Origin of the sequence: Hwanghaeella sp. 1Z406 (genome assembly GCF_048892425.1) — a bacterium.
In the GTDB taxonomy this organism is placed as follows: domain Bacteria; phylum Pseudomonadota; class Alphaproteobacteria; order UBA8366; family Aestuariispiraceae; genus Pacificispira.
The window spans coordinates 128,797-184,215 of the sequence record NZ_JBLZHU010000007.1 but is presented as its reverse complement, the minus strand read 5'-3'; the positions used below and the strand labels follow the sequence as shown (position 1 = coordinate 184,215).

61 protein-coding genes (2 of these 61 cut by a window edge) are annotated in these 55,419 nt (G+C 56.0%); 35 read left to right on the top strand and 26 right to left on the bottom strand.

Features of this window, described 5'->3' with window-relative positions; all coding sequences use genetic code 11:
* The 3 genes from ACOSDR_RS14845 to ACOSDR_RS14835 form a co-directional block, all read right to left on the bottom strand.
* A protein-coding gene (locus ACOSDR_RS14845; RefSeq protein ID WP_420731763.1) for a heparinase II/III family protein crosses the window boundary here: on the bottom strand, window positions 1-659 show its beginning. Its footprint begins 1,006 nt before the window's first position; only the first 659 of its 1,665 coding nucleotides appear in the window; the start codon lies at window positions 657-659; its stop codon lies off the left edge, out of view.
* 29 nt (window positions 660-688) lie between these two features.
* The gene (rpe, locus tag ACOSDR_RS14840; protein WP_420725535.1) at window positions 689-1,354 is read right to left on the bottom strand and encodes a ribulose-phosphate 3-epimerase; all 666 of its coding nucleotides are present in this window, start codon (window positions 1,352-1,354) and stop codon (window positions 689-691) included.
* A gap of 81 nt (window positions 1,355-1,435) precedes the next feature.
* Window positions 1,436-1,810 carry a VOC family protein gene (locus tag ACOSDR_RS14835; protein WP_420725536.1) on the bottom strand — a complete coding sequence of 125 codons (375 nt, stop codon included), beginning with the start codon at window positions 1,808-1,810 and terminating at the stop codon, window positions 1,436-1,438.
* Between the two features lie 98 nt (window positions 1,811-1,908).
* Between ACOSDR_RS14835 and ACOSDR_RS14830 the strand changes: the two genes are divergently transcribed.
* The 4 genes from ACOSDR_RS14830 to ACOSDR_RS14815 all read left to right on the top strand — a co-directional run bounded on the left by ACOSDR_RS14830 (window position 1,909) and on the right by ACOSDR_RS14815 (window position 5,471).
* Window positions 1,909-2,355 (top strand): GlcG/HbpS family heme-binding protein, encoded by a 447-nt coding sequence (locus tag ACOSDR_RS14830; protein WP_420725537.1) that lies wholly within the window; start codon window positions 1,909-1,911, stop codon window positions 2,353-2,355.
* Between the two features lie 17 nt (window positions 2,356-2,372).
* Entirely contained in the window at window positions 2,373-3,131 is a 759-nt protein-coding gene (locus tag ACOSDR_RS14825) for a class I SAM-dependent methyltransferase (protein ID WP_420731762.1), read from the top strand.
* A 350-nt stretch (window positions 3,132-3,481) separates the two neighbouring features.
* Complete coding sequence (locus ACOSDR_RS14820) at window positions 3,482-3,919, top strand: universal stress protein (RefSeq protein ID WP_420731761.1); 438 nt, start codon at window positions 3,482-3,484, stop codon at window positions 3,917-3,919.
* A 10-nt stretch (window positions 3,920-3,929) separates the two neighbouring features.
* Complete coding sequence (locus ACOSDR_RS14815) at window positions 3,930-5,471, top strand: alanine/glycine:cation symporter family protein (protein ID WP_420725540.1); 1,542 nt, start codon at window positions 3,930-3,932, stop codon at window positions 5,469-5,471.
* A gap of 31 nt (window positions 5,472-5,502) precedes the next feature.
* Here the strand turns inward: ACOSDR_RS14815 and ACOSDR_RS14810 are convergent, their stop codons facing one another.
* On the bottom strand, window positions 5,503-6,327 hold the full coding sequence (locus ACOSDR_RS14810; RefSeq protein WP_420731760.1) for a glycosyltransferase: 825 nt from the start codon (window positions 6,325-6,327) through the stop codon (window positions 5,503-5,505).
* 231 nt (window positions 6,328-6,558) lie between these two features.
* On the opposite strand from ACOSDR_RS14810, the gene ACOSDR_RS14805 reads away from it, so the two are divergent.
* The 4 genes from ACOSDR_RS14805 to queG all read left to right on the top strand — a co-directional run bounded on the left by ACOSDR_RS14805 (window position 6,559) and on the right by queG (window position 10,777).
* A complete protein-coding gene (locus ACOSDR_RS14805) occupies window positions 6,559-7,140 on the top strand; it encodes a queuosine precursor transporter (protein ID WP_420731759.1) in 582 nt (193 codons plus the stop codon).
* 7 nt (window positions 7,141-7,147) lie between these two features.
* The gene (gene queA, locus ACOSDR_RS14800; RefSeq protein ID WP_420725544.1) at window positions 7,148-8,206 is read left to right on the top strand and encodes a tRNA preQ1(34) S-adenosylmethionine ribosyltransferase-isomerase QueA; all 1,059 of its coding nucleotides are present in this window, start codon (window positions 7,148-7,150) and stop codon (window positions 8,204-8,206) included.
* Window positions 8,207-8,498: 292 nt separating this feature from the next.
* A complete protein-coding gene (gene tgt, locus ACOSDR_RS14795) occupies window positions 8,499-9,626 on the top strand; it encodes a tRNA guanosine(34) transglycosylase Tgt (protein ID WP_420725545.1) in 1,128 nt (375 codons plus the stop codon).
* Between the two features lie 26 nt (window positions 9,627-9,652).
* Window positions 9,653-10,777, top strand: coding sequence for a tRNA epoxyqueuosine(34) reductase QueG (gene queG / locus ACOSDR_RS14790; RefSeq protein ID WP_420725546.1), 1,125 nt, complete (start codon window positions 9,653-9,655; stop codon window positions 10,775-10,777).
* 71 nt (window positions 10,778-10,848) lie between these two features.
* On the opposite strand, the gene rpmB is transcribed toward queG, so the two are convergent.
* Window positions 10,849-11,142 (bottom strand): 50S ribosomal protein L28, encoded by a 294-nt coding sequence (gene rpmB, locus ACOSDR_RS14785; protein ID WP_420725547.1) that lies wholly within the window; start codon window positions 11,140-11,142, stop codon window positions 10,849-10,851.
* Window positions 11,143-11,454: 312 nt separating this feature from the next.
* On the opposite strand from rpmB, the gene ACOSDR_RS14780 reads away from it, so the two are divergent.
* Window positions 11,455-11,976: an acyloxyacyl hydrolase gene (locus ACOSDR_RS14780; protein ID WP_420725548.1), complete on the top strand. Its 522-nt coding sequence runs from the start codon at window positions 11,455-11,457 to the stop codon at window positions 11,974-11,976.
* On the opposite strand, the gene ACOSDR_RS14775 is transcribed toward ACOSDR_RS14780, so the two are convergent.
* Complete coding sequence (locus ACOSDR_RS14775; RefSeq protein WP_420725549.1) at window positions 11,973-12,416, bottom strand: VOC family protein; 444 nt, start codon at window positions 12,414-12,416, stop codon at window positions 11,973-11,975. The two genes, ACOSDR_RS14780 and ACOSDR_RS14775, sit on opposite strands and share 4 nt — an antisense overlap.
* A 2-nt stretch (window positions 12,417-12,418) precedes the next feature.
* Window positions 12,419-13,360, bottom strand: coding sequence for an MJ0042-type zinc finger domain-containing protein (locus ACOSDR_RS14770; RefSeq protein WP_420731758.1), 942 nt, complete (start codon window positions 13,358-13,360; stop codon window positions 12,419-12,421).
* A 217-nt stretch (window positions 13,361-13,577) separates the two neighbouring features.
* On the opposite strand from ACOSDR_RS14770, the gene ftsE reads away from it, so the two are divergent.
* From ftsE to ACOSDR_RS14745, 5 genes are all read left to right on the top strand, one after another.
* The gene (gene ftsE, locus ACOSDR_RS14765) at window positions 13,578-14,258 is read left to right on the top strand and encodes a cell division ATP-binding protein FtsE (RefSeq protein WP_420725551.1); all 681 of its coding nucleotides are present in this window, start codon (window positions 13,578-13,580) and stop codon (window positions 14,256-14,258) included.
* A complete protein-coding gene (locus tag ACOSDR_RS14760; protein ID WP_420725552.1) occupies window positions 14,251-15,153 on the top strand; it encodes a cell division protein FtsX in 903 nt (300 codons plus the stop codon). The genes ftsE and ACOSDR_RS14760 overlap by 8 nt, the downstream gene beginning before the upstream one ends.
* Before the next feature lie 11 nt (window positions 15,154-15,164).
* Complete coding sequence (locus tag ACOSDR_RS14755; RefSeq protein ID WP_420731757.1) at window positions 15,165-15,797, top strand: YdcF family protein; 633 nt, start codon at window positions 15,165-15,167, stop codon at window positions 15,795-15,797.
* Window positions 15,794-16,516, top strand: coding sequence for a lysophospholipid acyltransferase family protein (locus ACOSDR_RS14750; RefSeq protein WP_420725554.1), 723 nt, complete (start codon window positions 15,794-15,796; stop codon window positions 16,514-16,516). Before ACOSDR_RS14755 ends, ACOSDR_RS14750 begins: the two co-directional genes overlap by 4 nt.
* A 249-nt stretch (window positions 16,517-16,765) precedes the next feature.
* Window positions 16,766-19,051: an adenosylcobalamin-dependent ribonucleoside-diphosphate reductase gene (locus ACOSDR_RS14745; RefSeq protein ID WP_420731756.1), complete on the top strand. Its 2,286-nt coding sequence runs from the start codon at window positions 16,766-16,768 to the stop codon at window positions 19,049-19,051.
* Between the two features lie 129 nt (window positions 19,052-19,180).
* Here ACOSDR_RS14745 and ACOSDR_RS14740 read toward each other — a convergent pair whose 3' ends face one another.
* The 5 genes from ACOSDR_RS14740 to ACOSDR_RS14720 form a co-directional block, all read right to left on the bottom strand.
* Complete coding sequence (locus ACOSDR_RS14740; RefSeq protein ID WP_420731755.1) at window positions 19,181-20,302, bottom strand: alanine racemase; 1,122 nt, start codon at window positions 20,300-20,302, stop codon at window positions 19,181-19,183.
* A 4-nt stretch (window positions 20,303-20,306) separates the two neighbouring features.
* On the bottom strand, window positions 20,307-20,465 hold the full coding sequence (locus ACOSDR_RS14735) for a YqaE/Pmp3 family membrane protein (protein ID WP_420725557.1): 159 nt from the start codon (window positions 20,463-20,465) through the stop codon (window positions 20,307-20,309).
* A 96-nt stretch (window positions 20,466-20,561) separates the two neighbouring features.
* Entirely contained in the window at window positions 20,562-21,332 is a 771-nt protein-coding gene (locus ACOSDR_RS14730; protein ID WP_420731754.1) for a 2-keto-4-pentenoate hydratase, read from the bottom strand.
* Window positions 21,333-21,335: 3 nt separating this feature from the next.
* A complete protein-coding gene (locus tag ACOSDR_RS14725; RefSeq protein ID WP_420731753.1) occupies window positions 21,336-22,091 on the bottom strand; it encodes a dimethylsulfonioproprionate lyase family protein in 756 nt (251 codons plus the stop codon).
* A gap of 14 nt (window positions 22,092-22,105) precedes the next feature.
* A complete protein-coding gene (locus tag ACOSDR_RS14720; RefSeq protein ID WP_420725560.1) occupies window positions 22,106-23,314 on the bottom strand; it encodes a pyridoxal phosphate-dependent aminotransferase in 1,209 nt (402 codons plus the stop codon).
* Window positions 23,315-23,565: 251 nt separating this feature from the next.
* Between ACOSDR_RS14720 and ACOSDR_RS14715 the strand changes: the two genes are divergently transcribed.
* The 3 genes from ACOSDR_RS14715 (at window position 23,566) to ACOSDR_RS14705 (ending at window position 26,694) form a co-directional block, all read left to right on the top strand.
* Window positions 23,566-25,692 carry a marine proteobacterial sortase target protein gene (locus ACOSDR_RS14715; protein WP_420731752.1) on the top strand — a complete coding sequence of 709 codons (2,127 nt, stop codon included), beginning with the start codon at window positions 23,566-23,568 and terminating at the stop codon, window positions 25,690-25,692.
* Window positions 25,689-26,306 (top strand): sortase domain-bontaining protein, encoded by a 618-nt coding sequence (locus tag ACOSDR_RS14710; RefSeq protein WP_420731751.1) that lies wholly within the window; start codon window positions 25,689-25,691, stop codon window positions 26,304-26,306. The genes ACOSDR_RS14715 and ACOSDR_RS14710 overlap by 4 nt, the downstream gene beginning before the upstream one ends.
* Window positions 26,307-26,394: 88 nt before the next feature.
* Window positions 26,395-26,694, top strand: coding sequence for a hypothetical protein (locus ACOSDR_RS14705; protein ID WP_420731750.1), 300 nt, complete (start codon window positions 26,395-26,397; stop codon window positions 26,692-26,694).
* On the opposite strand, the gene serB is transcribed toward ACOSDR_RS14705, so the two are convergent.
* Complete coding sequence (gene serB, locus ACOSDR_RS14700; protein ID WP_420731749.1) at window positions 26,667-27,572, bottom strand: phosphoserine phosphatase SerB; 906 nt, start codon at window positions 27,570-27,572, stop codon at window positions 26,667-26,669. The genes ACOSDR_RS14705 and serB overlap by 28 nt on opposite strands.
* Before the next feature lie 145 nt (window positions 27,573-27,717).
* Between serB and miaA the strand changes: the two genes are divergently transcribed.
* The 3 genes from miaA to ilvN all read left to right on the top strand — a co-directional run bounded on the left by miaA (window position 27,718) and on the right by ilvN (window position 31,173).
* On the top strand, window positions 27,718-28,677 hold the full coding sequence (gene miaA / locus ACOSDR_RS14695; RefSeq protein ID WP_420731748.1) for a tRNA (adenosine(37)-N6)-dimethylallyltransferase MiaA: 960 nt from the start codon (window positions 27,718-27,720) through the stop codon (window positions 28,675-28,677).
* 112 nt (window positions 28,678-28,789) lie between these two features.
* A complete protein-coding gene (locus ACOSDR_RS14690; protein WP_420731747.1) occupies window positions 28,790-30,556 on the top strand; it encodes an acetolactate synthase 3 large subunit in 1,767 nt (588 codons plus the stop codon).
* A gap of 50 nt (window positions 30,557-30,606) precedes the next feature.
* On the top strand, window positions 30,607-31,173 hold the full coding sequence (gene ilvN, locus ACOSDR_RS14685) for an acetolactate synthase small subunit (protein WP_420725567.1): 567 nt from the start codon (window positions 30,607-30,609) through the stop codon (window positions 31,171-31,173).
* A 40-nt stretch (window positions 31,174-31,213) separates the two neighbouring features.
* Here ilvN and ACOSDR_RS14680 read toward each other — a convergent pair whose 3' ends face one another.
* From ACOSDR_RS14680 to ACOSDR_RS14660, 5 genes are all read right to left on the bottom strand, one after another.
* Window positions 31,214-31,534 (bottom strand): type II toxin-antitoxin system RelE/ParE family toxin, encoded by a 321-nt coding sequence (locus tag ACOSDR_RS14680; RefSeq protein ID WP_420731746.1) that lies wholly within the window; start codon window positions 31,532-31,534, stop codon window positions 31,214-31,216.
* Window positions 31,524-31,766, bottom strand: a complete 243-nt coding sequence (locus ACOSDR_RS14675; RefSeq protein ID WP_420731745.1) for a type II toxin-antitoxin system ParD family antitoxin — start codon at window positions 31,764-31,766, stop codon at window positions 31,524-31,526. The genes ACOSDR_RS14680 and ACOSDR_RS14675 overlap by 11 nt, the downstream gene beginning before the upstream one ends.
* A gap of 116 nt (window positions 31,767-31,882) precedes the next feature.
* Window positions 31,883-32,854, bottom strand: a complete 972-nt coding sequence (locus tag ACOSDR_RS14670) for an aldo/keto reductase (protein ID WP_420731744.1) — start codon at window positions 32,852-32,854, stop codon at window positions 31,883-31,885.
* Between the two features lie 39 nt (window positions 32,855-32,893).
* A complete protein-coding gene (locus ACOSDR_RS14665) occupies window positions 32,894-33,379 on the bottom strand; it encodes a hypothetical protein (RefSeq protein ID WP_420731743.1) in 486 nt (161 codons plus the stop codon).
* 8 nt (window positions 33,380-33,387) lie between these two features.
* Entirely contained in the window at window positions 33,388-33,765 is a 378-nt protein-coding gene (locus ACOSDR_RS14660) for a c-type cytochrome (RefSeq protein WP_420725571.1), read from the bottom strand.
* 120 nt (window positions 33,766-33,885) lie between these two features.
* On the opposite strand from ACOSDR_RS14660, the gene ACOSDR_RS14655 reads away from it, so the two are divergent.
* The 5 genes from ACOSDR_RS14655 to ACOSDR_RS14635 all read left to right on the top strand — a co-directional run bounded on the left by ACOSDR_RS14655 (window position 33,886) and on the right by ACOSDR_RS14635 (window position 40,248).
* Window positions 33,886-35,931: an EF-hand domain-containing protein gene (locus ACOSDR_RS14655; RefSeq protein WP_420731742.1), complete on the top strand. Its 2,046-nt coding sequence runs from the start codon at window positions 33,886-33,888 to the stop codon at window positions 35,929-35,931.
* Between the two features lie 3 nt (window positions 35,932-35,934).
* Window positions 35,935-36,318 (top strand): VOC family protein, encoded by a 384-nt coding sequence (locus ACOSDR_RS14650; protein ID WP_420731741.1) that lies wholly within the window; start codon window positions 35,935-35,937, stop codon window positions 36,316-36,318.
* A 140-nt stretch (window positions 36,319-36,458) separates the two neighbouring features.
* Entirely contained in the window at window positions 36,459-38,378 is a 1,920-nt protein-coding gene (dxs, locus tag ACOSDR_RS14645) for a 1-deoxy-D-xylulose-5-phosphate synthase (RefSeq protein WP_420731815.1), read from the top strand.
* 14 nt (window positions 38,379-38,392) lie between these two features.
* On the top strand, window positions 38,393-38,764 hold the full coding sequence (locus ACOSDR_RS14640) for a YbaN family protein (RefSeq protein ID WP_420731740.1): 372 nt from the start codon (window positions 38,393-38,395) through the stop codon (window positions 38,762-38,764).
* A gap of 80 nt (window positions 38,765-38,844) precedes the next feature.
* Window positions 38,845-40,248, top strand: a complete 1,404-nt coding sequence (locus ACOSDR_RS14635; RefSeq protein WP_420731739.1) for an MATE family efflux transporter — start codon at window positions 38,845-38,847, stop codon at window positions 40,246-40,248.
* On the opposite strand, the gene ACOSDR_RS14630 is transcribed toward ACOSDR_RS14635, so the two are convergent.
* The 4 genes from ACOSDR_RS14630 to galU all read right to left on the bottom strand — a co-directional run bounded on the left by ACOSDR_RS14630 (window position 40,245) and on the right by galU (window position 44,641).
* Window positions 40,245-40,946, bottom strand: a complete 702-nt coding sequence (locus tag ACOSDR_RS14630) for an HAD family hydrolase (protein ID WP_420731738.1) — start codon at window positions 40,944-40,946, stop codon at window positions 40,245-40,247. The two genes, ACOSDR_RS14635 and ACOSDR_RS14630, sit on opposite strands and share 4 nt — an antisense overlap.
* 3 nt (window positions 40,947-40,949) lie before the next feature.
* Entirely contained in the window at window positions 40,950-42,341 is a 1,392-nt protein-coding gene (gene pgmG / locus ACOSDR_RS14625) for a phosphoglucomutase/phosphomannomutase PgmG (RefSeq protein ID WP_420731737.1), read from the bottom strand.
* Window positions 42,342-42,405: 64 nt separating this feature from the next.
* Window positions 42,406-43,722, bottom strand: a complete 1,317-nt coding sequence (locus tag ACOSDR_RS14620; protein WP_420725578.1) for a UDP-glucose dehydrogenase family protein — start codon at window positions 43,720-43,722, stop codon at window positions 42,406-42,408.
* Window positions 43,723-43,771: 49 nt separating this feature from the next.
* Complete coding sequence (gene galU / locus ACOSDR_RS14615) at window positions 43,772-44,641, bottom strand: UTP--glucose-1-phosphate uridylyltransferase GalU (RefSeq protein ID WP_420731736.1); 870 nt, start codon at window positions 44,639-44,641, stop codon at window positions 43,772-43,774.
* 269 nt (window positions 44,642-44,910) lie between these two features.
* On the opposite strand from galU, the gene ACOSDR_RS14610 reads away from it, so the two are divergent.
* On the top strand, window positions 44,911-45,141 hold the full coding sequence (locus tag ACOSDR_RS14610; protein WP_420725580.1) for a hypothetical protein: 231 nt from the start codon (window positions 44,911-44,913) through the stop codon (window positions 45,139-45,141).
* Here the strand turns inward: ACOSDR_RS14610 and ACOSDR_RS14605 are convergent.
* From ACOSDR_RS14605 to ACOSDR_RS14595, 3 genes are all read right to left on the bottom strand, one after another.
* Window positions 45,138-45,863, bottom strand: a complete 726-nt coding sequence (locus ACOSDR_RS14605; protein WP_420725581.1) for a DnaJ domain-containing protein — start codon at window positions 45,861-45,863, stop codon at window positions 45,138-45,140. The two genes, ACOSDR_RS14610 and ACOSDR_RS14605, sit on opposite strands and share 4 nt — an antisense overlap.
* A complete protein-coding gene (locus tag ACOSDR_RS14600) occupies window positions 45,860-46,588 on the bottom strand; it encodes a VWA domain-containing protein (protein WP_420731735.1) in 729 nt (242 codons plus the stop codon). Before ACOSDR_RS14600 ends, ACOSDR_RS14605 begins: the two co-directional genes overlap by 4 nt.
* 65 nt (window positions 46,589-46,653) lie before the next feature.
* The gene (locus ACOSDR_RS14595) at window positions 46,654-47,700 is read right to left on the bottom strand and encodes a division plane positioning ATPase MipZ (RefSeq protein ID WP_420731734.1); all 1,047 of its coding nucleotides are present in this window, start codon (window positions 47,698-47,700) and stop codon (window positions 46,654-46,656) included.
* 166 nt (window positions 47,701-47,866) lie between these two features.
* Here ACOSDR_RS14595 and ACOSDR_RS14590 point away from each other — a divergent pair, with 166 nt between their 5' ends.
* From ACOSDR_RS14590 to ACOSDR_RS14565, 6 genes are all read left to right on the top strand, one after another.
* Window positions 47,867-48,484 (top strand): hypothetical protein, encoded by a 618-nt coding sequence (locus tag ACOSDR_RS14590; protein WP_420731733.1) that lies wholly within the window; start codon window positions 47,867-47,869, stop codon window positions 48,482-48,484.
* 72 nt (window positions 48,485-48,556) lie between these two features.
* Entirely contained in the window at window positions 48,557-49,336 is a 780-nt protein-coding gene (locus tag ACOSDR_RS14585) for a DUF3750 domain-containing protein (protein ID WP_420725585.1), read from the top strand.
* Between the two features lie 111 nt (window positions 49,337-49,447).
* The gene (locus tag ACOSDR_RS14580) at window positions 49,448-50,185 is read left to right on the top strand and encodes a TerB family tellurite resistance protein (protein WP_420731732.1); all 738 of its coding nucleotides are present in this window, start codon (window positions 49,448-49,450) and stop codon (window positions 50,183-50,185) included.
* The gene (locus ACOSDR_RS14575; RefSeq protein WP_420731731.1) at window positions 50,182-51,060 is read left to right on the top strand and encodes a DMT family transporter; all 879 of its coding nucleotides are present in this window, start codon (window positions 50,182-50,184) and stop codon (window positions 51,058-51,060) included. Before ACOSDR_RS14580 ends, ACOSDR_RS14575 begins: the two co-directional genes overlap by 4 nt.
* A 22-nt stretch (window positions 51,061-51,082) precedes the next feature.
* Entirely contained in the window at window positions 51,083-51,742 is a 660-nt protein-coding gene (locus ACOSDR_RS14570) for an N-acetylmuramoyl-L-alanine amidase (RefSeq protein WP_420731730.1), read from the top strand.
* Window positions 51,743-51,777: 35 nt separating this feature from the next.
* Window positions 51,778-52,386: a 2-hydroxychromene-2-carboxylate isomerase gene (locus tag ACOSDR_RS14565; RefSeq protein WP_420731729.1), complete on the top strand. Its 609-nt coding sequence runs from the start codon at window positions 51,778-51,780 to the stop codon at window positions 52,384-52,386.
* Between the two features lie 100 nt (window positions 52,387-52,486).
* Here the strand turns inward: ACOSDR_RS14565 and ACOSDR_RS14560 are convergent, their stop codons facing one another.
* Window positions 52,487-52,828, bottom strand: a complete 342-nt coding sequence (locus ACOSDR_RS14560) for a DOPA 4,5-dioxygenase family protein (RefSeq protein ID WP_420725590.1) — start codon at window positions 52,826-52,828, stop codon at window positions 52,487-52,489.
* A 244-nt stretch (window positions 52,829-53,072) separates the two neighbouring features.
* Here ACOSDR_RS14560 and gmd point away from each other — a divergent pair, with 244 nt between their 5' ends.
* The 3 genes in view from gmd to ACOSDR_RS14545 are tightly spaced (at most 24 nt apart) and all read left to right on the top strand, a layout consistent with a single transcriptional unit that may run on beyond the window.
* Window positions 53,073-54,113: a GDP-mannose 4,6-dehydratase gene (gene gmd / locus ACOSDR_RS14555; protein ID WP_420725591.1), complete on the top strand. Its 1,041-nt coding sequence runs from the start codon at window positions 53,073-53,075 to the stop codon at window positions 54,111-54,113.
* Between the two features lie 5 nt (window positions 54,114-54,118).
* Window positions 54,119-55,072 (top strand): GDP-L-fucose synthase family protein, encoded by a 954-nt coding sequence (locus ACOSDR_RS14550; RefSeq protein WP_420731728.1) that lies wholly within the window; start codon window positions 54,119-54,121, stop codon window positions 55,070-55,072.
* A 24-nt stretch (window positions 55,073-55,096) separates the two neighbouring features.
* Window positions 55,097-55,419: the start of an SLC13 family permease gene (locus ACOSDR_RS14545; protein WP_420731727.1), read on the top strand. 1,054 nt of this gene lie beyond the right edge of the window; the window shows 323 of its 1,377 coding nt (coding positions 1-323); the start codon lies at window positions 55,097-55,099; the stop codon falls past the right edge of the window.

Sequence of the window (55,419 nt, the reverse complement as noted above, 5' to 3'; positions counted from 1 at the left end):
ATCAGGCCGACGGCCCTGGACAGGCGGGGATGAAAGGCGGGGACCATCAGACTGGCCTGAACCAGACCCAATATAGCGGTCAATCGTTCTTCACCATCTCCCTCTGCCCCGGCGATCATATCCAGATGTCGAACCTGTCGCCCCAGTGAGTTCAGGATTTCCGGACCCAGCGTGCCGGACTCTCCCCCGATCAGCATGCTCCAATGATTAAGCCAGGCCCGCACGCGCCGCCCGGTTACGGCAGCAGACCAGGCAATGCGATCAGCGCCCGGCTTCTTCGTGGCGTCCCAGTCCAGCCATAGACCAACCAGGGCCTGAGCACTGCGGGAGGAGTCATCGCCGCTGCCGCCAGCCGCCGCCAGGTCACGCAGCCAGCTAAAGCCATGCGCCTCGCGCAGCCATCCCGGAGGGGCGTCGGCGGCCTCCCATGGGGAGCCTTGCGGGGTTTGGGTCGTGCCTGCAAAAATATAGCGCCCGGACGCAATCGCACGCCCCAATGCGGGATCGCCCGACCACGGATCGGCAATGCTGCGACTGGGCGCGCCGGGGCGGGGGCCAGACAGCAGATATCGATACAGCCCCATAACGCGCGCCAATCGTGCGAGGATATAGCGCAATTCCTGACCAATCAGGCTGGGTGAATGGGCGACCGGTTCCATAGGGGTATTCGGCCTTTCAGTTACTGTCTTCACACGCCGCGAAGGCGACGGATATTATCGGCATAGGCATCGGGGCCGCCCTTGAATGTGGCGGTGCCGGCGACCAGCACGTCGGCTCCGGCGGCAATCGCCTGTGGGGCCGTTTCAAAATTGATCCCGCCATCCACTTCCAGGTCGATATCGCGCCCGGTGGCGTCAATGATTTTTCGCAGTGTGGCGATTTTGTCCAATTGGGACATGATGAAACTCTGGCCCCCAAAGCCTGGATTGACGGACATCACCAGGATCAGATCCACCAGATCCATTACCGGTTCTACGACCGATACCGGGGTAGCCGGGTTCAGAACCACCCCTGCCTTTTTGCCCAGCGCACGGATGCTTTGCAGCGTGCGATGCAGATGCGGACCGGATTCTGGATGCACACTTAAAATATCCGCACCGGCCTTTGCGAAGTCTTCGATATAGGGATCAACGGGCGAAATCATCAGATGCACATCGAAAATCTTTTTGCTGTGGGCGCGCAGGGCGGCCACAACGCCAGGACCAATGGTGATATTGGGCACAAAATGGCCGTCCATGACATCAACATGGATGAAATCCGCCCCGGCGGCATCAATTGCTGCAATCTCTGCACCAAGCGCCGCAAAATCGGCGGATAGAATGGAAGGCGCGATGCGGCACGGTTTCTGAGTCACGGCATGACCTTTGGACAGGGGAATATCTTCCTTACCTAGTCTCAGATTCGCCGTTTCGCAACACACAGCGCCCAAAACCAGTTAATCTGGCAGCGGATATTGGATTAATGTCAGAATGTTGTCGTCTGTATCGAAGAAATAGGCCAGTGCCCCACCCCAGGGCTGTAACTCCGGGCGACCGTCAAATCGCACCTTTTTGTCGGAAAGGGCGGCATAAGCAGCGCGGATATCCGCCACGGCGAAGGATATTCCCGTCAGGCGCCCAACCAGTTCAATCGCTTCATCCTCGTCCTGAGGGTCAATTGCTTCCAGCATCAGCTTGGTTTCGCCATTGGCAAAAATCGCCATGGTTTCGTCACTGATTGCCAGCTTCATTTCCAGGGCATCGCGATAAAAGGCAATCGCTTTGGGCAGATCCGTTGTGAAGACACGAATTGTATCAATCGGTCCGAGCATGGCACTCTCCTTATATCGGCAGAATGGGCGGTTGTATTTGACACATCCGGTAGGGTTGGACAACGATCCAGGGACCGAAACAGGGCAGGGAGGCGAAAATGAAAGCGGTGACTTTAACGCAAGCACGGGTGATCCTTACCCAGGCCATGGCGGCCCCCCGATCAGGACCTGAACGCCGCGTCGCCATCGCCGTTGTGGATGCTGGTGGTCATCTGCTGGCGCTGGAGCGGGAAGAGGATGCCCCCGCCCTGCTGGCACATATCGCCCAGGCCAAGGCACAGACCTGCATCAGCTATGGCAAACCGACCAAGACCATGATGGCCCTGGCAGAAGAATTCCCGACCTGGTTTGATGGCATCAGCCGTGTTTCCATGGAGCGCATGGGCCTGCCCCTGATCGCGACCAAGGGCGGCGTTTTCATGCGTGACCCAGCCGGCAACACCGTCGGTGCCGTCGGCGTCGCCGGAGAGGCCGGAGAGTATGACGAGGCCCTGGCGATTGCCGGTATCCTGGCTGCAGGCTTTGTCCCGGATGCGGGGGATTAGAGGGTGGGGAGAATGCAATGGTTGAGAGTGAATTGACATCAGTTCCCGATACAGGTTGGTCGGAACAGGACAGTGCCGACTTTATCGCCTATGGGCCTGAATTTACACCAGAAGGGGATCGGCTGCGCGAGACGGTGTTGAACCTATTAGCACCCGCTATTACTGACTCTGAAACGCCGCATGTTGTTGAACTGTGTTGCGGCGCTGGCCAGCTGTCAGCAGCAATCCTTGAACGCTTTCCAAGTGCAAGAATGTCTGCCTGGGACGGGTCGCCAGCGATGTTGGCGGAAACGCGCGAGACTTGCGCTGCGTATACAGATCGATTGGATACACAATTATTTAATCTGGCGGAGTCGGATTGGCGAGATGTTAATCCCAAGCCGACAGCTTTTGTCTCATCGCTCGCAGTGCATCATCTGGATGGTCCACAGAAGCAGAGTCTGTTTCATGATCTGTATTGCGCGTTAAATCCGGGTGGTTTGTTTGTATTGGTTGATATTATTATGCCAACAACACCTATTGGATTGGAAATTGCAGCCAAACAATGGGAAGACATTGTGCGGTCGCAATCGATGGCCAAGTATGGAGACCTCCGTGCATTGGTCGCGTTTGAGCGTTTGGGGTGGAACTTCTTTCTCGCACCGGATGCCGATCCAATCGACAAGCCGTCCTCTTTGGTAGATCAATGCCTCTGGATGCGCGAATCAGGGTTTCAAGCGGTGGATGTCAGTTTTTACCGCGCCGGTCACGCCATACTCAGTGGCAGAAAGCCATGACATGACCCCGTAAGTCGGCAGTCAAGTATACCTGCCCGTTTACCGACTGTTGCAGTTGCGAACATGTTGCAATGCATTCAAAAATAATCCCTTGAAATAGTATGGGTTTAAGCCGCAGCGTTGGATTCTACCAGCTCATTTGCATGATCTGGTTCATCGCGAAAGAACAACTATAGCGGTATTATTGTCTCGCGCGAACTTTCATAAAACCGCAATAAATTTTCTGAAATGCCGATAAAACGCTTGTTTCCGATCCTATTCTGGTGCCCACTTTTTAATCAAGACATCCGTGGGATGTTTTTGTGCCGAAATGGTGCAGCACTTTGTTGTTCATAAATAGGGGAAATAAGATGACAACAAGTATCGTGGTTGGGCTCGACGGGGATGGATCAGGCATGCGTGCCCTGGACTTCGCAAAGAAGCTCGCAAAAGGCATGGGGACATGCGAACTGATCCTGGTTTATGTGATTGAATGGTCGCCGTATTCTTTCCAGACAGCGGAAGAAAATGCGGTGCGGCACAAACGCCGCGAGGAAGAAATCGAAGCGGCTCTGGAGCGTGTCGTAACGCCCAGTGTCGCCGCGTTGAAGAAAGACGGCTTCTCGGCTCGAGGCATCGTTCGACATGGCGATGTCGCGGATTTGTTGAACAAGGTGGCTGAAGATGAAGGGGCCGACCAGATCGTGGTTGCCCGTTCGTCCGAAGGCGGTTTCGTGAAACGTGTGTTTGGCACGGCGACCGCCAATCTGGTCATGCATGCAACCGTCCCTGTGACCGTTGTCGGCTGAGGAGAAAATCATGAAAAAACTGTCATTCGCGGCCCTTGCAGGGCTGCTTTCAACACCGTCTGCCGCCTTCGCACAAGAAGCCGGCGGGATCGATCAGGCCGTCAATGAAGCTTTTGCGGCGGTAACTGGGCCTTTCGTTAATCTTATCTTTGCACCGCTTCCGGGAACCAGTTTCCCCTGGATCGTGCTTTGGTTGGTCGTCGCGGCGTCGATTTTTACGCTGTATTTCGGGTTCATTCAGTTCCGGGCCTTCAAACATGCCATTCAATTGGTGAAGGGCGATTATTCAGACCCCAATGATGCGGGGGAGGTCAGTCATTTTCAGGCGCTGGCAACCGCTTTGTCAGGAACGGTCGGTCTGGGAAATATTGCCGGGGTGGCGGTCGCAGTAGGGATCGGCGGTCCTGGCGCAACATTCTGGATGATCCTGGCCGGATTGTTAGGCATGGCGTCCAAATTCACCGAATGTACCCTGGGCGTGAAATATCGCAATGAGTATCCAGACGGCACCGTGTCGGGTGGCCCGATGTATTACATTTCCAAGGGCTTCATCGAACGCAAGATGCCGGGTGGGAAGATCATGGCGATCCTGTTTTCGATCTTCTGTATCCTGGGCGCCCTTGGCGGTGGGAATATGTTCCAGGCGAACCAGGCCCATGCCCAGATTTCCGGTATCCTGGGGGATTATCCAGGCTGGATCACAGGTGTGATTTTCGCAGCCGTAGTCTTTGCAGTCATCGTTGGCGGGATCAAATCCATTGCCCGCGTGACGGAAAAAGTCGTTCCCTTCATGGGGGTTTTGTATGTCGTGGCAGCGCTTATCATCATCGCCGCGAATTATCACCAGATCGGCTGGGCCTTTGGTCAGATCTTTGAAGGGGCGTTTACCGGTCTTGGTATTGCCGGTGGCTTTGTCGGGGCCTTGATCCAGGGCTTCAAGCGGGCAGCGTTTTCGAATGAAGCCGGGGTTGGGTCTGCTGCCATTGCACACTCTGCCGTGCGCACGAAGGAGCCGATTACAGAGGGCTTCGTATCCCTGCTGGAACCATTCATCGATACGGTCGTGATCTGTACGATGACCGCTTTGGTTATCACGATCTCCGGTCAGTTGATGGTCGATCCGGCAACGGGCAACTATCTGATGGATGGCAATATGATTCAGACCGTCGGGGGCACGTCTGGTGTGGCGCTGACCTCTGCGGCTTTTGCCTCTGCATTCAGCTGGTTCCCTTATGTCCTGGCCATTGCGGTGGTGCTGTTTGCCTTCTCCACCATGATTTCCTGGTCCTATTACGGGCTGAAGGCCTGGACCTTCCTGTTTGGGGAAAGCAAGCGTGCGGAACTGACCTTTAAGGTGATGTTCTGTGTATTCGTGGTAATCGGTGCGGCCGCCAGCCTGGGGCCGGTCATTGATTTCTCTGATGCGGCGATTTTTGCCATGGCGGTTGTGAACATTGCCGCCCTGTATGTCCTGATGCCAATCGTTAAGAAGGAGCTGAACTCCTATCTCAGTCGTTTGAAGTCAGGCGAGATCAAACGCTTTAAGGGTTAATATAATCCCTACGAAAGGTGCCGGGGCCCGGTCATTGGGTCCCGGCATTTTTATTGGACTGTCGGGCGATCCATTCCAGGCGTTTGGAATATCCCTTATCCAGCTCATTCAGGCGATAAAAGACGGTCGGCGTATGGGTTGGGCCGCCCCTGAAGTGTTGAACCAGGGCTGCAAAGACCTGGCGGTCTGCGGAAAGATTGGTATCGTCCCCTTTCATCGGAACACTCCACAGGCCCAGCACGGCAAGGCAGGCGATCTTGTCCAGCATCAGGCAATTGGGATCGACGAAGCCCCGCAGGGAGTCCTTGTACCCGCCTGCATCCGGCCCGACGGATTCCAACCGATCAACGCATAATGGTTTCAGGGTTGCCGGGTCGACATACCAGCGCAGGGTATAAGCATAATCATGCCCCTGTATCGCCTTCAGCAATTTTTCCACATGATCCGGTGCCAGCCAGTTGTCATCATCCAGATAGGCAACATAGCGGCTGTTGGCCATATAGCTGAGGATGGTGCGCAATGCCCCGCCATCCCAGGCGGCATGTACCCCACCGTGCCGGGTGGATGTTGAATAGCCCAGATTGACCAGCGTCGTGACACAATTATCGGGCTGTTCCTGAAATACGGGATTAATCGCAGCGATGTCCCCTTCTGCCCGGTCGACACCGATCAGAATATGAAGACGCCCAATATTTTCCTGGGCAAAGATCGACCGCAGCGCTCTCGCCAGACTGGGGCGCAGCAGTGTTGGGATTACGATGGCCGCGTCAAAAGGGGACTGTAAAGGTGCCCCGTCACCGCCTATGTGATAGGCAATGGGCATCCTGCCGATGGCTTTTGCGGTGGGGGATTTCATGGCTAATTATCCCGTGTTCAATATGGGGCTGGACATCCTTTAGCATGGCTGGTGTCCCTGTAACATAATCCCCTTTAAACAAAGTGACGCTCTTTTCTTGACCGCGAAAGCACAAGGGCTTATCACCCGCGCATTCAGCGGATGCTGGGGGCGGGGCTATGTTCTCCGCTGGGGCGGCCCTTCGGCGGCGATAAGACCCTGATGCGCCCAGCACGAAAAGGAGTGGTTGCCATGAAAATGGATGCGTCATCTTTTGCGCGGCTGTTGCCCGCCATTATTGCCATGGGTGTGATCATCCTGGCGTCCAATATCCTGGTTCAGTATCCCGTTCAGGCCATGATCGGCAGCTTCAATGTGGCTGATTGGGTCACCTATGGTGCGGTCACCTATCCCATCGCCTTTCTGGTGACCGATACGACCAATCGCCTGCTGGGCGCGGCGGCGGCCCGCAGGGTGATTCTGGTCGGGTTCTGCTTTGGGGTTCTGCTGTCCCTGATCCTGGCGGATATGCGCATCGCCCTGGCCTCCGGGTCCGCCTTCCTGGTGGCGCAGATGCTGGACGTCTTTGTTTTTGACAAGTTGCGTCAGGGGACCTGGTGGAAGGCCCCGTTCCTGTCCACTCTGGTAGGGTCAGCCCTGGATACGGCACTGTTTTTCTCCATTGCCTTCATGGGGACCGGCCTGCCCTGGCAGACCTGGGCATTGGGGGATTTCGTTATCAAGGTGGCAATGGCGACGCTGTTGCTGCCTGTTTTCCGGGCCTTGATGACCCTGCTGCCTGCCCCTGCAGAAAAGGGCGGCATGGCCGTCTGATCCAGCGATGAAAGTTGATCTTTTCGATTTCGAACTCCCGGACCGGTGCGTCGCGCAAAGCCCGGCAGAGCCCAGAGACTCTGCCAAACTGTTGCTTGTGCCCGGGTCCGGGGCCTTCGCAGATCAACGTGTTTCAGACCTGCCCGACCTGTTGCAGCCTCAGGATCTGCTGGTCGTAAACGACACCAAGGTTCTGCCCACCCGCCTGTTTGGACAGCGTGGAACGGCAGGAATCGAAGTGACGTTGATCAAGGAGCGTGCCAGCGATCTTTGGGATGCCTTTGCGCGACCCGGTAAGAAACTAAAGCTGCAGGACCAAATCGTCTTCAATGATAGCCTGACGGCTGTGGTGCAGGATAAACGCCCGGATGGGCAAATCACCCTGCGGTTCAATTGTCAGGGGGCGGCCCTGCGAGAAGCGTTGTGGCAGCGCGGAACGATGCCGCTGCCACCCTATATCAAACGGTCCCGGACACCGGACCGCGATACCGATGCGAAAGACCGCGACCGCTATCAGACGCTGTTTGCGGAGCGGGAAGGGGCGGTCGCCGCCCCGACGGCCAGCCTGCATTTCACCCCAACCTTGCTGCAGCGATTGGACGCCAAAGGGATTCCCATTGTGCGCCTGACGCTGCATGTCGGGGCGGGAACCTTTCTGCCGGTGAAGGTGGAAGATACCGACGACCATCCCATGCACAGTGAGTGGGCGCAACTCTCCCCTGAAGCGGCGTCGCGCCTGAACGCCCATAAAGCGTCTGGGGGGCGGATCGTGGCGGTGGGGACAACGCCGATGCGCACGCTGGAAAGCGCCGCTGCCTCAGATGGAACCCTATCGGCGTTTGAGGGAGAGACCGACATATTCATCACGCCCGGCTATCGCTTCCGCGCGGTGGACCGCCTGATGACAAATTTCCATCTTCCACGCTCGACCCTGTTCATGCTGGTCAGTGCCTTTTCGGGGTTGGACCGGATGCAGGCGGCCTATGCGCATGCGATATCCAATGGCTATCGATTCTATTCCTATGGCGACAGCAGCCTGTTGGACTGCGTTCCTGTTGAGGGATGAAGATGGGTGCGTGATGCTCTGGACCCCGGATCAAGTCCGGGGTGACGGTTCGGTGTCATTCCCGCGCAGGCGGGAATCCAGGGCGATGGGTGAGATGGGTGCGTGATGCTCTGGACCCCGGATCAAGTCCGGGGTGACGATTTGTGTCATTCCCGCGCAGGCGGGAATCCAGGGCGACGGGTGAGATGGGGGCGTGATGCTCCGGCCCCAGGATCACGTCCGGGGTGACGCTCTCTTGGGGCGGCGTTCGGAAAAGGGCGCATTACAGGTTTGAATTTTGAAAGGCATCGATATGACTGAGTTTGGATTTACCCTGATGGGAACCGATGGCGGCGCGCGGCGTGGGCGGGTTCAAACGGCGCATGGATCCATCGAAACACCGGCCTTCATGCCCGTTGGCACGGCTGGCACCGTGAAGGCGATGATGCCGGAATCGGTGGCGGCGACCGGTGCGGAAATCGTGCTGGGCAATACCTATCACCTGATGCTGCGGCCGGGCGCAGAGCGGGTGGAGGCCCTGGGCGGCCTGCATAAATTCATGAATTGGCCCGGTCCGATCCTGACGGATTCTGGGGGCTATCAGGTCATGTCCCTGGCGGCCTTGCGCAAGATCACGGAACAGGGCGTGCGGTTCCGCAGTCATATTGATGGCAGCTATCAAAACCTGTCGCCGGAAAGTTCCATGCTGATCCAGCATCAACTGGATGCCGATATCACCATGGCGTTTGATGAATGCACACCTTTCCCGGCAGAAGAGGATGTTGCTGCTGCCTCCATGGAGCTTTCCATGCGCTGGGCGGCGCGATCCAAGGCAGCGTTTAAGGCGCGGCCTGGCTATGGCCTGTTTGGGATTGTCCAGGGTGGGATCTATGAAACTCTGCGCCATCGTTCCATCGCGGCGCTGACCGATATTGGATTTGACGGCTATGCGGTGGGCGGTCTGGCCGTGGGCGAAGGGCAGGAGTTGATGTTTTCCACTCTGGATTACACGACGCCCGCCCTGCCGGGGGATCGCCCGCGTTATTTGATGGGGGTTGGAAAGCCCGACGATCTGGTGGGCGCGGTAAAGCGCGGCATTGATATGTTTGATTGCGTCCTGCCCACCCGGTCGGGCCGCAATGCCCAGGCCTTCACTAGGCGCGGTACGGTCAATTTAAAGAATGCCCGCCATGCCGATGATCCAAGACCCCTGGACGAGGAATGCCCCTGTCCCGCCTGCACCAAGTACAGCCGCGCCTATCTGCATCACTTGATCAAGGCGCAGGAATTGTTGGGGCCCATGCTGCTGACCTGGCACAATCTGGCCTATTACCAGCAATTGATGGCCGGCATGCGGGGTGCGATTGAAGCCGCTCGGTTCCAGGATTTTGAGGCAGCATTCCATGCGGAACGGGCGGTTGGGGATATCCCAGTGCGTTAGGCTGTAAAACTCGATACTCTGCCGCTATGCAAGTCGTCCAATCAGATGAAGTAAAACAAGCTATCCGCTCCCAGGCGCTGGAGGCCGGGTTTCAGGCTGTGGGGTTTGGGCCCGCCGCGATGGGCGAGCGGGAGCAGGGGCGGTTGCAGGCCTTTGTGGACAGCGGGCAGAATGGGGATATGGCTTGGATGGGTGATCATCTGGACCGGCGGCGGTCGCCCAAAGGGTTGTGGCCCGATGTGCGCAGCGTGATTGTTCTGGCGATGAATTATGGGCCGGAAGAAGACCCAATGGCGATGCTGGAGCAACCGGACCTTGCCAATATCTCCTGCTATGCCCGCAACCGTGATTATCACGATCTGATCAAAAAACGCCTGAAGCAGGTGGCACGCTGGATCGTTGGTCAGTATGGCGGGGATGTTAAGGTCTTTGTCGATACCGCCCCGGTGATGGAAAAGCCGCTGGCCGCGCTGTCTGGTGTTGGCTGGCAGGGTAAACATACCAATCTGGTGTCCCGCGATTATGGGTCTTGGCTGTTTCTGGGGGAGATTTATACCACCCTGGATCTGGTCGCAGATGAAGCGCAGGGGGATCATTGCGGCGGGTGTCGGCGCTGTCTGGACATCTGCCCGACACAGGCCTTCCCCGCGCCCTATACCCTGGATGCGACGCGCTGCATCAGCTATCTGACGATTGAGCATAAGGGGCCCATCCCGGTGGAATTCCGCAAGGCGATGGGCAATCGGATCTATGGCTGTGATGACTGCCTGGCGGTCTGCCCCTGGAATAAATTTGCCACCCCCAGCCAGGAGACGTGGTTCCTGCCCCGCGAGACGGTTCAAGGGGCGACATTGGCGACGTATCTGGGTCTGGATGATGCGACGTTCCGGGCCTGCTTTTCAGGGTCACCGGTTAAGCGCATCGGGCGGGACCGGTTTTTGCGCAATGTGCTGATCGCGGCGGGCAATAGCGGGAATGATACATTGGTGCCTGCTGTGATTGGCCTGCTGGCTGATCCTAATCCGATTGTGCGGGGGGCGGCAGTTTGGGCCTTGAGCCAATTATCGACGACAGAGTTTCAGCGTTTAAAGTCTGAGCGAATGGAACCGGAAACCGACCCTGACGTTCTGGCGGAATGGGCAATCGAATAGAAAAGGCCCGCCCCTGTTAAAGGGGCGGGCCTGATACTCTAGCACACGCTATTTGCGCGGCACCCTTCGCCTTATTTGGCGATGGCGGCCTGGCGCTTCACAATGCGGCGCTTCAGCTTCTTGGCTTCATCCGTCAGCTTGCGGGCCGGCGTGTTCAGCAGGAATTCATCGATACCGCCCTTTTTATCCACCGTGCGCATGGCACGGGTGGTCAGGCGCATGCGAATGCGCTCGCCCAGGATATCGCTTTGCAGGCGGACAACTTGCAGGTTCGGCAAAAAGCGCCGACGGCTGTGGTTCATAGCGTGAGAAACGTTGTTACCGCTCATCACGCCTGTGCCGGAAATATCGCACCGACGAGACATGGCTTTAGTCCTTTCCAGTCATTTCAGAAGTTCCACCCGCTCTTCTTTCGGCGGCAGGCTTTCTTCCGCGTTATTGCTTGCTTATAAGCCCCCTTGGGATGTCTCCATCCAGGAAAGCCGGTGCATTTAGGGTATCGGACCCCTGGTCGTCAAGCCTTTCGCGCCGGTTTTAAGGTCTTGTTGCGCTTTGGCTACATAAAATGCGTCTGATTGGCACATTTGCGCATTTTTCGTGAGTTTTTCAAAATGTTGGGGCATAGTCTCGACGCTCGAGAGAGCTCAAAGATCAAGTGGTGTGTTGGGGGAAGAGCCGTGTTTTCACGTGTTAGCCTGATTTTCGCGATTTTCGCGGCTGTCTATAGTGTGTCTATGTCGCCTTCTATGGCGCAAGACACAGATAAAGAACCGTCCTTTATTCGATTTGGATCTGGCTATTACGATATCAATGACGACCACAGCGCGGCCGAGTTTCATCTGGAGTATATTTCAGGTTCGAAATGGTGGGTCTTTAATCCCTTCGTCGGCGTAATGGCGACCAGTGATACGGCGTTTTATGGATATGCGGGGATTCGGTTGGATTTGTTCATGGGGCGTCGCTTTGTGATCACCCCATCCTTTGCGCCGGGCCTGTATCATGATGGCGACGGCAAGGATCTGGGATATCCGGTTGAGTTCCGGTCTGCGATTGAATTTGCCTATCGATTCGATGATCGCTCCCGTCTTGGCCTCAGCCTGTATCATCTGTCGAATGCGGGACTGGATGAAAACAACCCCGGCACCGAAGTCATCAATCTGCACTATTCCTATCCTTTGACCAGTCTGTTTGGCGACTAATCAACCGGGTTGGTAATCCGGTCTGGGGGGCCCTTTAGCTCCACGACAGTCCCGTCTGGGTCCGTGATGTATAGCGAAGGGCCTTGACCGTCTGCACCATAGCGGGATGCAATATCTTGCTGTCGTGCGGGAATGCCGACGGCTTGCAAGTGAGCACACAGGGTCTCTGGATCAAAGGGATCGATCCGCAAGCAAAAATGGTCGACATTGTGCCCTTCTTTTCCAGGACCCACGCCGCCTGCAGCCCCTAATTGACCGTTTAACGGAATCAAATCGATCAGGCTGTCGCCCGCCCGCAATTGGAACAGGCCGATATCAGGCTGTTCCTTTTCCAGCGTGCACCCCAGGCTATCGCGATAAAACCGCAAGGATTTCCCTAGGTCAGCAATCCGTAAAACAATGTGATCTATCTGCTTAACATGAAAGGGGGGAGGCTGCATTTCTAATTGCTGTTTGTTTCGGTGCTGTGAGAGTCTGTTCCATGACTTTCGCTGTCCATAGTCTTGGAAGGGTCATCAGCATTCATTCCGGTAGGGCCGTCATCAATCGCGCTTTCGGTGTTGGGCAGCAGCGTGAAGTTCGCATTGGTCACACCCGACGGCGGATTAACGACCTCTGTCGTGAAAGAAACCGTTTCCCCTGGCAGGATATCAGGCTTGTCCGCAGTGAAGGTCCAAACATGCAGTTCCTGCTGGTTGGTATCCACCAGGGATCCCCGCAGCAGGGGAATATCCACGCGCTCTGACAATTTCGATGTGATCTTACCGGTAAAGACCAGTCGAATGCCGTCTTCGGTCTGGATGGCCTTGGCGTCATCGGCTTCTGGAATCAGACCATTGATCAGCAGATTGGCGTCCAGTCCTACCCAGGAATAGACTCTGGCGATGGGGGGATAGGCGGCGACAATGCCATCGCGGAAGAAGAAACCAACGGCCCCGGTGGCGATCAGCAGAATCAGTAAAATCACCCAGGCCATGACGGGACTTTTCTTTTCCACCTTGGGCTGGCGCTGACGCAGCACGAAATCTCCATCCGGTGCAATCGGCGGCGGGTCCATGCCATCCGGCGGTGAATTCATATCATTGGCCGACATGCTATTGGGCGCGGGCGATCGCAGCGGTGCGGCGGCGGCGGGGGGCGGCGCGAAATCTTCCTCCATTCGGTCCGCAGGAGCCACAAATTCGGGCTGTTCTACTGGCGTGGGTGCAGGGCGCTGGCTGGAAGGTGGCGTGGACGATGGGGCGGGGGCAGGCTCTTCCATTCCTTCTGGCATGGCATGCCAGACATTTGCACAATTCCGGCATTTTACCTTGCGACCCGTTGGCCCAATCGCGTCATCTTTGACACGGAACTTAGTGCTGCAATTGGGGCATGTCAGAATCATAAGGACCGCGCCGCTTTCATAGGAAAACCAGGATAGTCAAATTGTCATCGCAGATTTTGGCGATTCGCGCAACTTTACCAGCGGTTTCAGCGGCGTCAATTTTAAGCCGGATATGGGCATGGCCCGGCTTTGCCAAGACCTGCGACGCGTGCCATTGTGCGCGGGGTCACAAGACCCCAGATTCACTTGTCTAATCATGGTAAATGGAACAACCGGCGTGATTCGGTTTGAAAATGTTGGCATGCGATACGGGACCGGCCCTGAGGTCCTGCGCGACGTGACGTTTGAGTTGCCCCCAGGCTCCTTTCATTTTCTGACGGGGGCCAGTGGTGCAGGCAAATCGTCCTTGATGCGGCTGATGTATCTGGCCCATCGCCCCAGTCGTGGCCTGATCGACATTTTCAATCGTGATTTGTCGACGATTCCCCGGGCCGATCTGCCCGCCTTGCGTCGCCAAATAGGTGTTGTGTATCAGGATTTCCGACTGCTGGGCCATTTGACCACGTTCGAAAATGTTGCCCTGCCGCTGAAGATCAAGGGGGCGTCTGAGGGCATGATTCGCAAGCATGTCGGGGAGTTACTGGCCTGGGTCGGGTTGAATGATCAGGCCCATGCCCGGCCTGCGACCCTGTCTGGCGGGCAGCAGCAACGCGCCGCCATTGCGCGGGCCGTTGTGACGCGGCCGCAATTGCTGTTGGCCGACGAACCCACGGGGAATGTGGATGATGCCTATGCAGTGCGGCTGTTATTCCTGTTGCAGGAATTGCATCGCCAGGGAACAACCGTCGTGATCGCGACCCATAACCGCGCCTTGATTGAAAAGTTCAGACATCCCGTCCTGCATCTGGAAGATGGCATTCTAAGCCGCGTAGGAGAGGACCCGGTTTACGATGGCTAAACGTAAGACCGATATTCCGTTCAATCAGGATCCGGCCTCTCGTCTGATGCCCTGGATTGTGGCTGTTATGGTTTACATTGCCGGGCTGGCGCTGGCCGGGGCGTTTGTTCTATCGGCCTTTGCGGATCGATGGGAAGCGGGGTTGACTGGGTCACTGACCATCCAAATCCCTCCCCCTTCGGATGAAGCGCTGTCCCCGGATGTCCAGACCCAAAAGGTTGAGGCGGCGCTGAACGTTCTGCGCGGTACCAAGGGTGTGTCATCGGCGAAGGCCCTGGCCACGGAAGAGATGCGCCGTCTATTGGAACCTTGGCTTGGTCAAAACATCGACCCGCGTGATTTACCGCTTCCATCCTTGATTGCCGTCGAATTGCAAGGCGGTCTGATTGCGTCAGATCTTGATTTGCGTGATTTAAGGCGCCGATTGGATGCAGTTGCACCTGGTGTGCTGATTGATGATCATGGGCAATGGCAGGAACGTCTGGTGGCGTTTCTGGGCGCGTTGCGACTGGTATCGGCGGTGCTGGTCGCGATTGTCACGGCGGCGGGTTTGATCATGGTGATTTTTGCCACGCGGGGAGGATTGTTGGCCCATCGTCAAACCATTGAATTGCTGCATCTGTTTGGTGCACGGGACGGTTATGTCGCCAGCCAGTTTGCCCGGGAGGCAATGAAGGCTGGCCTTAAAGGCGGATTGTTTGGGGTCTTTGCCACGGCCCTGACTGTCATCGGGCTGGGCCAGGGGGCGGCATCAACCGGGGCCGTATTGCCGGGGGTTGCGGTGCTGGCGCCATTGGATTGGGCTGTTTTGGCCCTGTTGCCGTTAGCGACAGCCCTGATCGCGATGATTGCGGCGCGCATCACAGTGATGCGGGCGCTGGCGCGGATGGTCTAGGAGGCCGCGCGATGGCACGACGACGGGACAGCCGAAAGCGGCGCTACCCAATTGGATTGCTACTTGTCGCAGTGCTGGCGACGGGCTGGGCCCTGGGCTTTGTCGTTTTTGCCAGCACGATCCCGGAAACCCCGGCCCCCCTATCGGAAAAGACAGATGCCATTGTTGTGTTGACCGGCGGCACGCTGCGGCTGGAGGCGGGCATCGAACTGTTGGAGGCAAAGGCGGCCGACAGATTGTTCGTGTCCGGGGTGCATCGTGGCGTGGATGTCGCAGAATTGCTGCGCATTCAAAAGCGCGCGCCGGATCGACTGCAATGTTGCATCATTTTAGGGCATGACGCGGTGGACACTGATGGCAATGCCCAGGAAACGGCCGCCTGGGTTAAGGAGGCTGGAATTCATTCTATTCGACTGGTGACGGCTGGCTATCATATGCCGCGCAGCTTGCTGGAATTTCGCGCTGTGATGCCGGGAATTAGGATTGTTCCGCATCCCGTTTCCCCTGATCATGTGAAACATGAAAGGTGGTACCGCTATCCAGGCACGGCAGCCCTGATCGCGGGAGAATATACGAAATTTATTCTGGTCTGGATTCGTCAAACCCTTCGGGAATTGGTGCTCGGCCCGGAGGAGAGACTATGACGGTTTTGCGGTCGCTGTTGTTTGGATTTGCTTTTTACGGCGGAACGATTGTTATCGGATTTCTGTATCTGCCCTTGATCCTGTTGCCTGAATGGATCGGGCGACCGTTCTTTCGGTTTTGGATATTTTATGGTGTGGCCTGTGCCTGGCTGTTTGCCGGGATAAAATATCGGGTGGTTTATGCCGAAGGGGCGGCTCTGGCCGACGGCCCTGCGATTTATGCGTCCAAACATCAATCGGCCTGGGAAACGATGGCGTTCAGCCATATTCTGCCAAAGCCAGTCTTTGTCCTAAAGCAGGAACTGAAATCAGTTCCGTTCTTTGGCTGGTATCTTTCCAAAATGCGCATGATCGCCGTTGATCGCGCCGCCGGGGCGTCGGCCATGCGCAGTATGGTGCTGCAGGGGCGCGCCGTCATCAAAGATGGCTATTCGGTCGTTATCTATCCACAGGGGACACGCGTTGCGCCGGGGGTGACCGCGCCCTATCACCCGGGCGTTTATGCCCTGTATCGCGCGTTGAATGTTCCGGTGATCCCGATTGCGCTAGATTCGGGGATGCGCTGGCGGCGCAACAGTTTCCTGAAGCGGGCGGGCACGATCACTGTTTCCATCCTGCCTGCCATACCGCCTGGTCTTGACCGGCAAAGCTTTATGGACAGGCTGGAAAATGTAATAGAATCAGAGTGCAAACGGATCGGTGAAGAAACCTGTGGATAACTTTGTGGAGTGTTTCACAGGGCAGCATGAATTGCCCGAACTTCTTTGATTTCAAAATCTTATCCAAATTATCGCCCAAGATCTCTTGAATTGACTGTCATCAAACAAAAACAGAACATCGATTGACTTGAATCGCATTTGCGCGTTATAATAAAAAAGTCATTATATATCTGATAGTTAGGCGGAAATTGGAAATGCCTGTAGCCAATTTCACACCAATCTCAGAACGATCCAAACGAGGATAACCATTTGGAATTTAGTACTTTTTCCAAGCGTATCTGGGATATGAAATACCGGCTGAAAAAGCCGGATGGGACGCCTGTGGACAAAACGTTACAGGATACCTGGCATCGGGTGGCTAAGGCCTTGGCGTCAGTGGAAAAAGACCCTTCGATATGGGAGCCGCGCTTCTATGAAGCGATGGCAGATTTTAAGTTTCTGCCCGCCGGGCGGATTCTGGCCGGGGCCGGGACCGAACGTGAGGTAACGCTGTTCAACTGCTTCGTGATGGGCACGATTCCAGACAATATGGTCGGCATTTTTGACCATCTGAAAGAAGCGGCGGTGACGCTGCAGCATGGCGGCGGGATCGGTTATGATTTTTCCACGCTGCGCCCGCGGGGGGCATTGGTTAAAGGCGTCGGGTCCGATGCGTCGGGTCCGGTGTCTTTCATGGAAGTCTGGGATTCTATGTGTCGCACGATTATGAGCGCCGGTTATCGCCGGGGCGCCATGATGGCGACGATGCGGTGCGATCATCCTGATGTTGAGGAATTTATCGCTGCCAAGCGCACGGCTGGGAAGCTGACCAATTTCAACATGTCGGTTCTGGCCAGTGATGCCTTTATGGAGGCCGTTGCCGCCGATGGGCCCTGGGATCTTGTATTTGATGGCGCTGTGATCCGGACTGTTAAGGCGCGGGATCTGTGGGACAAGATCATGCGGTCCACCTATGACCATGCAGAGCCTGGCGTCATTTTCATCGATCGTATCAATGCCCGCAACAATCTGCATTATTGTGAGACGATTCAGGCGACCAACCCCTGTGGGGAGCAGCCTTTACCCCCCTATGGCGCGTGTCTGCTGGGGTCGATTAACCTGGCACGCCTGATCCAGCAGCCGTTTACGGAAGCCGCCCATCTGGATGTGAATGCTTTGGCGGAACTGGCGACCATCGCGGTTCGGATGATGGATAATGTGATCGACCTGTCGCGTTTTCCAATGGATGCGCAACGGCAGGAAGCGATGGCGAAACGGCGTATTGGCCTGGGCGTGACCGGTCTGGCAGATGCCCTGATGATGTGCCGCACGCGCTATGGCAGTGCGGATTCCTTGAAATTGACGGAACAATGGTTGGCCAGCCTGCGCGATGCGGCTTATCGGGCCTCGATTGATCTGGCGGGGGAAAAGGGTGCATTCCCATTGTTTCAGGCGGAACCCTATCTGGCCGGGGAAAGCATCGCGGAATTGCCAGAGGATATTCGCAAGGATATCGGGCGCTATGGTATCCGGAATGCGCTGGTCACGTCCATCGCGCCGACCGGCACGATTTCCCTGGTGGCGGAGAATGTGTCATCGGGGATAGAGCCCGCCTTTTCCTTTCGCGCCCATCGCAAGGTCCTTGCACCCGATGGCAGTCGGGAAAGTCACGAGGTTGTGGACTATGCCTATCGCCTGTATCGGGACTTATTCGGTGCAGAGAGTGAATTGCCGGACTATTTCGTCGACGCTCAGGCCCTGCAGCCGGAGGATCACCTGGCAATCCAGGCCGTCGCGCAACGGTTCATCGACAGTTCGATATCCAAGACCATTAATCTGCCTGCTGAAATTTCCTTTCAGGCCTTCAAGGATGTCTATGCCCGCGCCTATGCCCTGGGATGCAAGGGATGCACAACCTATCGCCCCAATGAGGTCACTGGATCAGTACTCAGTGTTGAGGCGACCCTGCCTGCGGACGCTGCCCCCGTGCCGCAGACAGCGCAGGCAGAAGGGGATGTGGTTTACATGTCCCAACCCCTGGACCGTCCCGGCGCGTTAGAGGGGCAGACCTATAAGTTGCGCTGGCCGGAAAGTGATCATGCGACCTATATCACCATCAATGATGTGATCGAATCGTCGGGTCGACGCCGCCCGTTCGAGGTCTTTATCAATTCCAAGAATATGGAACATTACGCCTGGACCGTCGCCTTAACGCGGATGATCAGTGCGGTGTTCCGGCGGGGCGGCGATGTTGCCTTCGTGGTGGAAGAGTTAAAGGCGGTTTTCGATCCGCGCGGTGGCTATTGGGTAGAGGGGCGCTACGTCCCTTCCATCCTGGCAGCCATTGGGGAAGTGATTGAGCGTCATATGATCGCCATCGGCTTTCTGGGCAGTGATGAGGATGGGGAGATCACGCGACCCGCAAGAGGCACCAAGCGGGCCCATGGATCAACAGACAGGGGCGGCGCGCAATGCCCGCGCTGTGGTCAGCCCGGCCTGGTGCATCAGGAAGGCTGTGACACCTGCGAAAGCTGTGGCTGGTCCCGCTGCGGCTAACCGGTTCAGACTGGTCCTTAGAGCAAATCCCGAGCAAACGGAATCGTTTGCGACGACGCATTTGCTAAAGAAACAAGTGGTTAGAGTGTCATGTGTGCGCTCATGCGAACGCATGATGCTCTAATCACCTTACCAACCGTTACAGCGGTCCCACTGGTCGATAAGGGTATCGCCATCCGTCACGTTGTAAACGGGATAGGCGGCGGCGGTCATACAGACATGGTTGGGCAGAATTCGTACCCGACTGCCTACTGGCAATCGCTGAAACAGGGCCGGATCCGTCACCTTCACATGGCCATGTTCCTGACTGACAGAGGTCACATAAACATCGTTCAGGGCCGGGCCATCCACGGCGACCACGGCCCCGTAGCGGACTTCAGGACGGAAGGCGTTGGCACCGATATCCTTTGACAGGGCAAGCCCCCCGGCATCCAGCAGAATTTTGCTGGATTCCCGGTTATGCCCGATAACCGTTGCCAGGACGCTAAGGGCAAGCTCCTGAGTCTGACAAACACCGCGCGATTGCTGGTCCAGATCAAAGAAGACATAGACCCCTGCGCGATATTCGGTCAGCCCGGTCGCATCCTGGCTGAACAAGGCAGTCGGGGTGGATCCGGCGCTGACGGTGTTTACGGCATGCCCGGCGGTGCGCAAACGTTCTGCGGCATGAACCACGGCCTGGCGTTCATCTTCTGCAATCTGTTGGATTTTTGGGATGTCATTGACGCCATAGGAATGACCGGCATGGGTCAAAACCCCATCTAACCGGGCCGCTTTGGACCCAGACAGGCAGTCGGCTATTTCCAGCAGCGTTTGCCCGGTGGCAGACACCCCGGCCCGCCCGTCACCACAATCAATTTCAACAAGCAGCTTGAACGCTGCACCGTGATCAGCAATCGCCCGGGCCGCATCGACCGTATCGGCTAAAACCTTTAAATCAACGCCGCGCGCGATCAGGGCTGCGGCGCGATCCAGCTTGCCCGGCGCAAGCCCCACCGCATAGGTGATATCCTTAAATCCATGATCGGCGAAATATTCAGCCTCCCGCAGAGTAGACACCGTGATGCCAAATTTGTGATCCTGCGTTGCCAGCACGCCCACTTTCGCGGATTTGGCGGTTTTCAGATGCGGTCGCAATTGCACGCCCAATCGGGTGACCGATTGAGTCATGCGCGCGATATTGTCCGCCAGCTTCGCCTGATCCAACAGAAGGCAGGGTGTTTCCAGTGCCGCGATTGAAGTCACGGTCACACTACTATTTCTTCACAACAAGCCACAGCGCATGGATCGAGCCTGGCAGAAAAAAGAAGCATGTCAGAATAAGGTTAAGCCAGAATTGCAGGCCCAGACCCACCGTCAGGAATGCCGCAACGGGAGGCAGAAACAGGGCGATGATAATGCGAACTATGTCCATGATGCTGTCTTCCTTGGTTTCGATTCGACCAGACGGTACTGTCTTTCACTTCAAATTACCAGTGTCGTTGGCAGAATGACCCTTGCGGGATCAGCCTTAGGCCAGGACGATTTCAACCTGACCCAATGCCCCAAAGTCGCCAATAATCGGGACCCCCCGTTTGCCTTCAAAGACGGGGGCCAAAGAGCCGGTGATAATATAGTTCCCGGCATTCAACCGTTTGCCCTTCTGGCGCAATTCTTCCGCCAGCCAATGCAGTGCCTTCAGCGGGCCGCCCATGGATTCAGCGCCTGTCCCCGTGCCCATAACCTTACCATCCATCGCGACCGATACGGCAAGCTCTGGCAGGTTCAATGCGCGCCAATCTGTGCGGCCTTCGCCATAGATAAAGGCATGGTTTGCCGCGCCATCGGCGATCAACCATTTCGCATCCACCGGCTTGCCCGTATCGCGAAAGCGACGGTCCACGATTTCAATGGCGGGATGGACGGATCCTATGGCATCCGCGACATCCTGTTCACTGAACGCTTCGTCGCGCAGTTCCAGATCGCGCTTCAATCGGAAGGCGATTTCCACCTCGACAACCATCAAGGCGCCATTCGGGGTCGGTATCCGGGTTGGTGCGGCATAGGTCCAACGATCGAATAGAGGACCATACAAGGGTTGATCCGTATTCAGCCGGGCACGGGCTTCGGGACTGTTAGCCCCGATTTTCCATCCGACCACAGGCACGCTGATCGTCTCGATCATCTCATCCTGGATTTCATAGGCCTGTGCCAGGCTTTTCGGGGTCGGGCCAGGGTCAGCCGCAAGCTTTGTCCCGTCCAGCCGCGCAGAGGCCAGAGCCCTGCCAATAGAGCTGTTCATGGATTACTCTTTCTCACTTAAAGTTTGTTGGGCCAACATGTCCTGATCGACCGGCTGTGCCTTGCCTCGGTTCCAGACGCCCGTTGAGTCACGTGACCACTCGACACGCTCCCATATACCGGTTTTAGCCTGATGCCACCAATAAATTGGTGCCCCCAGTGCACCCACCCATGCAAAAAACAGCAAAACGGGTTCAGACCCGGTGGAAAGCGCATGAACGCGCTCTATCGGCGTGATCGAATAGTCACCGCCATTGAGTGAAAAAGGCGCACCATTCACGCCATGACGCAGCGTCAGGGTGCCGGAGAGGCAAAAATAAAGCTCTGCGGCACCATGACTGTGCAGCGGATAATCGATATTGGGGGCTAGAGTGAACAAGCCCGCGCGCATGCCAGGCATGCCAAGAATGCCCAATTCACCAAATATATGCGCCGCATGCATTCCGCCGGATAAGGCGGGATCAACATCAGGATGCCCGGATACAACATCACGCCAGTGACACAGGGGCGCGGTATCCTGAACGGCCTGACGCAATGCGTCCGATCCCGAAAAATTATCCAGACTGGGCTGAAAAGCTGGCGGGGCGGGCGCAGGGTTCGTCGCTGGTTGTGCAACAAATCCGTCCCGCGCGCCGCGAATCAGCGGGGCCAGGAACGGAAGGAGCGTTATATCCTCCCGCGCCCGGACCCGTAATTCTTCTATCACAACATCCGCGAAGTGTAGCGCAGCAGTGTCCGGCGTACCGGCAGATTGACCCATCAGCGAATTCTACCTCAGCTCAATTGGCCGCAGGCGGCCTGAATGCGTCGGCAGGCTTCCTCCAGGGCTTCCGTGGATGTGGCATAGGAAATGCGGAAATAAGGGGACAGGCCAAACGCCGCGCCCTGCACCGTTGCCACGCCCTTGTCTTCCAACAGATAGGTGACGAAGTCCTGGTCGGTTTCCAGCACTTTGCCCGATGGCGTTTTGCGCCCGATCACACCCTCGCAGGATGGATAGACATAAAATGCGCCTTCCGGTGTGGCACAGGTGATTCCCGATGCCTGATTCAGCATGCCCACGACCAGATCACGGCGATCCTTGAATATGGCATTGTGCTTTTCGATAAAGCCATGGTCCCCATCCAATGCGGCAACACCGGCCCATTGCACGAATGTCGTAGGCGAGGTGGTGGATTGGGAATTCAGCATATTCATAGCCTTGATCAGGTCCGCATTGCCCGCTGCATAGCCCAGGCGCCACCCGGTCATGCAATAGGCCTTGGACAGGCCGTTCAGCGTCAAGGTGCGTTCTTTCAGCTTTGGTTCGACCTGCGCGATGGTGGAGAATTCAAAACCGTCATAGACGATGAATTCATACATATCGTCGGTCATGACATGGACATGCTGGCAGGCAGGCTCCATCAGGACATCTGCCAGGGCTTTCAATTCCGCGCGTGTATAGGCTGAACCTGTCGGGTTAGACGGGCTGTTTAACATCAACCATTTGGTCTTCGGGTTGATCGCCTTGCGCAATTGGTCCGGTTGCAGCTTGAAATTCGCCTCTGCTGGGCAATCGATCAGAACCGGCTCCCCTTCCATCAGGGCCACGATATCGGTGTAGCTGACCCAGAATGGGGCCGGGACCAGGACCTCATCACCGGCATTCACGGTCGCCATGAACGCGTTGAAAATTGTCTGCTTACCGCCGGTTCCGACCGTGATCTGCGAGATATCGTAATCCAGACCGTTATCGCGCTTCAACTTGCGGGCAATCGCCTCACGCAATTGTGGGATGCCTGGGGGCGGGCCGTATTTGGTCTTACCCGAAGCGATGGCGTCATAGGCGGCTTTTTTGATGTGTTCCGGGGTGTCGAAATCAGGTTCCCCCGCGCCAAGGCCGATAACATCGACGCCCTGCGCTTTCAATTCGTTCGCCATTGCGGTCACAGCAACGGTCGGGGAGGGCTTAATTCGCTTCAATCGATCGGCAAGAAAGGCCATGGTCCTGCTAGCTCCTAAGCATTGAAATCATGTTGTGCGCGAATGGGCGAAACCTACGCCGAACGACCGGATGCTGCAACGCCGTTCCGGCCAAAATTCATGCGAATAGACCCGAACTGTTGCGTAAACGTACAGGCAGGCCACAGTTCCGCCGCAAAACAACCTTTAGCTTGCCGCGATACCAGCCCCAGCCTGCCGTGATTGCCCTGCAGGATACGCTCCAGATTAACTCAATCGAGGAGACTGGGACTATGAAGGTGCAGCTCTTTTCCCATCGTACAAGCCAATCCTATCGTCAGGCCAGACGGGATCGGTATCTGATCGGCGCAATCGCCCTGATCACGTTTCTGACGGTGCTGATATCGTCGGTTCTGGCGATGACCAGCGCAGCCAGCGCGGCGGAGGTGCAGAATGACGGTTTGTATCTGCGGCCAATGGGCCAGTCCGAGGCCCCCTTTGCCTCAGCCCCCAGACTGGCGCAATCGGTGCAGTTGGATATTGCCGCCATCGTTGCGCGGGGAACAGTCATTCAATTGTTCCGAAATGACAGCACGGATTGGGTCGAAGGCCGCTATCGCTTTCCTTTGCCCGATAAGGCTGCGGTTGATCGCCTGACCATTCGCGTCAACGATCGCGTCGTTGAAGGGGAGATTCGAGAGCGCAGCTCCGCCAAAAAGGAGTATGACGCAGCAAAGGCGGCGGGTCAGACCGCGGCCCTGCTGGATGAGAACCGCCCCAATCAATTCATGCTTTCTCTGGCAAATATCGGTCCGGGGGAAATGATCTCCGTCACTTTGGAGTTTCAGTCGACGGTCGACCGGGATGGCGATTTGTTTGAGTTTCGCATGCCGCTGGTGACTGCTCCCCGGTATATACCGGATATGAAACTGTCGGCCCTGGAAATCCCGCAGGTTAAAGCGGAGATTGACCGTCAGATGGCGGATGCCGCACGCCTTGGTTTCCCGATTGATGAACAGCGCCAGTCAAACCCAACAGGATTGCAGGTTACGTTGGACGCCGGGGCCGAGCTGGCGACGTTGGAAAGTCCAAGCCATGATCTGGTTGTGACCCGCGAGGGGGAAAAGTACAAAATCGGCCTGCGATTGGAAGCAGAACCTGCGGATCGTGACATCGTTTTGCGCTGGCGCACCCAGAGCAATGATATGCCGGGTGCGATGTTGTTCCATGAACGGATCGGCGCGGTGGATTACCTGCTGGCCATGATTCAGCCGCCCCGATCAGATCAGGCCAAGCAATTGGAGCGTCCCCGCGACGTCACATTCGTGATCGATACGTCGGGTTCCATGGAAGGGGAGTCGATGAAGGCAGCCAGCGCCGCGCTTATCCAGGCATTGGCGGCGCTGGGCCCCAAGGACCGGTTTGATGTCATAGAGTTTGATTCCAGCTTTCAGCGCCTGTTTGGTCAAACAGAACCGGCGACACCGGCGCGCATCCAAAAGGCGATTGGCTTTGTCGCGGGCCTGAAAGCCGATGGGGGGACGGAAATGATGCCCCCGCTTCGATCTGCGCTGGCGTCTGGACATGCCGTTGAAGGCAGCACCGATCAAACTGCTTTGCGCCAGATCGTGTTTCTGACCGATGGCCTGGTCGGCAATGAAGATGAATTGTTTCAGATGATCGAAGCCAATCTGGGCAATGCCCGCTTGTTTACGGTTTCCCTCGGCTCCGCGCCGAATGGTTGGTTCATGCGCAAATCCGCTCAATTGGGCGCGGGTGAAACCCTAAACATAGCCAATGTGTCTGAGGCAGCCCCGAAAATGGCGGAATTCTATAAACGAATCGAAACACCGGTTGCGATTGATTTGGACGTGACGGCAGATCCTGCTACCCGGATGGAGGTTTATCCAGACAGGTTGCCTGATCTGTATGGCGCCCGCGCGCTGATTGTGCCAATTGCGATGGAAAACTGGGGTGGGGACCTGACATTTACCGGCAAAATGGCACAGGACGATATGGCGGTTCACCTGACCCGCGCAGATCTGCGCCCTGCCAAAGGCATCGCGAAATTATGGGCCAGAACCAAGGTTGAATCGATTGAGGATGATATTCGCCGGGGCGCGATTGGTCCGGAGGAAGGGCGTCTTGCTGTTTTGGATATTGCCCTTCCGCATCGATTGGCAACTGCCTATACCAGCTTTGTCGCGGTGGATCGTCCGGTTCGCCGTCCTGAATCGGAAGACCTGCGGCAACGTGATATGCCCAATAATCTGCCCGCCGGCATGGTGATGGCGTCCCTTGCCGGGCCTGCAGGGGCAACCGGATGGCAGGGGATGATTCTGATCGGCGTGGGGCTGATTGCAGGCTCGATTGTGCTGTTGTTGATCAGCCGCAGGCGTGGCTTTGGGGCGCGGAAATGAGGGTTGTTGCGGCGCAGGACGACGGCAAGCACGCCAAAAACTCCCAATCCCCCCGATGCAATCGGCCTTTGTTGGTGCTGGCCATTATCCTGGCCGGGTTTGGGGTCTGGCAGGTGGGGCAGTCTGCAGTGATCCTGGTAAAGGCGTGGCTGGCCCCGATCCTGATCCAGCGGGCCTGGGCGGCGGTGCAGGACGGACAGACAGGCGATGCGGTAAAGCCCTGGCCCTGGGCCGATACTCAGCCGATTGCGAAACTGCATTTCCCAAGTCTGGGGCGGGACAGGATCGCCCTGGCCGGGGCATCGCCCCGGGCGATGGCCTTCGGTCCAACCCTGACACCAGGAGCCGACGTTCCGGCCTTTTTCGGGCATCGCGATACCCATTTCCTGATGCTGCAGGATCTGCAATCGGGCGACCCGGTTTTATGGGAAAAGGCGGATCAGTCTGTGGCGCAATATCGCGTGATTGATGCGTCCGTGCAGCATAAGGACCATTTGCAGGTGCCATTGGGAAGTCCGGGTCAGTATATCGCCCTTGTCACCTGCTGGCCCTTCGATGCGGTTCAGGCGGGTGGGCCCCTACGATATGTGATACTCGCACAGCGAGAGAAATGACAAGCCCCGCGAAACCGATTACGATTTGTTAATAAATCGCTGTCATTTTTATGACATCAGCCGCCGGTGATGCAAAGGGAGCACAAAAATGGGCAGAATGTCACCGCATTGCACATTAAGTTTACGAATGGTGGAAGGGGCCTTGTTGAAAGGCGACTGGGCCCGTGCCCGTAAACTTGTTGTTGCTTGGGAATGTCCTGAAGGCGGCGGGTGTGGCCATGGGGAAAGTTGCACCGCCCATCGTGGTTATTTGCACCATGTGGCCTTGACCGTGAAAATTATGGGTCTGGAGGCTGCGCGCAAACATCTGGTGCATGCCATGCCCGTTCCCATTGCCCAGCCCGCGCGGATTTTACCGCTTCAGATGGCGAATTCGTCTTCGCTGTAGCCTTGATAAAATAACAGGGCCGTCATGTCTGTATGTTCAATGCGCACGCGGGTCTGTTCCCGAACGATGGGCTTTGGGAAAAAGCCGATGCCCAGCCCGGCCGCGGTCAACATATCCAGATCATTTGCACCATCGCCAACCGCCGCTGCGCCGCTGCGGGGCACGGCTTGGCGGATGCACATTTCATCCAGGATTTCCAACTTCGTTGCCCGCCCAACAATTTTGCCAGTCAGATTGCCGGTGAAACAGCCATCATCGCCAATTTCCAAAGTATTGGCGGCATGTTCCTGAAAGCCCAGCTGGGCATGCACCACTTCGGTCGTAAAGGTGAAGCCGCCCGATACCAGGGCACACAGCGCGCCATTTGCCACCATTGTCTTGACGGCACGTTCCGCCCCGTTCGTGTGCAGAATTTGATCCATCACAACAGCCATCGACTCGGTCGCCTGATAGCCTTTCAACAGGGCGACGCGGGCGCGCAGGCTTTCGACAAAATCAAGCTCCCCCGCCATCGATCTTGCCGTGATCGCCATAACCGCATCACCAAATCCCAGCGCGGTCGCCAATGTATCCAGGGTTTCATTTTGGATCATTGTTGAGTCCATATCTGAGACAAGGACTTGTTTGCGGCGGCCTTCCGGGGCTTGGACCGCACGATCTATACCGTCCAGACCTGGGGCATCTTCCAACGCGGCGATCAATGCTAGTTGCGTGGCATCATCCGCAATAAACTCCGCTGCCCAACCCCGTGCCAGGGTTTTGGTGTCCGCGGAAGGCACAGCCCCTGCGCGCCGTGCAGCAGTGCGCGCGGCGGTCAAATGATCTTCACTGAGAGCGGTGCGATTGCGGTTTGCAACCAATGTGATGACGTTTTGCATAGGGGAGTCGCGATACCCGAGGTGGCCCATTCCCGCAAGCGACAAATTCATGACGCTGGCGGATTTCTGATCTATACGCTTCGGTCTCGCCCCGTCGGTGGGAAGCGTCTAAACTGCGCCGCGTTGCAGCGTGAAGGATGTTTGTGTGCCCCTGAAATCTGACAGTATCAGCCCCTGCATAGTGCTCTATGGTCCGACGGCTTCCGGGAAGTCGGCGCTGGCGCTGGCGCTGGCGCGCGCATTTGGCGGTGTCGTCATCAATGCTGATTCGATGCAGATTTATCGCGATTTGCGGATTTTGAGTGCCAGACCCTCAGAAGAGGAGGAGGCCCTGGTGCCTCATCGCCTGTATGGTGTTCTGGATGGGGATGATGTCTGTTCGGCTGCCCGGTGGCGGGATATGGCGAAGCGGGAAATTCAGGCGGCGCAGGCGGCAGGTCAGATCCCCATTCTGTGCGGTGGAACCGGGTTTTACATCAAGGCTCTGATCCAGGGCCTGTCACCTATGCCACAGGTGCCGCCGGAAATTCGGGCGAAAATACGGGCTGAAGTTGCCGCTGCACCTGGCGTTTCAGCCTGGGATCGGTTGCAGGCGCTTGATCCTGTGGCGGCCGCCCGCATTGAACCGATGGATATGCAGCGCATCAGTCGGGCATTGGAGATTTACGCCGCAACCGGTCGCATCCTGACCGAATGGCAGAATGATCCGCTGGATGGTCCGCCGCCTGGGCTGACATTTCTGACCTGTGTTATGGTGCCGCCTCGGGCAGAATTGGTCGCGCGGTGCGATGCCCGGCTGGATGCGATGGTGGAACAGGGGGCGATGGGGGAAGTTTTAGCCCTGATGGCCCGCAACCTGCCGGATGATCGCCCGATCATGCGGGCCGTGGGCGTCCCGGAACTGACTGCGCATCTGATGGGGAAAATCACTCTGCCGGAAGCCTTAGCGCAGGCAAAGACGGCAACGCGACGCTATGCCAAAAGACAGGCCACCTGGGCTAAAAATCAGATTGTTCCAAATTTTCTCATAAAAGAGAAATATTCGGAAAGTTTAGAGGGCAAATTTTTTGCATTTATTGAAGAAAACGGGTTGATTCGGGTTTAAGCCGCCCGTATTGTGCGCCGCACGCGATGAGGCGTCTGTCTGGCGATAGAATCCTTTCCCGAAATGAATGACCCCGCTGGGGTGCTTTTTTTAAACAAGATGGATGAATGACATGTCGACACAGCAACTTTCCGGCGCGGAAATGGTGATTAAAGCCCTAAAAGATCAGGGTGTCGATGTCGTATTTGGCTATCCAGGCGGCGCCGTTCTGCCGATTTATGATGCGCTGTTCAAACAGAACCATGTGCGCCACATTCTGGTGCGCCATGAACAAGGCGCTGTGCATGCCGCAGAAGGCTATGCGCGGTCCACCGGAAAGCCCGGTGTTGTTCTGGTAACGTCGGGTCCCGGTGCGACCAATGCGGTGACCGGTCTGACCGATGCGCTGATGGATTCCATTCCCATCGTCTGCCTGACCGGACAGGTGCCGACCCATCTGATTGGCAATGATGCGTTCCAGGAATGTGATACAACCGGGATCACGCGCCCCTGTACGAAGCACAATTATCTGGTCAAGGATGTCAACAAGCTGGCCCGCACGATGCACGAGGCCTTTTATGTTGCGACCAGCGGCCGTCCCGGGCCAGTCGTTGTTGACCTGCCAAAGGATGTGCAGTTCGCGACCGGCACTTATGAAATGCCGAAATCGGCGGCTCACAAGACGTATAAGCCGATCCTGAAGCCGGAACATTCCCGCATTGAAGCTGCCGTTGATCTGCTGCTGTCGGCCAAGCGCCCGATTGTGTATGCGGGCGGCGGGGTCATCAATGCCGGACCGAATGCAGCAAAACTGCTGACCGAATTTGTCCGTATGACCAATTTCCCCTGCACGCTGACCCTGATGGGCCTGGGCGCATTTCCCGCGAACGAGCCGCAATATCTGGGCATGTTGGGCATGCATGGAACGTATGAGGCGAATTGGGCGATGCATGATTGCGATGTCATGCTGGCCATTGGCTCGCGCTTTGATGATCGCATCACCGGGCGGTTGGATGCGTTCTCTCCGAATTCGAAGAAAATCCATATCGATATCGATGCGTCTTCGATCAACAAGAATGTGCGTGTCGACCTGCCCATCGTTGGGGACGCTGGATACGCGCTGGAAGACCTGATCAAGGTTATGAAGGCGCGCCAGAAGAAGCCGGATGCTGCGGCAATGGAGCGCTGGTGGGGCAAGATCGATGAATGGCGGGCCTTGAAATGCCTGTCCTTCAAAAATGGTGAAACCGTTGCCAAACCTCAGCAGGCAATCCGCCGTCTGTATGAAAAGACGCTGGAAACCGGCAAGGATACCTTTATTACGACCGAAGTGGGCCAGCATCAGATGTGGGCGGCCCAGCATTTTGATTTCCAGAAGCCCAATCGTTGGATGACATCTGGTGGATTGGGTACCATGGGCTATGGCCTGCCTGCCGCCATTGGGGCGCAGTTGGGCAATCCCGATGGTCTGGTGATCGATATCGCGGGCGAAGCCTCAATCCAGATGAATATTCAGGAACTCTCCACTGCCGTTCAATATCGCCTGCCGGTGAAGATTTTCATCTTGAACAATGAATATATGGGCATGGTGCGCCAATGGCAGGAATTGCTGCATGGCGGTCGCTATTCGGAAAGCTATTCCGAGGCCCTGCCAGATTTTGTGAAGCTGGGTGAAGCCTATGGCATGAAGGGCCTGCGTGCCGAAAATGCCGGCCAATTGGATGATGTGATTGACGAAATGCTGGCCCATGATGGTCCGGTCATCGCCGATATTATGGTCGATAAGTCCGAAAATTGCTATCCGATGATCCCATCGGGTGCGGCGCATAATGACATGCTGTTGGGCCCGGTTGCTGAAGGCGAAGAAGCCATTGGCAGCGCAGGGAAAATGCTGGTTTAAGACGACACTTGAAATAAGGTGATTTTACAATGCCGGAAGGAAGTTTTGGGATGGCGAATTCAGGGACCGTGGGTCAACCGGGCGCAGCCTATACCTTTGCCAGCGGGGACGAAACCGTGCGGCGTCACACCTTTGCGGTGATCGTCGATAACGAGCCTGGCGTGCTGGCCCGCGTGATTGGGCTGTTCTCTGGCCGGGGCTATAATATTGAAAGCCTGACCGTGTCGACCGTCACGGCAGATGAAAGCGTCAGCCGCATCAATATCGTCACCACCGGCACGGAGATGATCATTGAACAGATCAAGGCGCAATTGCACCGTCTTGTTCCGGTCCATGATGTTCATGACCTGACCCTGGATGGCGCGCATGTGGAACGTGAATTGGCCCTGATTAAGGTCCGCGCCAAGGATCATGCCCGCCGCGAAAGTCTGCGCATCGCCGACATCTTTCACGCCAAAGTCGCCGATACGACGCTGGACAGCTTCGTCTTTCAGATCGATGGCGACCCGGAAAAGGTCGACAGCTTCATCGAACTGATGCGCGCACTAGGCGACACAGAAGTCGCCCGCTCCGGCGTTATCGCTATTGCGCGCGGGAATGATGTCCTGAAGGTTTAAGGGGCTTCAGATAAGTAAGCTACATTTGAAATCTTTGATTTTACGTGTCTAGGGCGCGTAAGATTTTTGTCCAGTCCTGCTTCTCGCCCAGAATTCGGATGACAACAAGGTCCTCATCGGCGATTTGATACAGGATATAATGAGACCCAGTTGAATAAATACGGACTGGCGGGTTTAGCTCTGCGCGCAAGCGGGCTATTTCAGGCGCATAGAGGAGAAGTTGGAAGGTCTGTGTCAGATTGTTGACATAGTTTTCAGCCTGATCTGCTGACCACGCAGTGGCTGTGTAAATCCAGATTGCTTCCAGATCTTCCCGTGCTCTTGGCGTTAGCCGATATCTGTTTGGTCTCTTAGGCCCCATGCTTTTTGCGCATCGTTGCATTAAACTCGATTGGGTCAAACAGTTCAGGCGTACCGCTGTTCAGGCCGTCATTGATTGCATCTTGTAAGGTTGCAATCGCGCTTTGGCGTTCCTGATCACGTCGGATCAAATGCCGCACATAGTCGCTGGTATTGCTGAAACACCCATTTTGTAATTGTTCTTCAATCCACGCTTTCATTGGGTCGGGGAGAGATACATTCATTGTTGCCATCACAATTCTCCATTCAAGTGGAATGATAGAGCATCATGGCAAAGATTGCCATATATCTGCAGGACTTCCTAGCCTGAATATAAAATTTCGTTGCTGTGCAATCCAGGCCTCGAAAGCTAGAGTTCCTCATTCCGGTCTGTTGCCGAGGCGGGCTGCTGTGACAGGCCGGCGATTTCGGTCCATAGGGCGTCGGTCATATCGATCTTTACAGAATCCAGAGAGGCCTGGAGTTGTTCGACGCTGCGCGCGCCGATGATGGGGCAGGTGATGCCGGGGTGATGGGCGGCCCAGGCGACGGCCAGGCTGACCGGGTGTTCGCCTCGTGCATCGGCAAGTGCCGTGAATTTCTCTGCGGTTTCATAGTACCAGGGCACGTCATAGCGTTTTGAATACATCTTGTTCTGCACCAGACGGGTGCCTTCGGGGCGTTGACCGCTGCGATACTTGCCCGTCAGCAGGCCACCGGCATTGGGGCCGTAGGAGATGACAGCCAGGTCTTCGGCTTGCGCCAGGGGCAGGATTTCGACCTCAGACTGACGCTTCACCAGATTGTACATAGGCTGGATGATATCAAACCGGGACCAGCTATTCTTGTCCTGGATGCCCAATGACTTGGCCAATTGCCAGGCGGCGAAGTTACTGGCCCCGATATGCAGGACCTTGCCGGCGCGCACGAGGTCTTCCAAGGCCCGCAGGCTTTCTTCAATGGGTGTTTCCGTATCCCATTTATGCAGGAAATAGACATCCAGCCGATCCGTGTTCAGGCGGCGCAGACTGTCTTCAACCGCGCGGGTGATGTGGCGGCGGTTGGAGCCACTGTCATTTGGGCCGCCTTCGCTGAGCGGCATGCCGACCTTGGAGGTGATGACCAGCTTGTCCCGTTCCGACGCGATCAGACGCCCCAGAATTTCTTCCGCGCGGCCACCATTGTAAACATTCGCACAGTCAAAGAAGGTGATGCCCGCATCTCGGCACGCGGCATACAGGCGGCCCGCCTCCGCCTCGTCCGCATCACCGCCAAAGGACATGGTGCCAAAGCATAATTCAGAGACAGTAAGGCCTGTACGGCCCAGTCGGACGGATTTCATTAGACACTATTCCTTTGCATAAAACCGGCGGGGGAGGGGTTATCCGCCGTTCTGTTCCGCGACCTTGATCAAGGCCATGATGTCGTCGCGCTTGCCATATTCCTGCATCAGGCGTTCACGCGTCGTGCGCTTTGTGATCGGGGGGGCATCCAATCTGGCACCCGCCAGGACCAGCATCTTGACCCAAAGGGAGCGCTGTTCAACTTCCCATCGGTCCCAGGAGATGACGGTGGCCAGCATATCGCCTTCCATTCCACCAACTGCCGGATTGGCGCCCAGTTCCAGATAGCGCACGGCAATCTGTGGGCAATCCTTAAAATAGGCGGCATAGAGCGGTGTCCAGACGGAACGGCCCCGTACCAGAATGGTATTTAAATCCTTGCCCTTATACGCTTTTTCCAGATCCTCGCATTTTGCACAGTAATCAGGATTCTGGTCATCGCATTCCAGTGCGTTAGCCGGTCGGGCCTGAAGCACGAGACCGAATGTCAGACACAGGATTGCGAAAAGCAGCGGGCGCAGCATAACAAACCTCATTTTACAGGCGCACAGCGAGAGGGGTCGTCCAGCAATTGCGCACCATCCCCCTGACAGGCATAAAATGCCGCCAGGTCACGGATTGCCTGACCGTCCAACCGGCCAGCATAAATTTCCATGAACTTATGGGGGCGGCGGCCATCCCGGAAATTCTGCAACTGATTGATCAGATAAACCTCAAACTGGCCATCCAGGCGCGGGACACCCGGCGTTTTTGATCGCCCGAGCCCGGTTTCACCGTGGCATTTTGGACATTTCATTTCGATCATCAGGGATTTGCCATTGGCGGGGTCCCCTGAGACATCTTGGGCCACTGCCGGTGACAGCCAAAGCAGCAGCGGTGTGACCAAAAGGCTTATAATGAATGTCTTCATGGATATAAGATAAAATACTTTCTATTTTTCGGCAATGGTAACCCCTGCTTTCAGATCAGAAGAATCTGTTACAAGAAAGCACTGTCTACGCGCCAAGAAAGCGCATTAGGAGCCATGGCAATGACCAAGAATGATACAGGGACAATTGTCAAACTGGGGCGCGACGCAATCTCTCAACTGCGTGACATTGAAACCCGATTTAAAGTGATTGCGGGAGAAGATGGAAAAATTGATCAGGCAGAGTTGCAGGCGGGGCTGGGGCTGCATGATGCAGATTATGCCGCCCGCATCTTTAGCCTGATTGATCGGGATGGCAGCGGCACTGTCACGCTGTGGGAATTTATTGATTTTGCACAGATTCTGCTGACTGGATCGCCGGATGAAAAACTGCGTATCGTCTTTGATCTGCATGATCTGAATGGCGATGGTACGATTGATCAGGCAGAGCTGACCCATATCCTGGATCGCAGTCTGAATGAACATCATCTGGATATTCCACCGCAGAAACTGGATGCCTTAAGCGAGGCGATGTTTCAGAAGGTGGATGCGGATGGCAGCAAATCCATCACCTTTGGGGAATTTAAGGCCTGCATCGATGCCCATCCGGCATTGAAAGACCAGATGGTTGCGAATTCCGCCACCTGGCTGCGATTGCCAGAGCGCATTGAGCGCGACCGTCGCCGCCCGCATGGACGCCTGCTGCATAACTTGACCGAAGGCGTCACACGCCTGTGGGAGAATGAGCGCCCCTGGCTGGTCCTGCTGGTGCTGTATTTCGCGGCTAATGCCTGGATGTTTCGCAGCGGAATACTGGCCGAAATTCAACTTGGGTCCGATCTGTTCACCCAAATTGCCCAGGGGGCGGCGGCCTGCCTGAAACTGAACGGGGCGATCATTCTTATCGCCATGTTGCGCCACTCCCTAACCTTTCTGCGGCGCACCTGGTTTGGGCCGTTCCTGCCATTGGACCATGCGATCGCATTTCATAAGATCGTCGGCCATGTGACCTTTTTATGCGCAGTCATCCATGTTGGCGGTTATATCGGGGCCTATGAAAGCATCATCGACCCGGATTTTTTCACACGTGATGTTGTGTATGGCGAATTGTTCAAATCACGGGTTGGCTGGACCGGCCTGACCCTGATCGGACTGTTTCTGGTGATGTGGATATTTTCCCTGCGGTTCGTGCGGGACAAGGGGTTGTTTGACCTGTTCTATATCACCCATCAACTCTACTGGCTGTGGTTTGCCTTCTTCCTGTTGCATGTTCCAGGATTCTGGATGTGGGTGGTTGGTCCCGGCGCGCTGTATCTGATTGAACGGGGCATCCGGCTGGTGCACGGGTTGAAAACCACGGACTTGCAGCAAGCAGATGCGCTGTCTTCCAATGTCACGCGATTGCGAATGACACGGCCAGACTGGTTTCACTATCAACCGGGCGAATATGTTTTCCTGAAACATCCGATGATTTCCAGTTTCGAATGGCACCCATTCACCGCCACCTCCAACCCGGAAGAAACCGAAATGTTGGAACTGCATGTCCGGGGCGTGGGAAATTGGACGCACAAGCTGCATGATATGGCACAGCAGCCTATTCCAGAGCGCCCGGCCGCATGGCCCAGGGTCTATCTGGATGGTCCCTATGGGTCGCCGGCATCCGATATTTTTGACAGCAAGATCCCCGTATTGATCGGGGCAGGGATCGGGGTAACGCCCTTTGCTTCCATCTTGCGGTCCATCCTGCATCAGCGCCAACAGGGGGCCGCCAGCCAGATGCAGCGGATCTATTTCATCTGGATGAACCGGGATCAGAAAGCCTTTGAATGGTTTGTCGATCTGATGGCGCAATTGGAAGAAGATCCCGCAACGCGCGATGTGATCGAAATTCAGGTTTATTTGACCGGATTGCGGGCGGAGCTGACATCTGCCAGCCTGACAGTCGCGATGGAAGTGTACCATCAGGAGACAGGGCGCGATTTGTTGACCGGTCTGCATGCCCCGACACGCCTGTCCCGGCCCAATTGGCAGTCCGTTTTCAAATCAATTCGACAGGCCCATCCGGATCAGGCGGTCGATGTTTTCTATTGCGGGCCAGAAGGCTTGTCCCGCGTCTTGTCACGGGAAGCAGGCCGCTTTGACTTCGGGTATAAGAAGGAGAATTTCTAAGCTATGCTGCGCCGTCTGGACCATGTCAATCTGCGCACCGCCCAGCTTCAGCGCATGATCGATTTCTATTGTGGTGTTCTGGGACTGACGGTAGGCGCGCGTCCCGATTTCAATTTCCCGGGCGCCTGGCTGTATTGCGACGGGTTCCCCATTGTGCATCTGGTGGGGGTTAGCGACCCACCCGTCCCCTATCGACGGGACCAGCAATTGGAACATTTCGCCATTTCTGCCGATGATATGACGGGGTTTCTGGCGATCCTGCAGCGGGAAGGAATACCCTATCACCGCGTTGATGTGCCGGGCATGCCGATCACCCAGATCAATCTCCATGACCCGGATGGCAATCATCTGCATATCGATTTTTCACAAGATTCCACACTGCAATGACCGTGGAAATCATTGGAATTTCAATGTTACGCCGTGATTTGGATTGAATTCGGTCTGGAAAGCACCGTAATTCCGGGCTAGGTATGTGTCAGAACTATTAATCACTGTGAAAGTGGTCATTTGTGACAGATGTCAGCCCCATGCTTGCGACGCCCTTATTGGACACAGTTTCCCTGCCGTCTGATCTGCGCCATTTGAAGCCAACGCAATTGCGGCAATTGGCCGATGAGTTGCGTGCAGCGACCATTCGCGCGGTGTCCCAGACGGGCGGGCATCTGGGTGCGGGGCTGGGCGTTGTCGAACTGACCGTGGCGCTGCATTACGTATTCAACACGCCTGATGATCGCCTGATCTGGGATGTCGGTCATCAATGCTATCCCCATAAAATCCTGACCGGGCGGCGTGACCGCATCGAAACCCTGCGCCAGGGCGGTGGATTAAGCGGCTTTACCAAACGGGATGAGAGTGACTATGACCCGTTTGGCGCGGCGCATTCCTCAACGTCGATTTCCGCCGGTCTGGGAATGGCCGTCGCGCGGGATTTAAGTGGTGACGACAACCATGTCGTGGCCGTGATCGGGGATGGTGCAATGTCCGCTGGCATGGCCTATGAGGCGATGAACAATGCCGGTGCGATGAATTCCCGCCTGACCGTCATTCTGAATGATAATGATATGTCGATTGCGCCCCCCGTCGGTGCGATGAGCGCGTATCTGTCCCGTTTGATGTCGTCGAAACAGTATCTAAGCCTGCGGGAAATCGGCAAACATATTGCAGAACGCTTCCCGCGTTCTTTTGAGCGCGCGGTTGAAAAGGCTGAGGAATATGCCCGTGGTTTCGTGACGGGGGGAACTCTGTTTGAAGAAATGGGCTTTTACTATGTGGGTCCGATTGACGGTCACAATCTGGATCATTTGCTGCCGGTTCTGAAGAACGTCCGGTCTGCAAAGGAATCCGGTCCGGTTCTGATCCATGTCGTGACGCAAAAGGGGAAGGGGTATCCCCCCGCAGAAGCCTCCGCCGATAAATATCATGGTGTTGCGAAATTTGATGTTGTCACCGGTGCCCAGCACAAGCCCAAACCCAATGCGCCGGCCTATCAGAATGTTTTTGGGCAGGTGCTGAGCGATCTGGCAGAGAAAGACGATAAAATCGTCGCCATTACCGCCGCAATGCCATCGGGCACGGGGCTGCATTTGTTTGAAAAGGCCCATCCCAGCCGGACCTTTGATGTCGGTATTGCCGAACAGCATGCGGTGACCTTTGCGGCTGGTCTGGCGACAGAGGGATATCGACCCTTTGCGGCGATCTATTCAACATTTCTACAGCGTGGCTATGACCAGGTGGTCCACGATGTTGCCATTCAGAATTTGCCGGTGCGCTTCGCCATTGATCGCGCAGGCTATGTCGGGGCCGATGGGGCAACCCATTGTGGGGCTTTCGACCTAAGCTATCTGTGCTGTCTGCCCAATTTCATCGTCATGGCCCCGTCGGACGAGGCGGAATTGGCGCGCATGGTGGTAACCGCCGCTGGTATTGATGATCATCCATCTGCCATCCGCTATCCGCGTGGCGAGGGTGTTGGTATTGAAATTCCGAAAAACCCCAAACCGATAGAGATCGGGAAGGGGCGAATCCTGCGGGAAGGGAAGACTGTCGCCATTCTGTCTTTGGGAACCCGTCTACAGGATGCCATGACCGCAGCGGAAGACCTGGCTGCCCATGGGTTTTCCACGACGGTGGCCGATGCGCGCTTTGCCAAGCCGGTCGATGCTGATCTGGTGCGGAAACTGGCGCAGAGCCATGATGTGTTGATCACAGTGGAAGAAGCGGCAATTGGCGGTTTTTCGGCCCAGGTGTTGGATATTCTGGTGGCTGAGGATCTGATTCAGGGCGTTCGTTTGCGCACATTGTTCATGCCCGACCGCTTTATTGATCAGGACAAGCCGGACCGTCAGGTCGCAGAAGCGGGGCTGGATTCGGCCGGTATCGTCAAAGCGGCGCTGGCAGCCCTGGAAGCCGGAGCAACGGTTGAGACGGACGCACCGGCGCGGGCCTAGGATTGGAGCGCGCAATGCCGCGCATCGTTTATCTTCTGATCGGATGTGTATTCGTTGGGCTTGGCTTTATAGGGGCGTTTCTGCCCTTGCTGCCAACGGTTCCTTTTCTGTTACTGGCCTTGTGGTGTTTTGCGCGCTCGTCACAGCGGTTTCATGACTGGTTGTATCATCACCCCCGCTTCGGACCGCCCCTTAGAGAGTGGGACCAGCATGGCGTCATCCCGGTTCGTGCGAAGATCCTGTCTACTGCGATGATGGCGGTCAGCATGGCGATTATGCTGGCGGTGACGGATTTATCAGCCTGGGCCTATGGTGGTATCGCAGCCGTGTTGCTCTGTGTATCCCTGTATATTCTGTCGCGCCCGGGACGTCCGCCTGATCGATAGTAATTCGGTTCAAATTTTTCATACCCAGCACCTCCTCAATTTCCTTCCCCACTGCCTAAAATTGAGGCATAAGCCTCGGCATGACACAGCAAGATACGATACAGGCTCCTTCGGTTTTGGACCGAAAGGCGGAGGTGGGGGCAACTTTCTCTCTCGCCTGGCCGATGATCATGACCATGGTTGCGGTAATCCTGATGGAGACCGTGGACATGTTGATGATCGGTCATCTGGGTCAGGATGCCATCGCGGCGGCGGCACTGGCCTTGAATGCCTGGTTTATATTTCTCTTGTTTGGCATTGGCACATTGGGGGCGGTGTCGTCTCTGACCGCCCAGGCCGTCGCGCAGAATGATGATCGTGGTGTGCGCCGCAGTGCGCGTCAGGGCCTTTGGATCGGGTTGATGATGGGAACCCCCTTCGCGCTGATCCTGCAATATGGGGAAACGGCATTCATCCTTCTGGGCCAGGACCCCGTTATTTCCCATGCGGCGCAGGGCTATCTGAACTGGATGGCACCGGTTCTTATCATCGTTTTTGTCACCATTCCATTGCGCCTGACTATGGCATCCTATGGGGTAACACGCCCTGCTATGTTGTTTGCCTGGTCCGGTGTTCCCCTGAATGCGCTGTTGAATTGGGTTTTCATGTTTGGCGGGCTCGGTTTTCCCGCTATGGGCCTGCCAGGGGCAGGATTGGCGACCTTTGTGGTCGATATCTACATTTTAGTCCTGGCCGTTCTGTATATCAATTTCACGCCGAAATTCGCAAAACTGCAGTTGTTCGTGCGGTTCTGGCGTCCCGATTGGCCGCGCTTTCGCCAGATGTTGAGCATTGGTCTGCCGTCTGGTGGCAGTTGGGTCATGGAGCATGGCCTGTTTGGCGCAACGGCGATTATGATGGGGTGGGTTGGCGTCACTCAATTGGCGGCGCATCAGATCGCGCTACAGGTTATGTCGATCACGTTTATGGTGCCCTTTGGCCTGTCACAGGCCGCCACAATTCGCATTGCCCTGGCTGCCGGGGCACGGGATCTGGCGGCGGTTCGCCTGCGGGGTCGGGTTATTCTGGAAACGACTTTGGTTTTCATGCTGGGCTGCGCCATCCTGTTCTGGACCGTGGGCTATGTCTTTATCGGGCTGTTCCTCAGCGACGATGATCCAAACCGGGCGCAGATCATTGCCTATGGCGCGACCTTTTTAGCGGTCGGGGCATTGTTTCAATTGTTTGATGGGGTGCAGATCACGGCCGGGGGCATATTGCGCGGGCTGAACGATACGCTGGTGCCAATGGTCCTGGCATTCCTGGGATACTGGGTCGTTGGCATTGGCGGTGCCTATGTTATGGGGTTCGTCCTAGGCTATGGCGGTGTTGGCGTCTGGTATGGCCTGATGATCGGGCTGGGCTTTTGCGCTATCGCGGTGACGCTGCGGTTCTGGCGTCAGACCGGTCCCAAGGGCAGCGCGTTCCATCGTATTCGCGGTTAAAGTACCTCAGGCAGGGCAGCGATCGAGTCCAATATCATTGCAGCACCCGCAGCGCGCAGTTCGTCGGCGCTGGATGTGCCGGTCAGGACCCCGATGCCTGTCGCCCCGGCGGACAGGGCCATTTCTATGTCATGTCGATTGTCGCCGATAACCCAGACGCGGTCCGGGGGCAGGTCTGTGGCGGCGCAAAATCCATGCACCATGCCGGGTTCGGGCTTGCGTCCATGCCCGCTGTCAAAGCCGACAGCAAAGGCAAAGCGATGCAATATATCAAACGGGGCCAGGGACATTCGCAAGCCATTGGCACTGTCGGCGGTGGCAACGCCCAAGGCTATATTACGGGCCTGTAATTGCGTCAACAGGGCGGGCAGATCGCAGACCGGCGTTGGCACCATATTGGCTGGAAAGGCACTGTCCAGATAGGTGACAATGCTATCAATCGTGCGGTCTGGGCCGTCGGGCAACAGGTCCTGCCACAGGGTCGCGATGTCCTCCAGATCCCCTGCCGCCAGGGGACTGCCAGAAGCGACACGATCAGTTGCCTGATCCCATCCCCCGGCGCGCAGTAAATGGTGGGCGGTGTTCAAATCGCCCTGCGCCAGTTCCAGGGCGACAGCGTGGTTCGCTGGCATCCAGGTCGCGTGATATTCCAGCAGCGTGCCGTCTTTATCAAACAGGATGCCTAATGGCGCTTGCATCAATCAGGCGGCCAGATCACTGGCATCATCGATTTTGATGCCGCTGATTTTTAGTTGGGAAAGAAGCTGTTCCTTTAGATTTTTTAAGGACTTTTCGTCTGGCCCCTCACAGCGGGCAACCAATGCCGGTTGTGTGTTGGAGGCACGCAACAGCCACCAGCCCCCAAAATCTGATACCCGGACCCCGTCGGTGTCATTGACCACAGCACCGGCCTCGATCAGGCGGGCTTTGACTTCCTCAACAACTGCAAATTTCCGCACGTCGGGCACATCTATCCGCACTTCCGGCGTATTGAGCATTTTGGGTAATTCATCCAACAGCTCGCTTGCTTTCTTACCGGAATTGGCAACCATCGCCATGAAACGCACGGCAGCATACAGCGCGTCGTCATAGCCATAGTATTTGTCGGCAAAGAAGATATGGCCGCTCATTTCCCCGGCCAGAGGCGATTTATGCTCCAACATCTTTGTCTTGATAATGGAATGACCGGTCGGGCACATGACCGGTTTGCCGCCCAAACGCTCAATCTCATCAAACAGGACCTGACTGGCCTTCACATCGGCCAGAATTGGGGCACCCGGCATTTCTTTCAGGACTTCGCGCGCCATCAGGGCCAAGAGCTGATCGCCCCAGATCGCGCGGCCCTTATCATCGACAATGCCTATTCTGTCGCCATCGCCATCAAAGGCCAGGCCCATATCCAGCTTTTCTGTCAGCACCAGATCCTTTAGCTGCGCCAGATTTGCTTCGACGGTTGGATCTGGATGATGTGCGGGGAAGGTGCCATCAACTGTTTCATTGATCAGCAAATGTTCCCCCGGCAACCGATGCGCAAGTCGCAAGACGACGGGGCAGGCCGCACCATTGCCCGGATCCCAACCGACCCGCATGGATCTTTGGGTCTCAAATCCCAACAGAATACGGGTCGTATAGGCAGCCAATGTATCTGTTTCGACCATTGCGCCCTTGGCGCGTGCCCAGACACCGCGATAGGACAGGTCCCGGAGGCGCTGTATTTCTGCGCCATAAAACGGCATCCCGTTCAGGACGATTTTAAAGCCGTTATATTCTGGCGGGTTATGGGATCCGGTCACCATGATACCCAAAGACGCCTTCAGCATTTTCGCAGCGAAATACAGACAGGGCGTGGGCACCAGACCGATGCGCAAGACATACAGACCACAGGAGGCCAAACCGCGGCACAATTCCTCTTCCAGCATGGGGGAACTCATCCGTCCATCAAAGCCGACAACGGCGATGCGACCACTGCCTGCGACGGCAATCGTTCCCATTGTGCGCCCCAGGGCCAATGCATCGGACGCCGAAAGCGACTGGCCAACGACCCCGCGGATATCATATTCCCGTAAAATCTCGGGATCGAAACGATGCCCCATACTTACTTCGTCCTTCCCCACTGGATACCGCCAGTCTTACGCGCCCAAGATTATGCACCTATTGTTACATGCCGGGCGTCACACGCCCAACGCTGGAATACAGGAAACCCAGTTCCAGCATTTCTTGGGGCTCAAAGAGATTTCGCAGATCGACCATTATTGGCCGGGCAAGAACCTCTTTAGCACGGTTTAAATCCATTGTTTTATAGTCATTCCACTCCGTCACGATGACGACGGCTTCCGCGCCTTTCATCGCATCATAGGCATTATCAGACCATTTCACATTCTTGAGAAGCGTTTTTGCGACATCCATCCCTTTTGGGTCGTGCACAGCGACGTCCGCCCCTTCCGCCTGCAGGCTGGCTATGATGTCGATTGCCGGGCTTTCCCGCATATCGTCGGTTTCCGCCTTGAAGGTCAGGCCCAGAACGGCAATGCGCTTGCCTTTTACGGGCGCATCCAATGCGGTCGCAACACGGCTGGCCATGCCTTGTTTACGGGCATCATTCGACGCAACGACTGCTTCGACAATCCGGCTGGGGGTTTCAAACTTCTGGGCGGTAGCGACCAGTTCCAGCGTATCTTTTGGAAAACAACTGCCGCCATAACCAGGGCCCGGCATCAGGAATTTTGGCCCGATGCGGGTATCCATGCCAATGCCCTGGGCAACCTGATAGACATTTGCGCCGGTGCGTTCACAGATATCTGCGATTTCATTGATGAAGGCGATTTTGGTCGCCAGGAATGCATTGGCGGCATATTTGATCAGCTCTGCGGAATCCGGGTCCGTCATCAACAGGGGGATACCGCGATCGGTCATGGGCCTGTACACATTTGCCATGACCTCTCTGGCGCGGTCGGATCGCATGCCAACGACAATCCGGTCTGGATTCATAAAGTCCCCGATTGCTGCCCCTTCCCGCAAAAATTCGGGATTGGATGCGACATCAAATTCTGTGGCATCGCGCATCCGGCTGACAATCTTTGTCACTTCCCGCGAGGTGCCGACAGGAACCGTGGATTTATCAACAATGACGGTATAACCGGTCATGGCTGCGGCGATGGCTTCTGCGGCGGCATGCACATAGCGCATGTCGGCATGGCCATCTTCAGGGCGCGGGGGTGTGCCAACGGCGATAAAGGCAGCATCCGCGCCTGGGACTGCTTCAGAGATTTCAGTTGTGAAAGACAGGTTTCCTGCCGCGACAGTGCGGGCGACCATCGCATCTAAACCCGGTTCATAGATTGGGATAATGCCCGCTTCCAGCTTGCGGATTTTTTCCGGATTGATATCAACGCAGACAACGGTGTGGCCAAGATCGGCAAAACATGCGCCGGACACCAATCCGACATAGCCGGTCCCAATTACTGCAATCTGCATTTCATATCTCTCCCCGTGATTGGGATGGTTTGGTGTGATCGCGCACGCCTCAGCGATAACGCGCTAAAATCTGTTCGGTCTGGTCGCGACGATCATCGCGGGCCAGGGAATATGCAATATTGGCTGCCAGCCATCCTTCTTTGGTACCACAATCAAATCGTTCCCCCTGAAAACGTAGGCCATGAAAGGGCTGGGTGCCAATCATTCGGGCCATGGCATCGGTCAACTGTATCTCTCCGCCAGCACCTTTTTCATGCCGGTCCAGATGGGAAAATACGGATCCATGCAGAATATAGCGACCAATAATAGACAAGGTGGAGGGGGCGTCTGCAGGCTTTGGCTTTTCAACCAGGCCTGTGATTTCCGCCAGTCGATCCTGAGGGTTTGGCGTATCTAGAATTCCATAACGGTCGGTCTGATCACGGGGTACGTCCATCAAGGCCACCACATTGCCACCGGTTTCGCTATAAGCCTGCACCAATTGCGCCAGGCAGGGGGGCTCCCCCAAAACCAGATCGTCGGGCGACAGAATCGCGAAAGGTTCGTCGCCAATCATATCGCGGGCGCACCATATCGCATGGCCCAGTCCCAGTGCTTCGCGCTGGCGCACATATTTGATCGCACCAGGCGGGGGCAGGAATGCATTGACCTGTTCCAATTCGGCGGTCTTGCCGCGTCGGTTCAGTGTCTCGTTCAATTCATAGGACAGGTCGAAATGATCTTCCATTGCCTGCTTGCCGCGACCGGTGACAAAGATGAATTCCTCAATCCCCGCCGCCATGGCTTCTTCAACGGCGTATTGGATCAGCGGCTTGTCAACGACGGTCAGCATTTCTTTTGGCATCGCCTTGGTCGCGGGTAAAAACCGTGTGCCCAACCCGGCGACAGGAAATACAGCCTTTTTGATGCGCGTGACCATTCAATGCTCCTCATGCAGCCTTTTGGGAAAAGGCGAGAAAGTCCCGTTGGGTATTGCCATAGGCAATGGCCCAAGGGCAAGCGGAAGGGTGCGTTCCGGGCCTGCTTGTCATTGAATGGTCATGACAAACCATGATTGAACAGCGATTTGCCGCGATGCTGCCCCTTTTTCGCCCAATTTCAGGTGCGTAGTAAAAGGGTCAAAGGTTGTTACGCGACCGTTTATCGAATCACTTAAACGCTAAATCATTCCTTAGGGGAGTACAGGTTATGATGAATAAGAGCACCGACACCACGGTCAGTTTGGCGCGAACCCGCAGCCAGTCCCGTTTGGTTTTATCCGCTGTTTTCCTGATTGCTGCAGGCGTTGGTTTGCTGGGGCAACTAGATACGCACAAGGCTGCCTATGCACAGTCGGTCAGCCCCCATCCGATTTCAAATGTGATTATGCAGCCAACCGGCAATGCGGCGGAAATGAACTGTTCAACCCACCCGGTTTAACGGTTCAGCAATATGTCCTTCGCCTCGTTGACCCGTGCGGCCAGATAGGCAGAGCCGCCGGTATCTGGATGGACCTGTTTCATGAGGCGCCGATGCGCGGCCTTGATCTCATCGGTCGTCGCATCGGGCTTCAGGCCCAGCAATTTCAGTGCCTCGTCGACCGACATTTGGCCGCTATGATTCCTCTGTGAGGTGGAGCCGGCGGTGTTCTCTTCCGACTTTTCCCCTTGTGACATACGCCAGGCGGTCCCATGCGCCCGGTCCAGAAAGGCTTCCAGCAATTGCAAGGACCTGGGATCGTTGGACGCTTCGATATGGGTGTAAAGCTGTTGGCCTTCCGCCATCGATAATTCAGACAACAGCGCCCCTTCAAACGGACCTGCCTTGATGCGCCCGTCCATGACCCCGGTATCATGGTCCAGATAGACATCAAAGAATGGGGCGGAAATATGAGAACGTTGCCCCCCGGATGGGCCTTTCATTGATTTCCAAAGGCGGCGCAGTGCATTCAGGCGCATAAGCCACGGGATCAGGAATACGCCCAGTCCCCAGATCAGCTGAAAATTCTTGGTCAGCAGAACGATCAGCAGGATTGCTCCACCCAGGCCGATCGCGGTCCATTTTATCGTTTTAATGATATCCTTTGGATTGGCGTTGCGCGCCCAATTCAACGCTGTGAACAGGACGACCATGGCGACAATGCCCAGCAGAAACCATGTCATCGTGGTGGCTTACCTTTTGGCCCTTGAAGCTGTTGCAGCAAGGCGGTGGCCGCGCCGGCACGCTCTGTTCGGCCATAATCCTCCAGCGCCTTCATGCCCCCTGCGGCATAAACGGCAACAGCGGATAGCAGTGCCTTTAACCGATCTGCGCTGGCCAGGTCAAAAGGGCACCAGGCGCCATTGGTCAGTCTGGCAATTTCACGAAAGGCCCGTTGGGCAATCGGATCCGCGCCTTCCTGGAAAACAAAGACGGGAACCCCCAGAATGCCCAATTCTCCGGCTGTATGGCAGACATCGTCAATGTCTTCTTCGAAAGCATCGCCGACATAGACCACGGCCCCAACCTTGCCTTGATCCGTCTGCTTTTTGACATGGGTCAGAACCTTGCCGATCTGAGTCTTTCCCGCGTGACAGGCAACCTTACTCATCAATCGGGCCAGGCCAGCAGCGTCGGGTTGCCAGGCGCCTGCCTTGCATTCTCCAAAGCCGCGAAAATAGACCAGTTGCACATCCAGGCCCCCGATTGCCCGGGTTGCATCAAACATCTCCCCCTGGATCTGACAGGCGGCATCCCAGGTTGGCTGGCGGCTCATCGTCGCGTCCAGCGCAAAAATCAGGCGGCCCCGCTTGCCCGATGGGACGGCAGGAGCCGGGGTGCGGCGGACCTTTTCCAGGAACGCGTCGACATCGTGGGTGGCGTTATGATTGCGTGGCAGTTTGCTCATAGGTTTATATATGGGCTTTTTCCGCCATTCGTCACCCTATGCCTTGGATTTGTTGCCCTATCTGGCTATTGCGTTTCCCGGTCCAGACCAATTGCTGCCATCAAATCGCGCACTTCCTGTCGGGCAGACAGGTGAGACATGTTCATGCGGATATCGGTCCCGGGTGTTTTCAGATCCAAAAGCGTCAAGCCGTCCAGGAAAAGCTCCCGAAAGATCACACGTTCGGAAAAGCCGGGTACCTGGCGAAACCCGATGCGTGAACTGAGCTTCGTCAGGGCTTCTTCCATGGATCGCTGATTGCGTGATTCCAGCTGGCCGGTTCTGTTGCGCATCACGACCCAATCAAAGGTTCGATTGCTTTTTTCCCGGCGGGCTTTTTGCATTTTAACCTGGAATACCATTTCCGCATATTTGCTGGGGCGGGTCATGGCATAGGTTTCCGGATCGATCATCGCCAGAACATCCAGATCAATGAAACTGTCATTCAGGGGCGTGATCAGCGTATCGGAATAAGAATGTCCAACGCGGCTGAGGAAGTTATCCGTCCCTGGCGTGTCGATCACGATGTAATCGTGGCGCGGGGCCAGGTCCTGCACGGCCTTTTCAACAGAATGAGCATCATGTGCGCGTGCAACGTCAATTGAGGCAACGCTGGATGGCTCAATGGGGCGATGTGTCGGCATTACCAGATTAATACCGCGTCGTTCCGCGTATTTACGCCGGTTTTCGATGTAACGGGTCAGGGTTCCCTGACGCGCATCCAAATCGATGCTGGCGACACTGGCACCCGTCGACAGCAGCGAGGCGATGACATGCATGGTCGTCGTGGATTTGCCAGAGCCGCCCTTCTGATTGCCAACGACAACGATATGGGCGTACTTGTCCGACGCGTTGTCGGCGGATTCTGATGACTCGCTCGTGCCAGACGGATGTGGCTGTTCTTGTGCGTTTGCAGGGGCGTTTTCTGGCATGGCGTCCTTATCAGTCACATTCTGGGTGGCGGTTTTGGATTTGGTTTGATTTGGAAAGGCGGTGATATGCCCGCCAGGATCAGACGGGGGTTGGCGCAAAAAGGCCCGACCGAATCCCCATTCTCTTCCCGTCCATGCCATAAATCCATGCCCCCATGCCCGATTTCACACTCAGTATCCCTGTCAGAATGTGCGACCGTAGCGTCTTAAACCCCAAAAAGGTCGGAATCAATGCATGCTGTTCCCCTTGTTTTAGCGCGGCTTCGCTTTGACACAAGGGAATCTATCCGACAAGATTCATGGTACCATGAGATATTTGACTAAAATACTATTGTTTTTCGGGATTTGCGGACTTTTGGCCGCATGCGACGAATTGGGCTGGAATCCTTTGGACACCAGCGAGGCGACCCGCATTGCCCAAATGCGGGAAGGGACAGTTCCGATTCTACTGCAAATTGACGTGCCAACCTTGACCGATGGCGCATCCTTTTATGATGAACAATGGGACCGGGAAACAGACGTGTTGAAACGACGTCGTACGTGGCGTGGCCCGCCTGGAAACGATGTATCCGCATCCCTTTTGGAACTGCGCCACAAGGATGGCGCCCCAATGGGCGATGCGCCAACGCCGGAAGAGGCAACCCGCAATTGGGATATTCTGGCGCAAAGGGAACTGGTGTTTCAGGACCTGTATTCCAGTCGGAATGCCGTTGGGCCGGTTCTTTGGCGACGCTTTACCATGGGTCCTAATATCTGTGTTTCGTTCGCTCAGGGCTACAGCCCTGACGGTGACATTCCGGCGCGCCACCTTCTGGGCTATTACTGTGCCCCGGCGGGGGAGGCTTTCAGTGATGGACAGGCTGAAACCGTTGTGCGTGCCATTCGCGTCCAGGAAGGGGACCCTGCGCTATCGCCTGATGGGTAAATTCCTGATTAGGGGCAATTAATTACTGTTCTGCCCTGTTTTTGCCATGCTGGCCCTATAGATCTTTGAACTATGAAAAAATGGCTTATTCAAAGGCCGCTTCGGGCGGTTACTCTGATCATTATGGTGCTGGGCGTATTGCTGGTCGGGCCCGCTACAGTGCTGGTCGCTGATGATACACGGCTGGCCCAAAGCTGGCGGTCGGCGCGGTCTGATTCTGCAGGTATTGCGCCATTACCATCGCAAGAACCCAAGGCTGTCATTCAGGTGTATGCCGCGCGGACATTTGGCTGGCGAGGGGCATTTGCTGTGCACACCTGGATCGCTACAAAACGCCCCGATGCGGCGCAATATCAAACTCATCACGTAATTGGATGGCGATCCGGTAACAAGGTGATCAGCCGTTGGGAGGCCCCGGACCGGCATTGGTATGGATCGAAACCGGATCTGATTCTGGACCTGCGCGGGGATCGTGCGGCGGAATTGATCGACGCGGTGGAAGCCGCCGTCGCCAGCTATCCCTATCCCGATAGCTATACGGCGTGGCCGGGGCCAAACAGCAATACCTTCATCGCCTGGATTGGGCGGGAAGTACCACAGTTGCAGTTGGAAATGCCCCCCCATGCCGTGGGCAAGGATTATCTGGGCGGGTTCAGGCTGGTGGATTGGACACCCAGCGGCACTGGTGCGCAGGTCAGCCTGTTGGGTGTGTTGGGTGTGACGCTGGCCCTGGATGAGGGGGCGGAAGTGAATCTGTTGGGGCTTACAATCGGGTTGGATCCACAAGATATGAATTTGAAGTTGCCTGGGATTGGGCGGGTTGGCCCCGCACCGGATCCGCGACGGGAATGATGCGGAATCGGCGTCCTGTATAGTTGGGCCTGTCACTTCTGTCTTGCCGGTTCGGGGCAGGGCGGGGATAACTGCATAACCGCATTTCGACGTAGGATTGGGTTTGGATAGATGAGCATCTGGGGAAAGATTGTTGGCGGTGCCGCCGGTTTGGCGCTGGGGGGTCCTATTGGGCTGTTGGTGGGTGCGGTTGGTGGCCATTTTGTCGACCGCATGCGCAATGACGGCGAGGTGGACCCGGATCGCGCGAAACGCTCCGTTGGTTTTACCATTGCGGTTATCGTGCTGGGCGCCAAAATGGCGAAAGCCGACGGCGTGGTGACCGAAGATGAAGTCACGGCATTCAAGGAAGTCTTCAAGGTGCCTGAAGACGAGATGAAGAATGTCGCGCGCATCTTTAATCAGGCGCGTCAGGATGCCAGGGGGTTCGAACCCTACGCGGAACAGGTTGCCGGCATGTTCCAATCCACACCGGAAGTGTTGGAAGAACTGTTATGGTGCCTGGCCCATATTGCCAAGGCGGACGGTGTGATACATCCGGGCGAATTGGAATTCCTGAAACGTGTTGCACAAATTTTCGGATTTGATGATCAGAAATTTGAACGTGTGACCGCCTTGCAGCTGGATGGCGAACAGGCTGATCCGTATCAAATACTTGGCGTGTCCCGGGATGCCAGCGAGGAAGAAATCAAGAAGGCGCACAGGGCGCTGGTGGTTGAAAATCATCCAGACAAGCTGATTGCCAAAGGCATGCCGGAGGAATTCGTTGCTGTTGCCAATGAACGTCTGGCCAAAATCAACGCCGCCTATGACCGTATCCGTAGGCGGAAGGGTTCCGCGGGGGCATGAAACCTTTTGATCTTGCCATTGTCCTGTTCGTGGTCACGATCTGGGGTCTTAATTTTGTTTTCGTTAAAATCGGTGTGGCGGAAATTCCGCCCTTTTTGTTTATGGCGCTGCGCTTTGGCGTCGTTGCCCTGATTCTAGTGCCTTTTATCAAATGGCCTCATGGTCGAGGAAAGGCGTTGATCGCCTATTCCATGATGTTGGGCGTTATCCATTTCGGCCTGATGTTCAACGCGATCCACTTGATCGATGCATCCACGGTTGCCTTGTTAAGTCAGTTAAACACCCCCTTTGCGGTGATATTATCCGCAGTTCTGTTTCGGGATTATCCGGGATGGAAACGGGTTCTGGGCATCGCGATTGCCTTTGGTGGATGTTTCGTCATAGCCGGTGAACCCCGCTTCGACGGCGCCCTGTTGCCAATTCTGATGGTGGTCGGTGGCACATTTGCCTGGGCCGTAGCGGCCGTTCAGGCAAAGCAGTTGGGCTCCATCGGTCCCTTTGCCCTGAATGGTTGGATGGCGCTGTTCGCCACGCCGCCGCTGTTGCTGATTTCCTTGGCGACCGAAACCGGACAATGGGACGCGATGCGCATGATCAGTGTTAATGCGGTGATCTCTGTCCTGTATCAATCGGTTCTGGTTGTCATCGTCGGCTATGGTTTGTGGTACGGTCTGATCAAACGCTATCCGTTGAGCAGGGTCATTCCTTTCACACTATTATTGCCTGTCGTCGGCGTTGCCGGTGGCGTTCTGGCACTGGGAGAGGCGATGACAATGGAGATGGTGATTGGCGGTGGATTGATCATTGTCGGTGTTGGCATCGTCGCATTGCGCCAGGCCGCACGGGGCGAAATCGCTCCTGTTCGGCCCCATTAGAGAGTTTGAGACCAGGATGCGGATGATCGAAACACCGTCCCCGAATTTTGGTGATCGCCGCAACGGCGAGACGGTAAGCATGCTCGTCATACATTATACTGGGATGCGCAGCGCTGCGGAGTCTTTGGCCAGATTGTGTGACCCCGCAGCAGAGGTTAGCGCCCATTACCTGATTACAGAAGCGGGGGATGTCCATCAGCTTGTATCCGAAGAAAAGCGCGCCTGGCATGCAGGCCTCAGCCAGTGGGGGGGAGAACGGGATGTGAATTCACGCTCCATCGGGATTGAATTGCAGAATCTGGGGCATGAATTCGGGTATCAACCCTTTCCCACGGCGCAGATTGACAGTTTGATTAATCTGGCGAAGGGTATTCTAGACCGACACAATATTCCTGCATCGGGCATTGTCGGGCATTCCGATATTGCGCCGGATCGCAAGCTGGATCCTGGTGAACTGTTTCCCTGGCCTGCATTGGCAGAGGCTGATATCGGGGTCTTTCCAAAGGCTGGTATCGATACCCAGGAACACTTGGATTCCTTGTTGACCCGCATCGGCTATGACCCCATGGCAGAGAATCGGATATCAGCATTTCAACGACGCTTTCGACCCGACAGGATAGATGGTCAGCCCGATATGGCATGCCAACGCCTTGCTGCTGCTTATCTGGCCGACTTGTCTTAGAAACAGCCTGAAATACACCAACAGGAGGAGCCGACATGCCCCAAGCGATTGATTATTTTTACAGCCATGTATCCCCCTGGGCATTTTTCGGGCATCCGCGCTTTTTGTCATTGGCGCAACGTCGGGGCGTATTGATTAACTTTCACCCCATCACCGTTGCGGAAGTGTTTCCCAAGACAGGCGGTCTTCCCCTGGCAAAGCGCCCGCCCGAACGCCGCGCGTACCGGATGGTGGAGCTGAAACGCTGGTCGAAATATCTGGACATGCCAATCAACTTTGAACCAAAGTTTTTCCCGGTGAACGATCGCCCCTCGCTGCAATTTTCCCTTGCTGCGGCTCAGGCGGGTGCTGATCTGGGCAGCTTGTCCTACGCCTTAATGAAGGCCGTATGGCAGCAGGACCGTGATGTTTCCGACTGGTCAACGCTGGCGGAAATTGGCACTGAGGCCGGCCTGAATGGGGACGCCTTGGTGGCGGAAGCTCAGACCGATGCCATTAAAGCCAAGGGCGTGGCGGAATCTGAATTGGCCCTGCAGGCGGGTTGTTTCGGCGTGCCCTGGTATTCCTACAAGGGAGAGGGGTTCTGGGGCCAGGACCGCCTGGAATTGCTGGAACATGCATTAGAGCATCATGCGAGCGCATGAGCTCATACATTGAGAGCATCATGCGAGCGCATGAGGCTCTTCCCCATGTTTTCTCCGCAAAACTGTCATCGGTAACGAGTTCGGGTTCGACAGCTTTGATCTAGGGTAAAAACATTTCGATGTTTAAAGGGACGCTGTCGCCCAGCCAGATCGCCGCGTCCCGGTGATCGTACAGATCGTCTCCGGTTTGGGGATGAACGAAGATTGTAAGCCCGGCGCGCTTTAAATTCAGCCAGGGGATGGCGGTGGCGAAAGTCTCCACCGGCACCGTTAATTGGCAGCTCCAGCGGGGATGGGGCCCCACCAAACGCTCATGCATACGCCCCATTTCCAACCCGAATGTATCGCGCGCTTCCACCAAAAGGGCACGGGCCTGATCAATGGTTTCGGCATCGTAATAGACATGGGCATGATAGTTCTGAATGTCGTTCAATTCTGGCATGGGGGACTTTCTGATAAGAAAATACTGTATTGCCGCAGCGTATCATTAAATTGCGCTTTGGTGCCATCCCTTGCGCGAATCCTTGACCGTCCGGGGCGGGGCGCGTAGCTAGATCAGGATGCCAAAACCAGATGCAATCGCGTGAGTCCATATAGGGTGATTTGGCATGGTGTTATAAAAACAAATACTTCGTCCCGGACAGGGGCGTCTGTCGGGATTTGATTTATCCAGCAAGGTGTTTCGAATGAAAAAAGCGTTGATCACGGGGATTACCGGTCAGGACGGTTCCTATCTGGCGGAGTTTCTGTTGAAAAAGGGATATGAGGTCCACGGCATCGTGCGCCGGGCGTCCACGTTCACGACGGAGCGGATTGATCATATCTATCAGGATCCCCATGAAAGCCATCTGCATTTGAAATTGCATTACGGGGATCTGGCGGACGGATCAGGTCTGCGCCGGATCCTGGAACATGTTCAACCAGACGAGGTTTATAATCTGGGCGCGCAAAGCCATGTCCGGGTCAGTTTTGATCAGCCTGAATATACAGCCGATGTTGTTGGGACGGGAACCTTAAGGCTGCTGGAAGCCTTGCGGGATTATATTCACACGGCCAAGAAATCCGCAAAGCTGTATCAGGCGGGCAGTTCTGAGATGTTTGGCGCGGCAAATCCACCGCAGAACGAAGCGACAGAATTCTATCCGCGCAGCCCCTATGCCGTGGGAAAGGTCGCGGGATTCTGGTTCTGTAAGAATTACCGGGAAGCATACGGCCTGTATGTTGCCAATGGCATTCTGTTCAATCACGAAAGCCCACGCCGGGGAGAAACCTTTGTGACCCGGAAGATCACCCGGGCGGTTGGGCGCATCAAGCTTGGCCTGCAGGATAAGTTATTCTTAGGCAATCTGGACGCCAGACGGGATTGGGGTTTTGCCGGTGATTATGTCCAGGCCATGTGGCTGATGCTGCAACAGGAAAAGCCAGATGATTATGTCGTTGCGACCGGCAAGGCCTATTCCGTGCGGGAATTCCTGGAAGCAGCCTTTGGCTATGCCGGGTTGGATTACAAAAAACATGTTGAATTCGACGCACGCTATCTGCGCCCGACGGAAGTTGATTATCTTCTAGGGGATCCCAGCAAGATCAAAAAGGAATTGGGATGGGAGCCAAAGGTCGGTTTTCAGGAGCTCGTTGCCATGATGGTTGATAACGACATGGACCTGGCGCGTCGCGAAAAGGTTTTGCTGGATGCTGGTCATACGGTTCCCAGCCCGGTTGGGGCATAAAGCCTGTGACGAAACCCGGTCTATCAGATTCCATTTTTGTTGCCGGGCATCGCGGTCTGGTCGGATCGGCAATTGTCCGCGCGCTGCAGGCGGCGGGTTATACCAATCTGATTACCAAACGCTCATCCGAACTGGACCTTAGAGAGCAATCGGCTGTTCGGGATTTCTTCGCTGCGGAACGTCCTCGCTATGTGGTTTGCGCCGCGGCTATGGTTGGCGGAATTGTGGCCAATCGGGATTTTCCGGGAACCTTCATTCATGACAACCTGGCCATTCAGACCAATGTCATTGAGGCGTGTCGCCAACAGGCGGTTGCCAAGCTGATTTATCTGGGGTCGACCTGCATCTATCCAAAATTTGCTCCCCAGCCGATCCAGGAAGATCACTTGCTGACCGGTCCGTTGGAAGAAACCAACGAGGCCTATGCAATTGCGAAAATAGCCGGGCTTAAAATGTGTGAGGCTTATGCTAAGCAATATGGTTTGTCCTCCATCACATTGATGGCGACAAATCTGTATGGGCCCGGTGATAATTTTGACCTTGAGAAAAGCCATGTCATTCCGGCCCTGATGCGCAAGGCGCATGAAGCAAAACTGGCGGGGGCCAAGACCATGACGGTCTGGGGCACGGGAACGCCATTGCGTGAATTTCTGCATGTCGATGATATGGCAGCCGCCGCGCGCTATTGTCTGGAAAATGACACACCCTATTCGATGGTCAATGTCGGATCAGGGGAAGAGGTCACCATCGCTGATTTAACCAGACTGATCTGTGAGGTCGTCGGTTTTCAGGGGGATCTGATTTTTGATTCCGAAAAGCCTGATGGAACACCCCGGAAATTGGCGGATTCTTCCAGGTTGCGAGGGTTGGGATGGAAGCCCGCTTTGTCCTTGCGACAGGGGTTGGAGGATACCTATCGCTGGTTTACGCAAACAAGCAATGCCCGCTTAGGGAATTAAAATTTTCGGGAAAAGTTAGGGATCATGTCAGGGTCTGTATCGTCTACTTCGATTTTAGCATGGTTCGGCCTGGCGGGGGCAGTTGTTATCGGTGCGCTGGATCCCCTAGGGCTGGGGCCAACAGTGGCGCCTGTCGCGGGGCTGGTGGCTGGGACAATCACCCTGTTTGCAACGGGCGCGGTGGCAGAACATTTGACTGCGCTGTTGTTTTTCGCATTCGCCATGGTTTTCAGTATTGCCCCGGCGGACCTGGTCTTCACCGGTTTCGCCAGCAAGGCATTCTGGCTGGTTGTATCTGGCATGGTGATTGGCCTGGCGATCCATAAAACCGGCCTGGGGGCCCGCAT

Coding starts and splice junctions, on each gene's coding strand:
- ACOSDR_RS14665 (WP_420731743.1), bottom strand. CDS start 33,379: ATGCTGCGCCCGCTGCTTTTCGCAATCCTGTGTCTGACATTCGGTCTC.
- ACOSDR_RS14755 (WP_420731757.1), top strand. CDS start 15,165: ATGGCACGACGACGGGACAGCCGAAAGCGGCGCTACCCAATTGGATTG.
- ACOSDR_RS14570 (WP_420731730.1), top strand. CDS start 51,083: ATGATCGAAACACCGTCCCCGAATTTTGGTGATCGCCGCAACGGCGAG.
- ACOSDR_RS14820 (WP_420731761.1), top strand. CDS start 3,482: ATGACAACAAGTATCGTGGTTGGGCTCGACGGGGATGGATCAGGCATG.
- ACOSDR_RS14825 (WP_420731762.1), top strand. CDS start 2,373: ATGGTTGAGAGTGAATTGACATCAGTTCCCGATACAGGTTGGTCGGAA.
- ACOSDR_RS14705 (WP_420731750.1), top strand. CDS start 26,395: ATGGGCAGAATGTCACCGCATTGCACATTAAGTTTACGAATGGTGGAA.
- ACOSDR_RS14775 (WP_420725549.1), bottom strand. CDS start 12,416: ATGCAGCCTCCCCCCTTTCATGTTAAGCAGATAGATCACATTGTTTTA.
- ACOSDR_RS14835 (WP_420725536.1), bottom strand. CDS start 1,810: ATGCTCGGACCGATTGATACAATTCGTGTCTTCACAACGGATCTGCCC.
- ACOSDR_RS14640 (WP_420731740.1), top strand. CDS start 38,393: ATGCCGCGCATCGTTTATCTTCTGATCGGATGTGTATTCGTTGGGCTT.
- ACOSDR_RS14610 (WP_420725580.1), top strand. CDS start 44,911: ATGATGAATAAGAGCACCGACACCACGGTCAGTTTGGCGCGAACCCGC.
- ilvN (WP_420725567.1), top strand. CDS start 30,607: ATGGCGAATTCAGGGACCGTGGGTCAACCGGGCGCAGCCTATACCTTT.
- ACOSDR_RS14720 (WP_420725560.1), bottom strand. CDS start 23,314: ATGGCCTTTCTTGCCGATCGATTGAAGCGAATTAAGCCCTCCCCGACC.
- serB (WP_420731749.1), bottom strand. CDS start 27,572: ATGCAAAACGTCATCACATTGGTTGCAAACCGCAATCGCACCGCTCTC.
- dxs (WP_420731815.1), top strand. CDS start 36,459: ATGCTTGCGACGCCCTTATTGGACACAGTTTCCCTGCCGTCTGATCTG.
- queA (WP_420725544.1), top strand. CDS start 7,148: ATGAAAGTTGATCTTTTCGATTTCGAACTCCCGGACCGGTGCGTCGCG.
- ACOSDR_RS14630 (WP_420731738.1), bottom strand. CDS start 40,946: ATGCAAGCGCCATTAGGCATCCTGTTTGATAAAGACGGCACGCTGCTG.
- ACOSDR_RS14565 (WP_420731729.1), top strand. CDS start 51,778: ATGCCCCAAGCGATTGATTATTTTTACAGCCATGTATCCCCCTGGGCA.
- ACOSDR_RS14600 (WP_420731735.1), bottom strand. CDS start 46,588: ATGAGCAAACTGCCACGCAATCATAACGCCACCCACGATGTCGACGCG.
- ACOSDR_RS14575 (WP_420731731.1), top strand. CDS start 50,182: ATGAAACCTTTTGATCTTGCCATTGTCCTGTTCGTGGTCACGATCTGG.
- ACOSDR_RS14595 (WP_420731734.1), bottom strand. CDS start 47,700: ATGGCATGGACGGGAAGAGAATGGGGATTCGGTCGGGCCTTTTTGCGC.
- ACOSDR_RS14590 (WP_420731733.1), top strand. CDS start 47,867: ATGAGATATTTGACTAAAATACTATTGTTTTTCGGGATTTGCGGACTT.
- rpmB (WP_420725547.1), bottom strand. CDS start 11,142: ATGTCTCGTCGGTGCGATATTTCCGGCACAGGCGTGATGAGCGGTAAC.
- ACOSDR_RS14760 (WP_420725552.1), top strand. CDS start 14,251: ATGGCTAAACGTAAGACCGATATTCCGTTCAATCAGGATCCGGCCTCT.
- ACOSDR_RS14635 (WP_420731739.1), top strand. CDS start 38,845: ATGACACAGCAAGATACGATACAGGCTCCTTCGGTTTTGGACCGAAAG.
- ACOSDR_RS14680 (WP_420731746.1), bottom strand. CDS start 31,534: ATGGGGCCTAAGAGACCAAACAGATATCGGCTAACGCCAAGAGCACGG.
- ACOSDR_RS14815 (WP_420725540.1), top strand. CDS start 3,930: ATGAAAAAACTGTCATTCGCGGCCCTTGCAGGGCTGCTTTCAACACCG.
- galU (WP_420731736.1), bottom strand. CDS start 44,641: ATGGTCACGCGCATCAAAAAGGCTGTATTTCCTGTCGCCGGGTTGGGC.
- ACOSDR_RS14830 (WP_420725537.1), top strand. CDS start 1,909: ATGAAAGCGGTGACTTTAACGCAAGCACGGGTGATCCTTACCCAGGCC.
- ACOSDR_RS14605 (WP_420725581.1), bottom strand. CDS start 45,863: ATGACATGGTTTCTGCTGGGCATTGTCGCCATGGTCGTCCTGTTCACA.
- ACOSDR_RS14770 (WP_420731758.1), bottom strand. CDS start 13,360: ATGATTCTGACATGCCCCAATTGCAGCACTAAGTTCCGTGTCAAAGAT.
- ACOSDR_RS14690 (WP_420731747.1), top strand. CDS start 28,790: ATGTCGACACAGCAACTTTCCGGCGCGGAAATGGTGATTAAAGCCCTA.
- ACOSDR_RS14580 (WP_420731732.1), top strand. CDS start 49,448: ATGAGCATCTGGGGAAAGATTGTTGGCGGTGCCGCCGGTTTGGCGCTG.
- gmd (WP_420725591.1), top strand. CDS start 53,073: ATGAAAAAAGCGTTGATCACGGGGATTACCGGTCAGGACGGTTCCTAT.
- ACOSDR_RS14670 (WP_420731744.1), bottom strand. CDS start 32,854: ATGAAATCCGTCCGACTGGGCCGTACAGGCCTTACTGTCTCTGAATTA.
- ACOSDR_RS14735 (WP_420725557.1), bottom strand. CDS start 20,465: ATGGACATAGTTCGCATTATCATCGCCCTGTTTCTGCCTCCCGTTGCG.
- ACOSDR_RS14585 (WP_420725585.1), top strand. CDS start 48,557: ATGAAAAAATGGCTTATTCAAAGGCCGCTTCGGGCGGTTACTCTGATC.
- ACOSDR_RS14710 (WP_420731751.1), top strand. CDS start 25,689: ATGAGGGTTGTTGCGGCGCAGGACGACGGCAAGCACGCCAAAAACTCC.
- ACOSDR_RS14730 (WP_420731754.1), bottom strand. CDS start 21,332: ATGAACAGCTCTATTGGCAGGGCTCTGGCCTCTGCGCGGCTGGACGGG.
- ACOSDR_RS14725 (WP_420731753.1), bottom strand. CDS start 22,091: ATGGGTCAATCTGCCGGTACGCCGGACACTGCTGCGCTACACTTCGCG.
- ACOSDR_RS14650 (WP_420731741.1), top strand. CDS start 35,935: ATGCTGCGCCGTCTGGACCATGTCAATCTGCGCACCGCCCAGCTTCAG.
- ACOSDR_RS14620 (WP_420725578.1), bottom strand. CDS start 43,722: ATGCAGATTGCAGTAATTGGGACCGGCTATGTCGGATTGGTGTCCGGC.
- ACOSDR_RS14660 (WP_420725571.1), bottom strand. CDS start 33,765: ATGAAGACATTCATTATAAGCCTTTTGGTCACACCGCTGCTGCTTTGG.
- tgt (WP_420725545.1), top strand. CDS start 8,499: ATGACTGAGTTTGGATTTACCCTGATGGGAACCGATGGCGGCGCGCGG.
- ACOSDR_RS14560 (WP_420725590.1), bottom strand. CDS start 52,828: ATGCCAGAATTGAACGACATTCAGAACTATCATGCCCATGTCTATTAC.
- ACOSDR_RS14805 (WP_420731759.1), top strand. CDS start 6,559: ATGAAAATGGATGCGTCATCTTTTGCGCGGCTGTTGCCCGCCATTATT.
- ACOSDR_RS14810 (WP_420731760.1), bottom strand. CDS start 6,327: ATGAAATCCCCCACCGCAAAAGCCATCGGCAGGATGCCCATTGCCTAT.
- ACOSDR_RS14655 (WP_420731742.1), top strand. CDS start 33,886: ATGACCAAGAATGATACAGGGACAATTGTCAAACTGGGGCGCGACGCA.
- ACOSDR_RS14675 (WP_420731745.1), bottom strand. CDS start 31,766: ATGGCAACAATGAATGTATCTCTCCCCGACCCAATGAAAGCGTGGATT.
- ACOSDR_RS14750 (WP_420725554.1), top strand. CDS start 15,794: ATGACGGTTTTGCGGTCGCTGTTGTTTGGATTTGCTTTTTACGGCGGA.
- pgmG (WP_420731737.1), bottom strand. CDS start 42,341: ATGGGGCATCGTTTCGATCCCGAGATTTTACGGGAATATGATATCCGC.
- ACOSDR_RS14715 (WP_420731752.1), top strand. CDS start 23,566: ATGAAGGTGCAGCTCTTTTCCCATCGTACAAGCCAATCCTATCGTCAG.
- queG (WP_420725546.1), top strand. CDS start 9,653: ATGCAAGTCGTCCAATCAGATGAAGTAAAACAAGCTATCCGCTCCCAG.